Origin of the sequence: Pedobacter sp. UYP30 (assembly GCF_040547165.1) — a bacterium.
Classification (GTDB): domain Bacteria; phylum Bacteroidota; class Bacteroidia; order Sphingobacteriales; family Sphingobacteriaceae; genus Pedobacter.
Genome location: NZ_JBEPPD010000010.1, coordinates 115,343 through 173,013 on the forward strand (window position 1 = coordinate 115,343; position 57,671 = coordinate 173,013).

Sequence of the window (57,671 nt, forward strand, 5' to 3'; positions counted from 1 at the left end):
TATACCTAAATGTTGGCGAGCCCAAGCAAAAACCTTTGCCGCATTTTCTATCTGTAAGATAGGAAGTGAGATGAACGAAAGCATAAAATTAGGGATTATTAAGAAAGAGAGCAACGCAATCTTTATGCTTAAATTTTTAATGGTTAACCAATTCTCCAAACAAAGTGCCCCAATTACAAATAATGGTGGAAAAGCTCCGAAGCCGTAATACGGTTTTCCTTTAAGCAGCGCTAATACAGCCATAACGATGAGAAAAGAGACGCCGAAAAACCGATACGCTTTCAGTTTTTTACTATAAAAGAGATAGATTATTCCAACCAACCAGAGCAATACCGCGGGGCCATTTACCAAAAGTTGTTGCGTTAAAAAATCTAGCCGATACATGTAGTTAAGTTGAGTTTCTTTCAATTCTCGGTAATGTGCGAAAGCTGGAAAGTTATTGTCAATTTGCCAAATTAAATGGGGCAAAACAATAAAAAAAGCGATGAGCATAGAAAAATAAAACGATTTCTTCTTAAAAAGTACCCGCAAGCTAGGCGTATAAGCAATACCTAATAAAATTCCTGCCACATACAACAGCAAAGTGTATTTTAAGAGAATACCCAAGCCTACCACAACACCAAGTTCGTACAAATAGGTATCGTTTGGTTTTTGGATCCAGCAAACCACAAGGTAAACGGTTAACAACCAAAAAAGCTCATCAAAAACCTGTGGAATAAATAACGCTCCAGACGCAAGAAAGGCAGGTGAAAATGCTACAGCGGTGCAAGCCATAATTACGGCCAACTGCTTCCCTCCTAACCTTATGGTTAATATGCCAGTTAAATGCACAATGGCACCGGCGCAAATTGCCGGCAGTATACGAATCGCAATTAAAGAATCGCCAAAAAGCCACTTCGAAAGATCGCCAATTACTGCAATCAACGGTCCGGTTTCTATATATCCCCATGCCAAATGATCTCCCAAAGTCATGTAGAGCAGTTCATCTTCGTGAAAGCCGTAGGCATTTATTGCCACTAAGTGCAGCAATGTTTGAGCCAGTGCAATACAAGTTGTAAGCAAAATCAACGCTTCTTTACTGCCTAGCTGATACCTTTTAAGTTTTAGCGACGGCAAAACCTGTCGGCGTTTAGCAAAGGGTTGTATAGCGGGCAAAGTTGCTTTTTGTTGTGACATAAGTTTAAAATTGGAGAACGTTTGAGAACGCTTTAAAGCGTTTTAGAGGATGGATTTAAAGTCTCAGGAAAATTTAAGTTGCACAAGTCATTTGAACATTAACGCTAAAACCACAAACTTTTTATATTGTTTAAAAAAATAATACCACAACCTATAATCGTCCTTAACTTAATAATCAGCAGCGCCTTGTCTTAATTGAAGAATTATTTTGCCAATCGATTAAATGTTAATGTTTTAGAAATAAATTCGAAATGCCAATAGCCCTTAACCTTTAAATGGCCCTGATCATCAAAATAAACTACAGAACTCCATTCTCTTCCGCTCAGTGGATCATATATCTGCCCATCTTCCCATCTTTTAGAATCGGGATTGTATTGCAGATCTTTTAAAATGTCCATTCCTAATAACTTTCTTTGCTGCAAATTTTCATCAGGATTTCGCCAATCTGTTCTAGAAGCCATTGGTTTTGCTGGATTATCTTTATCGCTAAACCAAGCTACTTTTGCCCTAAATTCATTACCTTCTTTATAAACGTTTACAATTAGGTTTTTTTGAGTTGACATCCACTTTCCCAAAATGAGGTTCTCAGGCTGCGTTGTCGCCGTTTTGGTTACCTGCGAAGTGAATAAAAAGCAAAAAAGCATCAGTATTTTCGTATTCATCATTCTTGTAGTTTAAGTTTAACCTGAAGTGTTGTTGCCCCAATTTCCTTATTCTCCTGATCCACTAAAGCAGCTGTCTTTTTAAGTTCGAAAGGGTAAGCCAACAACTCATTAAATTGCCCCATCTGTAAATGGTTGGTAACATCAAGCCCATAAACTATTTCAGAATTATGCAGGGCAGCGTAGGTCCCAAAAAGGCGATCCCAAATACTCAAAACATCGCCATAGTTACAATCTGTATACGGTAATTTATAATGGTGATGTACTTTGTGCACGCCCGGCGTAACAAAAACTAAAGCCAAAACCCGCTCTAAGTTTCTAGGTAAAGAAAAAGACGTGTGGGAACTGATATTGAACAGACTTTGGATAAACTGACGGATAATTAAGACAGGCAAAGTAACGCCTGTAATGTACATTACAAAAATCATGGTACAAACCCTAATAAAGGTTTCTGCCGGATGTTCCCTTACCGTTGTGCTTACGTCTAATTGCATATCACTATGATGTACCAAGTGAAAATGCCACAAATATTTTGTTTTGTGCATCATTCTGTGATATACATATTCGAAAAAATCTAGCATGAGAAAGCCAATAATTAGCTTACCGATAAATGTAGCCGTAAATGGGATATGATACATTATTCCCCAATCATTACGCGCTGTCCATCCCATTACCTTAATTAAAATAATGGTAAGAGGTAACTGGATCATAACAGCAGTTGCGATAAACCAAAGATTTAAACGCGTATGGTTCCATTTACTTTTCAAACTTTCAGGATTAAAAAACAGTTCTGAGTGCCACAGCCCCACAATTATGGTTGCAAAGAATATAAGCTGAATTGTTGTGGCGTGATCTGTATTGAAATTAAAATCCATAATTGGTTTTCTACTAAATTGGAGTCGATTAACGTTTTACATTAAAATAAAACCAGAAGAAGAAGCGTACACGCATTAGCTTGGCTTGCTAATTTGCCCAATTCATATTCTATTTATTAGTAAGACAACCTTGAATTTAAAAAGTCCTATAGGTAAAAGATTTTTTGCAGATTATTTTGTTAAGGCTTTTAAAGAAAGCTTTTCTGAAATACCGTCAGAGCAACTAAAATAACCCAAAGCATTTCCAGAGATGTTGCCCTTTATGCTGCCAGGTGTAGATGAGAAGAGGCTTTTCCAATCTGTTTCTTGAAAAGCCTCATAAAGAAACTTTTCATAACCTGTAGAGACCGAAAACTTATAAACTGTTATGGAATCTGTTTGCATGAACTCGTAATTTGTACGTTTTTCTAGCACTGGAGAAAGGCCGTAAGGCGGCGCAGAGGTGTGGATAAATGAACGGTATGCTGAGGCACCAAAAAATGCAGGCGACCAAGGTTGTTGCCCGGGCAACTGATAAAATAGCTTTGCTGCCTTTGTGGCGTTAAAAACATGCTTTGGAATCGAGAAAAAGGTTTTCTCATCTGTCTTTTCCTTTCTAATATTACCTTCTTTAGGATCTATTGCCTCCACTTTTTTAAGTGTGTCTTCGGCATTGTATGTATTCCCTTTATATATTATCTTTAGCCGATAAATTGTGTTGTACCGTTTGCTATCGATTAAATTGGTAGAATAAAGTCCATCGCTATTAGCAATCTTCAACTCAACATCATTTATAAAAACCTGTGCATCATTTATAGGTAAAACATGATCTGAAATTCTAAATGCAGGTTTAGAAATTTTTATAAACTGTGTTAGTTCTAAACTATTCACGCCTCCTTCTATCGCCAGATCATAGCTTAGAACAGGATTTTGGAATTGAACCTTATTAATCAATTCCTTTTTACAAGAAACCAATGCTACGACAAAACAAAATCCCAAAATAGCTTGCTTCTTCATATTCAAAAGGTAAAACTGTAAGAGAAAGTTGGGAGTATGCCCGAAAATGATTCTTCAAATCCAATACTTCTATCAGATTGGTCGTTATTAATTCTATAAAACAATGGATTTCTTCTGTTGTAAAGGTTGTAGATTCCAAACCTCCAAGTACTTTCAAATCTTCTTTTAGTCATTGAACTGCCCTTAATTTTAGGATTTAATACCGCAGAAACATCCAACCTATTGAAAGATGGAAACCTGGAATTATTTCTGCCCTCGTAAATAGGCACATTTGTTCCATCAAAAACATAAAAGCCCACAGGTAAAGAGATTGCCCGCCCTGTTTGATAATTAAAAAGTGCGTCCAGACTAAGTCGAGCGGTAATAGGCAAATCGATATTTATTTTTAAGTCGTTTGGCGTATCGTAGTTAGCCGGGTATTTTATGCCACTGTTAATTCCCTCAATTTTACGGAATGTTCTGGAATAGGTGTAAATGGCCTCGGCGAAGACGCTTCCAATTTTCTTTTGCAGGGTCAGTTCGATTCCGTACGCTTTTCCTGTTCCAAATCTCAACTGATTTTCGAAAGCCGGATTTTGAATGATTTGTGCATGATCTAATAAATCTGCTTGATGATAAAATTTTCTGTAGTAAGTGGCCACGCTAAACTTTCCGTAATTATCACTCAACCAAGTGTAAGAGGCAGATACAAAATCGGCTTTTTGTGGGCTGATATTCTTATTGGCAGGCAACCAAGTTTCTAAAGAAGAGTATGCCTGTTCGTTATTTTGGATCAATTGTAAATTCTGGGCGCTTCTGTTGTATGTAAATTTTAAAAGTTGGTTTTTGTGGAGTTTAAGTCCTAACTGAAACCTTGGTTCCAAATAAAGATAATTTGTTGCAGATTCATATCCACTTCCCTGCAGATTTTGTTTTGAAACGTTGAACGCTCCAAACCTTAGTCCGTATTTTAAATTAACAACGTTAGATATATTTACATCTTGATTGAAATACAAAGCAGATTCTAAAGCGCTAAGCCTATTTAAGCTAGTTAAATAGTTAGTTGGTAGCGTTTCGCCCGGCCTAAAATGATGTCTGGTTCCAACCGCGCCAAACTGGATAACGTTGCCAGGTTTATCAAAAAAAGTAAAATCTCCTTTAAATGTGATGTCTCTGATGCCAGTAAGCCAATTTTGCGAATTGCCAAGGCTTAAAGTATTTCTGTAATTGCTGTAAATGGCCGAGAAGTTAAGGAACAGCCTTGGATTATAAATGTGATTTAACCTTAATGTTGAGGTGGTATTTGTCCAATCATTCGCAAAATTATCTTGCGAAAACAAGTGATCAAACCCATGATAAAAAGAAAAATACACCCTGTTGCTTCTATTTATAATATAGTTGCTCTTAAAATTTAGATCATAGTAGCGTGCGTTAACGTTAAAAAAGCTAAAGCCGCTGTTATACAGATCTGTTAAACTTCTTCTGGCAGAAATTAAAAAGGAACTTTTATTTTTTACAATTGGTCCTTCAGCGGACAATCTGCCCGAGAGTAAACTCAGTCCGCCTTTCAAATGATAGTTTGTTAAGTTTCCTTCATCAAGTTTGGTATCAATTACAGAGGCTAAGCGACCACCGAAGTTTGCTGGAATGTAATCGCTATAAAAATCTACACTCTTAATCGCATCACTATTAAAGATAGAAATTAAGCCAAAAAGATGAGAAGGATTATACACAGGCGCCTCATCTATCAGGATTAAATTTTGGTCTAAACCTCCGCCTCTAACCGACATTCCCGAACTTCCCTCAGATGGGTTTTTGACTCCTGCCTGCGTTTGTATAGCTTTTATCAGATCTACTTCGCCTCCAAAAAAAGGAAGCTTTTGCAACTCTTTAAAAGACAAAGAACTAACAGACTTTATCATATCTAAAGAATCATTGGAGACTGGTTGAGCACTTATGTTCACTTCTAGTAACGTAATCGGCATTTTGTCTAGAGCGACCTTTTTGTACGCATCTTTTCCTAGTGTTAAGTCGTCTACTTTTAACTGATACCCCATATAAGAATATTTGACCAAATAGTTGTTCGCTGGAAGAGAAATTGAGAAATAGCCATATTGATTGGTCAACTGTGTAAACCCGGCTATTTGTATTTTAGCTCCAATTAAATTTTCCCCCGTGTGCGCATCGTACACAACACCGTGTAAGGTGTAAAACAATAGACTGTTTACTTTTATTACCACACTATTTGCTACCAATTCATAACCAAGGTTTGTGCCCGAGAGCATGTATTTAAGAATGGTTTTTAGCTGCTGATCTTTAAAGTTTTGAGGACGTATTTTTTCTTTCGGTATTATAGATGGATCATACGCAAATGAAACACCACTAATTTGTTGGATTTGTTTAACCGCATCGGCAACGGTAATTTTTTTAAATTTTACGGTAACGATCTTTGTTAAAGGACTTTCTTGCGCATATACGTCTACAGCAACAAATGCCAACAGGCATACTAGCAGGCACGGTTTTAAATATCGATTTATCTGGAATGCCAAACGCTAAAAAGTAAATATTAGGAAAGGTAGGCAAAAACCACCAAGCTTTAATCAGTTATGTACATTACCTCATGCTTAACGGTAACTTTAAGATTTAAGCTTTTGGCTATTACCTCTAAAATATCTGTAAGCGTTTGATTTTTAAACGCTGCCGTAAGGCGTTTTGTCTTAAGAGTTGGGCTTACCAACACGATCTTTTGATGAAATGCATTGTTTAAAGAAGCAATAACTTCTGAGAGTTGACTATTGTTAAAATAGAAACTATGATCTACATACGCCTTGTAGTTTACATCGTGCAACTTAGATTTTTCTATCTTGCCATTATCTAACGAATAAACGGCAGATTCCCCCGCATTCAAATAAGCTTGGTTTGATAAATTTTCTGCGCTCATTTGCACTTTTCCGTTGTTTACAATTACGTTAACCTGATTCTTTTCTAATCGAACGTTAAAGGCTGTGCCAATATCTGTAATTGTTAAGCTTTTATAATGCACAGAAAAAGGACTTCTTTCGTTATGAACAACTTCAAAAAAGCACTCGCCACGAACCAAGGTTAGTTTTCTCTCTTTTTTAAAATTCTTTTTCGAAAAAGTGAGTAAGGTTTTCCCGTTCAATGTTAACTTAGAACCGTCTGGCAAAACAAACATTTTAGATTGTAATGCAGCTGTTTCTAGCGTTACGCGATCGTTGTTGTGGCCGATGTAGTAAATCCCAAATAATACTAAAACCAGACATGCGGCAATCGCCATCCATTTCATCAATACAATTTTGCCCTTGTTTTTGCTTTGCTGTGGCGCTGCTAATTTTCGATGCAACTTGGCCAAAGAATCCTCTACATCCAAACTTCTATAGGTTTCCAAAAGCGCCAAATCGTCCTCAACCTCCAAAATTTTAGTGTACAACAAATTGTTCTCTTTGTTTAGAGATCTCCACTCCGAAAGTACTTTTGCATCTGCAGCAAAAATTGTTCCCTGCTTTTCCTCAAGGATTAGAGAGACATAAAAAATTTCGTCGTTGCTTAATTTGAAATCGTCCATTTAATTATCAGACAAATTTAAAACCTAAAAGTCCTATATAAAAAAAAACTAATGTAATAAGCAGTAGTTTTAACCCCAATTGGTCTTTCAATTTTTTATAGGCATAAGTTAAATGATTTTTAACTGTTTTGATAGATATATTTAATTCATCGGCTATTTGTTGTTGCTTTAATTTTTGGAATTTGCTCATCAACAATATTTTTTTGCATTGCTTGGGTAGTTTTGATATGGCTTGTTCCAATAAAATCATCCTCAACTCCGAGTCCTCTGCCTCTTCGCTAACACTTTCTGCAATGGCAGTAAAAAATGGGTCTGTGTTAAAATCCTCTGCTTTTTCTCTACGGTTTTTTTGTTTTTTGAGTGCGTTTAAAGAAGTGTTTATCGTTGCCCGAGCTAAGTACGCATTTAACGATTGATTGACGTTTAGCGTGGAAGATTGATTCCAGATTTTAATAAAAACATCGTGGACAGCTTCTTCTGAAACTTCTTGATTGCGCGTATATTTAAAAGAAAGTAAAAATAGCTTTCGGTATTGGCTGCGATACAACTTATCAAACTCAGCTGTATCTCTAAGCGCTATTTTACGTAAAATTTCATTGTCGTTTTCTTGTGGAATCAATTTGCTCGCGTTTATCGCCCAAAAAAATATGGTATTTTGGCAACCCTGTTAAGGTTTCCTAACTCCTTTTTCATAACACTAAGATATAGGTAAATTCTGTAGAAATTCTGAATACAAAAATGGGTTCTTATAAAAAACCAAAAACAACTCATAATAAACCAATTACAAACTCTAGGCAAATAAATCTCAATTCTTCAAAATCTCTACAGAATTGGACACTAACTTGGCTACAAATAATTTCTGTGAAAAAATCGATATTTTCAATCTGCCTCTTTTGTTGTTGCCTATCTGTATTCGCCCAAAAAGCCCAGCATTTTCACGTGCTGAAAAGCCACGCTATTGCAGGAGATGGTGGCTGGGACTATTTAACCGTCAACCCAGATTCAAAACAAATCTATATATCTCACGGAAATCAGGTAAATATCATCAAAGAAGCTAACGGAGATTCGGTTGGTGTGATTAAAAATACAGACGGCGTGCATGGTATTGCTTTAGTGCAGAATCTCAATAAAGGATACATTAGTGATGGAAGGGCAAATAAAGTTACTGTTTTCAACTTGGCGAATAATAAAACGACAACCACAATACCCGTTGGAACAAATCCCGATTACCTCTTTTACGACGATTTTTCTAAAAAAATATTCGTGTTTAATGGTAAAAGTAACAATGCAACTGTTATTGATCCAAAAACAGATAAAGTAATTGCTACAATTTCGCTTAGTGGAAAGCCAGAAGCAGGGGTTTCTGATGGTAAAGGACAAGTTTTTGTAAACATAGAAGATAAAAATGAAGTTGTGGTTTTAGATGCCAATGCGTTCGAAGTTAAAAATAGATATAAAATAGTGCAAGGCAAAGAACCATCTGGCTTGGCTATTGACAGGGTAAGCAATCGCTTATTCATTGGCTGCGGCGGCAATAAAAAAATGGTAATTATGGATGCGGCTGATGGAAAAAATATGGCTAATTTTACCATCGGAGGCTGCGATGGTGTGGTATTCGATCCAATTTATAAGTTGGCCTACGCATCAAATCACGAGGGCTTTATTTCCGTCATTCGGGAGAAAGACGCTAACAATTTCGAGTTTGTAAAAAATCTCCCCACAGAAGAAGGCGCAAGGACAATAGCCATTGATTTAAAAACACATCATCTTTTCACACCTACCGCCAAAACTGTAAAGGTTGCTCCAACTCCCCAAAACTCTCACCCTTGGCCAAAACCTGTTGTTGGTACTTTCCATGTGTTAGAAGTAGGAGAATAAAAATTTTTTAACACACATTATGCTTGGAGCGCAATCCCGAAAAGGAATTGCGCTTTTTATTGGCTGTTTTTTACCGGAAATGCAAATAACTGTTCATATTGCAATGAAAATTTGCGAATGCTAACTTAACTAAAAAACATTATCTGCGAAAAAAAATACTTTCATTTTGCATCTTTGCTTGTCGAGCTAACTACGGTAATTAATCAAGCTCTTCAACGCAAAACTTATTGAAGACTGTTTTGAGTGGTGGAAACTAAGAACTATTGCCCATCTTTTATGCGTAAAAACTAATTCTGCTTAGAGCATAATTTTTAGCTGATGAATACCGAAATAGATAAAATTTATACTTTTGGCAATTAGACAAACCGAATAAGACTTACATGATATCACTAAAACAAATTTTCTGCAAAGCATTTGCTACTGTTGATGTTACCGTTGATGGCGACAAACCTTGGGATATACAAGTACACAACCCCAAATTGTACAGCAGAATTGTAGGTGGTGGTTCTATAGCTTTTGGCGAGGCCTACATGGACGGATGGTGGGATTGCGAAGCAGTTGACCAATTTTTACACCGAGTGCTATACCATCGGTTGGATAAAAAATTACCGAGAGATATGAATACCCTGTTTTATTATTTAAATGCAAAATTTAAAAACAGGCAAACTTTAGGGCGGGCTAAAGAGGTTGCCCATAAGCATTACGATATAGGAAATGAGCTTTTTGAAAAAATGCTCGATTCGCAAATGCAGTACTCATGCGGTTACTGGGAAAAGGCAACCAACCTAGAAGAAGCACAGGAAGCAAAACTTGATTTGATTTGCCGCAAGCTAAAATTAGAAAAAGGAATGCGCCTGTTAGAGATAGGTTGTGGTTGGGGTGGTTTTGCAAAATATGTTGCGCAAAAGTATGAAGTTTATGTTGTAGGCATCACCATATCTGAACAACAAGCTGTTTTGGCTCGCGAATTAAACAAGGGTTTGCCAGTTGAAATTAGAGTGCAGGATTACCGAGATGTAAATGAAAAATTTGATAGAGTAGTATCTATCGGTATGTTAGAGCATGTGGGCTATCGCAATTATCGAACTTATATGGAAGTTGCTGCGAGAAACCTTGCAGATAATGGAATATGTTTTATACATAGCATTGGTGGCAACTACGATGCTAAAACCACTGATCCTTGGGTAGATAAATATATTTTCCCTAACGGGATGTTGCCATCTGCAAGTCAGCTTTCTAAAGCTTGGCAAGGCCTTTTTGTGCTAGAAGACTGGCATAACTTCGGCACCTATTATGACCCGACATTAATGGCCTGGCTTAAAAAATTTGAAGAAAGTTGGGACAGCATTAAAGGAGATTATGACGAAACTTTTTACCGTACTTGGCGCTATTTTCTTTGTGCAAGCGCCGCATCATTTCGATCGCGCAAAAACCACCTTTGGCATATTGTGTTAACAAAACCTGTACGTTTAGGTATTTATCAGTCAGAAAGATAAACTTTTCTTTATCGATTTTATTTTCTGTGGTATCAAGTAAGTTTTAAAATTTTTTGTGCAGATTTCGATGGTTGAATCTCAAATACAAAAATGTGATCTTTTCTTCATGATAGAAAACAAAGTGGAAAAAACTTCTGTAAAAAATAAAAAAAGAGGTTATTTGCAATAAATACATTCCTCTATTAAAATGGCGCAAACTTTTGGCAAAACGTGGTGGGGCGAGCAATGGCTCAATTCGTTAAACAATATAGATTTCAGCAACAGGTTACCGCGCGGCAGCAGCTATGCGCGTAAGGGTGCGGTAACAAAAATAGATATTATTGCAAACAAGATAAATGCAAAAGTAGCTGGAAGCCGTCCGAGGCCATACGATGTAGCTATTATTTTACCCATATTTTCTGCACCTCAGCTCAACAGCTTTATAAATGCATTGGCAGAACGCCCGGCCATTATCGCTAAACTCCTTAACAGAACGTTAGATCCCGAAGTGCTTAAAATCGCAGAAAAAATCGGACTGAAAGTTTTTCCGAAACAATGGAATGATTTTCAGATGGAATGTTCATGTCCAGATTGGGCAGTACCTTGTAAACATTTAGCTGCCGTTATTTATAAAGTGAGCGCCGAGATAGACAACAACCCTTTTTTGGTGTTCAACCTCCACAATGTAGATCTAATTGCAGAACTGAACAAACGAGGGATTTTAGTAAAAACAGAGACTACAGAAATTCCGTCTTTAACTGAATTATATTTTAAAGAAGAAAGCAAAGCAAAAAAGAAATCAGCTTATAATTCAGAACAGGCCTATACCAAACTCTCCTATTCAACGCTTCCTTTCATACAAGAATCATTAATCGCCCTACTTTCTGATCATCCGGTATTTTATCAGGGCAAAGGGAATTTTAAGGAGAAATACGCCAATTCCCTTAGCAGAACAATAAAGAAGGTGCAAAAAATAATGCAGGGAAAAACGAGCTTGCAAGCAGTTTTGTATAAGCCGGTCAATCAACCGCAAAATATTTCTCCGCATAGCGATGGTAAAGTAGTGGTTGATGAGAGAAACCAAATTAAGGTGCTGATCAACGAGCGCCCTTTCCATCTGATTGATTTTTTGCTACAACTAATACAGATTTCGCCGTCTAAAACGCTAGACTATCAACCTGCTATCGCATCACTACATACGCTACTTTACACCACTTTGCATTTAATTTCAAACGGTGCTATTGTACCGCAGATTATACTGCAAGCAGATAAAATGTTCACGGTAAGATGGCTACCGGCAATGCTCAGCAAAGAGGTTAGAGAGCTGATAGAAAGACTTGAGGATATTTTACCGCCAGAGATTTTACTATGGGAAGAAAAAAATGCGACTAAAGAAGTCGACCGAAACAGGGGCATCAATCTCTTATCGCTCTTTATTACCGAACTCATCATTGCATTTGAAGAAAGAAATTCGGACGACCTATTTTTAGATTTGTTTTTTCGAGGATATTCTTATGCTTTTAAAAAACCAGGCGAAGAAGCTCTGAGCGGCGGCATTTCGGCATGGCTGCAGAAATACTTCCTTACACAGGGAAATTACAAACCACAAATAGTAGTTGAAGAAGCTAGCAAAGATAATTTTCTGTTATCTATAAACATTCATCATAAAGAAAAAGTATTAAAAAAGCCAGCTTCTTTACGAGAAATTTTAACGCTTAAAACATTCGATCAACAACGGTACGAAGTGTTGCAGTCGCTTACCCAATTAAGTATTTTTATTTCTGGGCTCGATAATTACATCAATACCAAAGGCGAGGAATTGATTTTGATGGACATGAATACATTTGCTCCCTTTCTTTTTCAAATGATTCCGGCGATACAGCTGCTCGATGTAGATATCCTCCTACCGAAATCGTTGCAGCAAATATTAAAGCCCAAACCAAGTGTAAAAGTTAAAAAAACAGCTGGTAAATCGTTCCTTCGCATGGATCAATTATTAGAATTTGATTGGCAAGTGGCCATTGGCGATACCGTAATGGACGAAAAAGAATTTAGAAAACTCTTGAAAAATGCAGATGGCCTTATTAAATACAAAAGCAGTTACATTTACGTAAACAAAGACGATTTAGAAAAACTGCACAAACATTTTAACGGCAATAAAGAACTGTCGTCTTTCCAAATGCTTCGTGCTGCCTTGGGTGGAGAATACCTTGGCGCTACTGTTAGCCTTACCAACGAGGTTAAGGAAATGATAAAAGAGCTTACAAATTTTAAAGAAATACCGTTGCCAAAAGGCATCAACGCGGCGCTTCGCCCCTATCAGCACCGTGGCTATTCTTGGATGTTTCGAAACGCTAAAATAGGCTTTGGTTCCGTATTGGCCGACGATATGGGCTTGGGAAAAACCTTGCAGGTAATTACCACCTTGTTAAAATATAAAGAAGATGGCTTGTTGAAGGATAAAAAAGCGCTAGTGGTAGCACCCACCGGGTTGCTTACAAATTGGCAGGCAGAAATAGAAAAGTTTGCCCCAACACTAAAAACGCACATTTTCCACGGGACGAATAGAAGCTTTAAAGAAGATTTCGACGTTTTGCTCACCTCTTATGGCATCGCCCGTACGGAAGCGCCAAAACTCAAAAAACTCTCTTGGCATTTTCTAATCATCGATGAAGCGCAAAATATTAAGAACCAAGACACGGCGCAGGCAAAAGCCATTAAAAGTATTGGCGCAGAAAATTTTATTGCCATGAGTGGTACTCCTGTAGAGAATAGATTGAGTGAGTTTTGGAGCATTTTCGATTATAGCAACAAAGGCCTTTTGGGCAATGCAAAAGAATTTAAAGAGGTTTACGCCACGCCAATAGAAAGTTACAACGATAAAAACACGGCAGAAAAGTTAAAGAAAGTAACGTCTCCTTTTATGATGCGCCGCCTGAAAACAGATAAATCGATCATTACTGATCTGCCCGATAAAATAGAAATGGACTGTTTCGCAACCTTGGTAAAAGAACAGGCAAGTTTGTACAAAAAAACCTTAGAAGAAGCCATGAAACAGATAGAAGGCATAGATTCTTTAGAACACAAAGGCCTATTTGTTCGGCAAGGATTGGTATTACAAATGATTTTGGCCTTAAAACAAATTTGCAACCACCCAACCCAGTTTTTAAAAAACAAGGTATTAGATCCTTCTTTAAGTGGCAAGCTTTCGTTGTTGTTCGATAAGTTAGATAGCATTGTGGAGAGCAATGAAAAAGTTTTGCTCTTTACCCAGTTTACAGAAATGGGCAAAATGTTGCAACACTTCATAGCCGAACGTTATAAGGAAACACCATTGTTTTATCATGGAGGATGTACGTTGAAGCATCGTAAAGAAATGGTAGAAAATTTCCAGACCAACCATGCCGATAAAATATTCATTCTTTCGCTAAAGGCCGCCGGAACGGGACTAAACTTAACTGCAGCCAATCACGTAATCCACTACGATTTATGGTGGAACCCTGCAGTAGAAGCGCAAGCAACCGATCGGGCTTACCGCATTGGACAAAAAAGCAATGTTATGGTGCACCGGTTCATTACCAAAAACACCTTTGAAGAACGCATTAACGACATGATCCAATCTAAAAAAGCCTTGGCCGAATTGACAGTATCCACAGGCGAAAACTGGATTGGCAATCTTAGCGATAAAGAACTTAAAGAGTTGTTTGCAATGGGTTAAGTTTGAAAAAATTAAGGGCTTTAAAAGGTTCTAAATCCCATAACATCAATAATTTGGGCGTTACCCCGAAAAAGGGGTCGCGCTTTCTGCTGTATCTTTTTTTGGCCGAAATGGCCAAAAAAAGGATGCCGCGACAATCGCTAACGCAGATGAATCTTCAAGCAATAGAGTAGAACTTCCAAAAATCTCCCACCGTTTACCCTCCTATTTTCTCAACCATATTATTCAGCAGTACCAAATCTTCTTTCCATTTATTCATTTCCCGATCATAGGCTGCCTGCGTTTTGGTGATTCTGAGCGTATGCGGAGAGCCTTTTCTAATGGTCTCGGTTTCTAAATCAATTACCACATTTGTTATGGCGTTTTCTAACGCAGTTCTTTCGTTCTGGTTTTTCCGAAAATCGAAAACCCGCTGGTCGGGCGATTCCAAAAATGATTTTAAAAATTGCCATTGCATTCTATAATTGCTGGTAGAAGGCACTTCTCTATACCAATTTTCTGGCGGCTGTGGTTTATTGTCCACTTGGTTCTGCAGATATTCTCGGCATTTAACCATCAATGTACGAGTTAATTTGGTTTTTTCTTTGAGAGCTTGTAATTGCGGTACAAGTATATGGTTCATATAACCACGTTGTGGACTCACAGTAAGTATGCGAGCCATTTGATTTATCCACGCTTCATCTTGCGGAGATGTTTTTTCTACAAAAAACAAATTATCCAACGCAAGCCTCATTCCAGGTAAATCTTCTTTTGTAGGCCTTAGTGGCAACTGCGAAAAATAGTGGGGCAGCTTTTTTACTTGCGCTATCTCAATTTTATTAAGCCTGCGGACAGTAGCAAATGCACTAAGTATCCCAAGCAATTGGTGTAATACCTGCATGGTAATATCCTGAGTAACCAGTAGAAATATTTTTTCAATAGTTTCGATAGAGAAAAAATGGGCAAGCTTTAACCAATGACTTACATCAATTTTGGTAAAATAGAATTGACAAAGTTCATGACTTAGCTCTAAGAAAAAATCTTGTTCTCCCTTGCTAATTATCCAATCGGCAATCACATTAAAATTAGCATTTCTATCACGGTCGGCCTTGGTTAATCCTGTCGATAAGATAAACTTTGCAGCTGCAATCTCGCTATTGCATATTGATTGCAGATTTTTGCTAAAATAGCCAATCCATTCTAGTTGACACAAGGCATTTTGCTGTAAAAGCAACTGAGCATTTGTCCGCGGTGTCCAAATCATTACTGCACCATAATGGTACCAGTGCATCAGGTCGGGACCGTAATTTCCCATGTATCCGGTAGATTCTTTTAAAATGGGCTCATCATCGTCTAATACAAACGCAGCAATAAGATCAGTTTCTTCAAAGCCAACCCTATCTAACGGTGGAATGCCATTGTCCAACCAATGTTCAATATACAGCGACTTATCGTACACCTCGCCCATTTCTGCCTCTGGATCCGAATCCTCATTATAGTCATAATATCTTCCATCATCTTCTGGAACACCTGATAAATAAGAAGTTACCAAGCACATTTTAGCATAACAACCAGCTTTTTGCGCCGCCTGCAATAAAGCTTCTGCTTTAGGGCGGTCATTCAACTTGAGCTGGTCTATCGAAAAATTTTCTGGTGTGTATTGATGTCCAAGCAATACAATATGTGGCTCTGTATGTCCGCGGTTTTGCTCTTTTTTAAATATTTCTGCAAGATGTTGGGCATAAGTTTCTACCGATGTTAGTTGAATGTTTTCGGTAGCCTTCTGCTGAACTAGGTTGTAGATAAGGCAAACTCTATACCCAGAAGTCAATGGTTTTATTTCATGGTCGCAATCTGCATAAAAAGCTGCATAGTTAATTTTATAATCGCCTGAGTCTTTTGCAAAAGCGGCCACTTCTGTTGCGCCTTCAAAACTTATCACCAACTCCCCTCCAGTATGTTTAGATGGTAGGCTGATTACCAAAGAACCAAACATCCCTTTTTCTTTTTCAGAATCTTTATGCTGGAGAAAGAAATCGCCCTTCTCATAAATAAGCATCTTATAAAGATGTGCCGAGATGGCATAATCCTCTAAACCCAAATCTGGTTTGATTTTCGTCAAAATTTTCTCCAAAAAATTCGCCCAACTGTCGCCATTAAAGGTCAATTTATTGGCATCTATTTCGCAGGCACTTCTCACGGTAGTATCCACAATGGTTTCGCTACCTTTTCCAAAAGGGGCTTTTTCTGCCACTTTTATCAGTGCTCTGGCTTGTGTTTCATTAATTGGATAGGAAATCTCCCCTACACCATCTACTTCCAGCCCCGGAAATTGAAACTCCGCAGTATGCACACTGATAAACCTACCACTGCCTTTTAAATCTTTTAAGCAGTTTAGAATATTTTCTTTTAGATCACCCATAAAGTATTTTGCTTGAAAAAACTGGCCAAACCGACAATGATTAAACCAAAAACAAAACTAGTAAAAGTAAAAAGAACAATCTAAAAGTTTTTAGAAATTGTAATTTTCTGAGTTCGGTTCGTGAGGACTCCAATGCTGTTAAGTTTTTGCAAATCATTTATCAGTCTGAGCCTCCCGAATGGTCGGACAAGTTGTCGAACACCTTAAAAAAGCCTAAAAACCAATAAAATGGCTGTCCTTCGACAAGCTATCATTGACGTTTCTATTTAAGTCGTTAGCTAATAGATAATTAAGTTCTCAAAATTTTAGCGCTTCCATCTTAGCAAAATAGAACCCCCCGCTCTGTCTAACACTGTCCTTGCCGGACGGGCTTTGTTCTTTTTCTACTATATAACAAACTACAGCTAGTTGATTTTTAGGGAATCGTCCGCAAAGTCATCTATTTTTGAGATTCTGTCCCACAGCCACATAAACCTGATTTGAAAATAATGTTCTTTAAAATTGAAACCAAATACCTTGCCCTTGTACATATCCTCAACCTGAACCGGAACGGTTCAAATGTCTACAGCACCAATTCCTTTTTGCAGCATACGACCCCGACAGGGTCGAATAATTTTTAATACAATGTTTTCTATAAACATTCAATCCCTTCGGGATTGCGAACGGTATTCCAAAATTGCTGTTTTAGAACTCCGTGTTATCCAAATTTCGATATATCTTCTGCCGTAAAAAGAATTACCTTTGGCAAGGTTTCTAAGCGACCCGCCACAAATTTATCTATTTTTGAGATTCGGTTCTACAACCACATAAACTTGAAAAAAAGAACCAAAACCGAGCATTTTCTGCGAGCTCATGAATGCAAATAAAACAATAAACGCTAATGAATAATTCAAGGCTGGCACCTCTTTGGGTAAAAATTCGCCAAGCTGTTTTATATCGATGCGTTGAGGCCTTTCCCAACCACCCCCAACCCCTCCTAAAAGAAGGAGGGGAGCTTAATTTACGATGACTTTGTCGTCTGATTCCTGACCTCCGACTTCCGATTTCCCGTCTGAGCGTTTCTTCCTCCAAACTGCTGCTAGGCCGGATCTAGCGAGGTGGCTAAGCAAAGCGGCTATAGCGAGAAAAATATGGTTTTGGATGATAAATAACTGATTTCTGACACCTGACTTCTGATTTCCCTCTGCGTTTTTCCTAGCTTGACATCATTTGTTTGTTTTCCCTTAACTTAATAGCATTCTTGAGCACTCGAACCAAATAAGCAGATAAATCCAGCCAGTTCTTTCCTCGTACACCGCCAGTTGAATAAACGTAACAATCCGAGTGTTAAACTTTTAAAATTAATCATAACTTCGTCCCTAAGACCTGCAAATCTTTTTAGATGTATGTTAACTAATCTTCCTGCCAAATTTTTTTCTATTTCGCTGTTTTTCGTCTTTTTAGGCACTACCCTAAATGCACAAGAGCGGTATGCAACAGACCTTAATAAGCTGAACGAATACATCAAAAAAAAACCATCGTTTGATAAACAAAAGCAACTACGTATACAAAAGCTAGAAACTGAAATAGACGGTCTACCTGTTGGCAATGATCAAGGGCACTATGTTCTTTACTTAAAATTGTATAACGAATATAAAACGTACGATTTTAAAAAGGCTTTCTTCTATTCTAAAAAACTAGAAGAAACAGGCCGCCGATTAAAAGATCCAACCAAAATTGCCGACGGAAAAACCAAAATGGGATTTATACTTATCTCATCTGGGCTTTTTAAAGAAACGTTCGATGCACTAAAATCTGTGGAAGTAGAACATTTAGTTGACAGCATGAAGATAGAATTTTACTTTCTTAATGCGCGTTGCTACTACGATTTGGCAGATTATGATAAAGACGACTATTTTGCGCCTTCGTATGTTAAGCGCGCCGCGGCATATATAGACTCTGCTACCATGCTTTGCGATCCTAAATCTTATGAATCTAGGTATTTTAATGGTTTAAAACTGCTTAAAGCTGGCAAAAAGACCGAATCCTCGAAAATTTTACATGACATATTGAAAAATTACCAACTCACAAACCATCAATATGCCGTTACCGCATCTACTTTAAGCGATATTTACATTCAAGATAACAACATAGAAAAAGCAATTCCTTTGTTGGCCAGAGCCGCTGTAGACGACATTATTTCATCGACCAAAGAAGCCGCAGCGATGCTAAATTTAGCGCAATTGCTGTATAAAAGAAACGATGTTAAAAATGCCTATACATACATAAACGAAGCTATGGATGATGCCAACTATTATGGCGCCAGGCAACGTAAAATTCAGGTAAGTGCAAATTTAATGGTTATTGCATCAGGCAAAATCAATTCGGTAGAAGGTGAACGAAAGAAATTAGTGCAGTTTATTGTTGGCTTAGTGTTGTTTATGGTGTTGATTGGAGTGTTCTCTGTAATTATTTATCGCCAGCTACTAAAAATTAGAAAAGCCGATAAAATCATCACCGAAACAAATGCGTCGCTACAACTAACGATCAACAAACTTAACGAGGCAGAAAAAATTAAAGAGGAATATATTGGTTACTATTTTAATTTAATTTCTGTCTATCTAAATAAGCTAGATAGGTTTAAAAGGTCGGTAGACAATAAAATAAACGCCAAAAAATTTGAAGACATACGGGTGTTGGCAAATAACATCAACCTAAAAAAAGAAAGGGAAGAGCTATTTGAGAATTTCGACCGAGCTTTTTTAACGCTTTTTCCACAATTTGTAGAATCTTTTAATGCTTTGTTTGATGAAGAAAACCAAGTAAAACTGCAGCATGCCCAAATACTTAATACCGATTTAAGAATTTTTGCTTTAGTTAGGCTTGGAATTAGCACGCCCGAGAAAATAGCTTCTATTTTAGAATACTCTACAAATACCATTTATAACTACAAGGCAAGAATTAAAACAAAATCGTTGCTAGATAACGACGAATTTGAGCTAGCTATTATGGCTATAAATACCATATAATAATTTTCAACGCTTGTTCTAGCCTATATTTAGTCTATATTCTACATCGCTAAACACAAAATCAACTAATTGGATAACAGCACTTTGTTTTAAAAAATCCTCGTTTTAGGTTTATATTCTCGTTTTGATAATTGCGTTTCAATTATTAAAGCGTTCTCTTTGATTTGTATTTAGATGCAGCCAGTTCTGGTCTAAGTGCAAGATCAATCTAACCAAAATAATATGAACCTAAAAAAAATTGCTTCCTACTCTGGATGCATTTCCAAACAACCCGTCATTAAGCCTCCGATTTAATTTTAATTTTTAAGCATCAGCCTTTCAATCAAAATTCAAATCTACTAACCAACCAAAATAAACCAATATGTTGAAAAGACAATTACTCAAAATCTTTCTGCTTGGTACCTTCACACTTTTCTCGGTATCAATTGCCGCGCTCGCGCAAGAAAGAACCATCACCGGTAAAGTAACCGATGATAAGGCAGACCCGATACCCGGTGTTACCGTCTCGCTAAAAAATAACACACGTGGCGTAGCAACAGATACAAATGGTGCGTACAGCATAAAAGTCTCTGGCAATAAGACAACTTTAGTATTTTCTTTGGTGGGTTTCGCAACCAAAGAGATTGCCCTAGGCAACAAAACAACCATGAATATAACAATGATAGAAAGCAACCAACAACTAAGCGATGTTGTAGTTGTGGGTTACGGTACGCAGAAAAGGAAAGACCTTACCGGTTCTGTAGCTTCTGTTAACGGCAATGATTTTAAAGATCAACCAATTACCAACGCAACGGAAGCGTTGCAGGGCAGAATTGCAGGTGTAAACGTGGTAAAAAGTTCTGGTGCGCCAGATGCGCAACCTACCATAACAATAAGGGGAACATCTTCTTCAAACCAACCTGCTCCTTTATACATTATCGATGGGGTTCGGGTTCCGGGAGATGGCAATCTTAATGTACAAGATATTGCCACAATTGATGTGTTAAAAGATGCAAGCGCGGCCTCTATTTATGGTTCTGCTGCTGCTGGAGGTGTTATCCTTATCACCACAAAAAAGGGAAGAACACAAACACCAAGCATTACTTTTAGCAGCAGGTATGGCATATCTACTCCAAAAACCGGAGAGCTGTTAAACAAAGAACAATACCTTCGATATGAAAACATAGTAAACCCGCAGTTTTTTAGCAATGCGCAGGGACTAGATACGCTAGCCAACACCAACTGGGTAGATGCGCTTTATAAAAACGCAACAGATCAAAACTATAATTTATCTGTAAGCGGTGCAGGCCAAAAAATGGATTATTTAGTATCGGGGTTTTACAATAAGCAAGATGGCGTTTACGCACGCAACTTCTCTAACATTGGCGGCGCTCGGGTAAACTCTAACATTAACATTGGTAAGTATTTAAAAATTGGAGAACAGGTAGCTTTCTCTCAAAGAAAAACGGCACCGCCAATTGGGGTTGAGGCGCAGTTGCACAATTCACCTTACCGCACCATACCTATTTTGCCGCTTTATAACAAAAATGGCAGCTACGGAACTTCTCCTCAAGGATATAATGGTTTCGTATTTAACGGAATAAATCCGCTGGCAGCATTAAACGCGGCATCGGTAGAAAACTTTAAAAATAACCTCCAGGCAAATGTGTATGGCCAAATTGCTTTACCCTTTGGCTTAACTTTTAAAACCACTTTTGGATATTCTTATTACAACGAGGCGCAAAATTACTTTCAAGATGTATTTAGCAATGGTGCCGTAACTAATCAAAATAACTCGCTAAACAAAATAAACGTAATTAGTAGCCAGCTACTTTCCAACTATGTTTTAACGTACGATAAAACCTTCGATAAACATCATGTAGATGCTGTTGCTGGTTATGAGCAGATTACCAACAAATTCAGCAATCAAGATGTAACGGCAAGCAATATGGGTTTGCCAGGCTTCTCTTTCGTGCCAACATCTGCAACCAATTATGTAGTAAATGGTAAAACAGATAACAACGGTTTGATCAAATCTTTTTTTGGCAGGGTAAATTACAACTACGCAGGTAAATATTACGTTTCTGGATCCATTAGGCAAGATGCCAACTACACGGTTTTTGGTCCTAACAAACAAAAAGGTGTTTTCCCTGCGGTTTCTGCAGGCTGGAACATTTCCGAAGAACCATTTTTTAAATCGGCGGTTCCCGCAATAAATTTATTAAAACTTAGAGGTAGTTATGGCGAATTGGGAAATAGCAACATTGCGCCTTACAGCTACGTATCTGTTTATAAGCAGTTTGCTGCCAGTGGCAATGGCTCTGCCGGCGGACAAAATTTTGCGCCAAATACAAATTTGGTGTTGGCAAATACTTTCAACTCCATTCCAAACCCAAGCCTACATTGGGAAACTGTAAAGGAAACAAATATTGGTTTAGATGCCGAATTATTGAACAGTCGCGTTTACTTAACGGCAGAATATTATAATAAGAAAACTGTCGATTTGCTGTATCCCTTACCGGTTTCTTTAAGTTCTGGCATTACCGAACCTTATTTGGCAAACGTTGGATCAGTAAGCAACAAAGGATTCGATTTTTTAGCGGGCTACCGTGATAAGGTTGGTCAACTTGGATTTGATGTTAGTGTAACCGCGGGCTTTAATAAAAACAAAGTTTTAAGTTTAAGTGGTGTTACCACCGATGCTTTATATGATGGTTATAACTTTTATACCAATGGCGATGTTGGCTTTAACGCAATGCCAAACCAACAAATTACCATTAGCCGTGCAGGCGACCCATTTGGCTCTTTTTACGGCTATAAAGTGCTTGGTATATTTAAAACCGACCAAGAGGCGGCGGGTCAGATGGTTAACGGAAAAGCTGCAAAAGCTGGCGATTTAATTTTCGAAGATCTTGATGGCAATAAGGAAATTACAGCTGCCGATAGAAAGATTATCGGAAACCCAAATCCAAAAATGATCTACGGTGTAACGATTAATTTAAATTACAAATCGTTCGATTTAGGGTTATTGTTTAACGGTGTTGCCGGAGTTGATCTGTTTAATGGTGTAAAATCTTATCAACAATATCCATTTTCTGGTGATGCAAATACTTCGCCAGCAGTTTTTAATGCGTCGTTCTTCGGAAATAATGGGCTAACAAGCCAACCAAGAATTGGGATAAAAAATCCTGATGGCTCATTTACATTAGACCAAAACAGAAACTATTCTAGCGTTAACAGCTACTTTGTAGAAAAAGGAGATTATTTAAAACTTAAAAACCTACAATTAGGATATACGCTTAAGGGCTCTTTTATGGATAAATTGAACATTAAAAGTGCTCGACTTTTTGTAATGGGCAACAACCTATTTACGATCACGAAATACTCTGGCTTCGACCCAGAACTGGCAAGTTCCTTCTCTGGTGCGGGCTATAACGGTGTAACTACAAAAGGCATCGATGCGGTTTCGCAATACCCACAAACAAGAATATATTCTGTTGGCCTAGACGTTAATTTTTAACTTATAAAACTAAAAAAATGTTAAAGAAATTATATATAGCAGCAATAGTCGTTTTGGTAATGGCGGGTTGCAAAAAAGATCCTGGTTTGCTTGGGCCAACTGATGCCTATTCAACCACAACGTATCCGCATTCTCTTGGAGATTTACAAAGCGTATTGTCTCCTGGCTACTCAAATTTAAGAAGCGCCGCACTCTTTGGGTTTAACCTAATGCCAAAAGCCTTGGCAAATGCTACGCATACCGCTAACAGCTCTTATGGCGAACAGGCTTGGAATGAAATGACCAACAACAATTTGGGGGTAAATAATCAATTCTCAAAAGACGCTTGGGCATCCTTTTACACAGGCGTAAAAAACTGTAATGTGGCCATAAAAGCATCTAATTTTTACAAAACAAATGGCATGAAGCCAGGTGAAGAAAAAGACGTAAATTACGTGTTGGGACAGGCCTATTTTTTAAGGGCATTTTATTATTTCCAACTAGAATGCTATTATGGCGAAAGCTATATTAGAAGTGGAGCAGGCGGAGATAAAATGGGTGTTCCTATTTATGATGAGATTCCAGAAACGTTAGATGCCACCCAAAAGCCAAGAAGCACCGTAAGAGAAACTTGGGATTTTATTGAGAAAGATTTGCTACAATCTGCAGATTTATTAAAAGGAAAAGTTTGGACTGGTGATGATCGGGGAAGAATTTCTGAATGGGCTGCCAAAGCCTTGTTGGGTAAATCCTATGTGTTCACTCAAGATTGGGCAAAAGCGAAGCCTGTTTTGTTAGATGTAATTCAAAACAGCGGCAAGTCTTTAATGCCCTATGCTAAATACCGCGAATCTTTCTTGGGCCATAGCGACAGTGAGTTTAACGAAGAATCTCTGTTTGAGTTAAACGTAGATCCAGATAGCAAGGGAGATTACGGCCCTTATGGAAATACGCCAAACGCGACCGTTTTATATGGCGTAATTTGGTCGCCATTTGCTTTGGGCTTTGACGGTACCGAAACAGGTTCTATGTCTTTAGGTTACGGCAACGAGGGTTTCCACGATAAAAATGTACAGCGTTTTGGTTATCCACTGGGTTACTACACTTTAGTTAACAATCCAAATTTTAAAACTGGCCAATCGCCAAGCTATAAAAACCCACCAAAGGTGATGGATCCTGTGTATAAACAAGCAGCCGAAAATGTGAGAACAAACAAGCTTGCCGATCCGCGTTTGTATGTAAATGCCTTGCAACCTTGGCTAGATTCTGTAAAATTTGATGGTTCTAATTGGTTTCCGGTTTCTAAACCAAACTATTTTGGCGGTCAGCCGAATACCTACGGTTGGAGTTTTAGAAAATACACCAATATAGATTATAGCTTAAACGATAAAAACGCACAGGGAAACAATTTGTATTTCTTGCGTTTGGCAGATGTTTTTTTACTTTATGCAGAGGCTGCTAAAGGACTTGGGGACAATACAACAGCGTTAGAGTATTTAAACAAGGTAAAACGTAGGGCTTATAGCTATCCAATTAACGCGCCCTCGCCAGTAGATTATACAAGTTTAACAGGAGTGACAAAAGCAATTAACGACCCTGTTTTAGGCACAAATCCACTGTATTACGAGCGTTGGGCAGAGTTGTTTAATGAATCTGATTGGTGGTTTGATGTGTGCAGGTGGAAACTAGGGAAATCTGAAGCGGCCTATTATGTTACCGCGATAAATGTAGGCGGCCAGCCTTTTACCTTCAATGAAGCTAAATCTTACTCTTGGCCAATCCCTACGGATGAATTTAATTCGAATGCAAAAATTACTGGTCAACAAAACCCTGGCTATTAATTATTAAAATGATGCGTCTGAAGGCGGAAGCGAGAAACTTCCGCCGAAAGGCAAACCTAAATGGAAATTGTAAATGAAGTTAAATTTTAAAAAAAGCATCTGTTCAAGAGCGCTCGCATTCGCCGTTTTGCTCTTTCTAATGGCTGGCATAAGCGCTTGCAAAACAGCCAAAAAGACAGACGATTTAAAAAATCTGCCGGCGCTTACTTTGCCCATAAGCAAAGAAAAATTGGTTATTGCCCACTGCATGACAAACATAATTCGCTATAAAAACCATCCATTTGAAGACAGTTGCAATCCTGAATATTATTTTAAAACTGGAAACATAACTGCACCCTTAGGCGGATTATCTCAGGTTTATGTAATGGCCGATAGCTTATTGAGCAATGCAAGTTTAGAAGAAGCGGTTGCTTTTGAGATCAAAGCAGCCAAAAAATGCGGAATAGATGGCTTTCAGTTTTATTATCATTTAGGCAGTAGAACGGATGATGACATCATCAAAGCTTATTTTAAAGTTGCAGATGAACAGAAAATCGATTTTAAATTTACCTTTTGCATTTCACATCCCAAAGGAAAAACAGAAAGCATAAAAATTGCCGATTTTGCTGAACGTATAAATGGGATATTTAAGGCTGTTGGGCAAAACAACAAACATTGGCTAAGAACGCCCGATGGACGCTTGCTTGTTTACTCTTGGTACGGAGAAGATTTGGCAGATATTCCAGCAAAATCCAATTTTCCGAAACCGTATTACGCTGCAAAAGCTTTTCAAAAACTAGCCAATGCAGTACACGATAAATTTGCGTGCGTTTACACAATAAACCAACGCTATTCTAAAACAGATTTAAACAATATTTTGGATTATTTTCCTGCGGTTTGGATCTGGACATTGCCTTACACCAATACTTATTCTGGTTTTGAAGTTGCCAAAGCTTGTAAAGAGCGCAATAGAAATTTTACAGCTTCCGTCTTCAACGATTTTTACACCTCGAAACTGTTAAAAAAAGGCACTTGGGATATGTATCATAACGCAGCCGATGCCGTTAAAGCCGGAATTGATAGCGTTGATCGTAAATACATCCCAACAGGATTATCTAATAATTTTAGAAATCTTTTTGATTTCGGGATCAAACAAAATGCCCAGATTATAAATGTCATCACTTGGAACGATTATCCAGAAGGACACCACATTGCGCCAGAAATTAATCATAATTATGGCTTTGCAATTCTGCTAAACTATTATAAAAGTTTGTGGAAGGGCGAGAAATCATCTTATCAAAACAAAGATGTTGCCATTGCATTTTTTAAAAAATATCAATCTAACGTAACGCCTAATCCATACAATATTCCTGTGGTAAGTTTCGAAAAGGAAGCAAAGCCAACGCCTGTAGAGGATTCTATTGAAGTAGTTACGCTGTTAAAAGATTCGGCAACCCTTTACATTAATAATCAAAGGGTTAAAGTTGCGGCAGGTCTAAAGTCTTCTGTTGTTGCCTCAAAACCAGGCAATGTAATTGTGCGTGCAACACGTAGCGGTAAAGAAATTATAAATTTCATCACGCCAGAAGGTATTACCACAGCATCGTATAGAACAGACAGGTTAACCTATAGTTTTAGCAGTGAGTTTAAAAGTTTTCATCACTATTTATTTGGTGATGATAAAGCGTTTGTTTCTTCAGAATATAGCACGCTTCCATTACAACCACAGTTTAAAAAGCCAACTCCACCAACCTCACATTAAATTTTTAAGAAATGACTATAAAAAACATAGCTGTCATACTTTTTTCGCTTCTATTTACCAATCAGGTTTTTGCACAAAATAAAACCGTTGAAGCTTCTTTGGGTAAGACGAAAATAGAAGTTGGGTTAGAGGCAGATGGCACGCCGTATTATCTTTTAAATTACGGAAATAAAGAGGTTATCAAAAAATCTACTTTGGGAATTGCCTTTACCGAGGGCGATGGCTTTAAAAACAATTTAGAGATTATCGGCACAGAAAAGAAAGAGGTAGACTCCACTTGGAAACCCGTTTGGGGCGAGGTAAATTCTATCAGAGACCACTACCAAGAGCTTACCGTAAAATTAAGACAGAAAGGAAATAAACATTTATTGATGAATATTGTGTTTAAAGCCTTTAAAAATGGACTTGGTTTTAGATATGAATTCCCTGAGCAAAGCGGATTGAAATATTTTGTTGTTTCTGATGAGCTGACCCAGTTTGCGTTAACAGGCGACCATAAAACATTTTGGATTCCCGGAGATTACGATACGAACGAATATAAATACAGCACCACCAAATTGAGCGAAGTTGATGCTTGGAAAGTTGAAAAAGCCGCTACAGACATCGCCGTAAGGGTTGTGCCAGATCAGTATGCGGTACAAACGCCGCTGATGCTGAAAACAGCAGATGGATTGTACATAAATATACACGAAGCTGGTTTACTTGGTTACCCTGCCATGCAGTTGCACGTAGATAGAAAAAAATTCGTTTTAAGCGCTAACTTGGTTGCCAACGCGGTAGGCAGCAAGGCTTTTTTGCACGCCCCTTTCCACACGCCTTGGAGAACGGTTATTGTAAGTGAAGATGCAAAAGAAATCCTAGCCTCAAAAATAATCCTCAACCTAAACGAACCATCAAAAATTAAAGAAACCTCTTGGATTAAGCCGATGAAATTTGTAGGCGTTTGGTGGGAAATGCAAACCGGAAAAAGCACTTGGAGCTACGCAGAAACTGCCGATTCTAAAGATGCAAACGGCAACCTGACCCCAAGTGGCAAACATGGTGCAAATACCGCAAATGTAAAACGATATATAGATTTTGCTGCCGCAAACCATATTGGCGGTGTATTGGTAGAAGGTTGGAATTATGGTTGGGAAGATTGGTTTGGCAATTGGAAAGAATTTGTGTTCGATTTTACAAAACCATATCCAGATTTTAATGTGCAAGAAATACACGATTATGCCAAAAGTAAAGGTGTACAAATGATTATGCACAACGAAACTTCGGGCTCGGCAACAGACTATGAAAGGCAACTAGATACGGCTTATAAATTCATGAACAAATTTGGCTATCCGGCAGTTAAAACAGGCTATGTAGGCAAAATTATCCCGAGAGGAGAACACCATGATGGACAGTGGATGGTAGAACATTATGAGCGCGTAGCAGAAAAAGCAGCCCAACGCCATGTAATGGTAGATATGCATGAACCTGTTAGACCAACCGGCTTGCAGCGCACCTATCCAAATTTTATGACCTCGGAAGCTGGCAGAGGAAATGAATATAATGCCTTTAGCACCGGAAACCCGCCAGAGCATGAAACCATTTTACCATTTACCAGATTAATGGGCGGCCCAATGGATTATACGCCAGGCATTTTTAAGCTAAAAGGCTATGCCGATGCAGATCCAACCCGCCAAGTACATACCACTTTGGCCAAACAGCTGGCTTTGTACGTTACCATTTACAGCCCGGTACAGATGGTTGCAGACATTATAGACAACTATAAACCTTACATGGATGCCTTCGAATTTATTAAAGAGGTACCTGTAGATTGGGACGATACCAAAATTATTGAAGCCGAACCAGGCGATTATGTAACCATTGCGAGAAAAGGTAAGGCAACACAAAACTGGTTTATAGGCGCCGTTACCGACGAAAATGCCAGAACGGCTACGATTCCTTTAAACTTCTTAAATCCATCTCAAAAATATGTGGCAACTGTTTATGGAGATGTAAAAGATGCAGATTGGAAAAATAATCCAGAGGCTTACCAAATTAGCAAATACCTTGTTGATGCAAAAACGGTGTTAAAATTAAAATTGGCAAATGGCGGAGGAGCAGCAATAACTTTAATGCCTGCTACAGGTAAAGAAAAGGGTTTGAAAAGGTTCAGATAGCTTCGCTTTTTTTTGGGGCTGCCTTAGCTTTTTTGAGTTGTGATAATTAAACGGCGAGCTAAGCTTGTTTTATTTCGCCAACATTTTACTTTCCTACAACTTCTTTTCTAAAATGAGCACCCCAACTTATTAATTCATCTAACATTTTTTTCATTGAATGCCCCAATGGAGTTAGTGCATATTCTACAGTTACAGGCATGCTATCAAATAAAGTGCGTGTTACAATCTTATTTTCCTCAAGTGCTTTCAGCTCCTGCGAAAGCATCTTTGGCGATATTTCTACAATGTCTCGTTGTATTTCTCCAAAACGTTTATTGCCAAAAGTAAGTGATATTATTATGGGCAATCTCCATTTTCCCTGTATTACCTCTAAGGCATCTCTAGATACCATAAGTTTTTGCTGGCACACCTTTTCTTTTTGACTCATATTTTTTTAGTTAAACTTACCCCGAGGTAACTACTTACTTAGGGGTAACTACTATATTTTAGATAGCAAATTTACATACTTTTGTGGTATAAATAAAATTAAAAAAATCATGACAAATACAAAAACCTGGGTAGTAGATCCAATGCATTCAGATGTGTTATTTAAAATCAAACATCTGGTAATATCAACTGTTACTGGATCCTTCAAAAAATTTGAGGGGAAAATAACCTCAGAAATAGAGGGATTTAATAATGCTAAGATAAATTTTGAAATTGACGTAAACAGCATAGATACCAATCAGGATCAACGTGATGAACATTTGAAAAGTGGTGATTTTTTTGAAGCCAATCTATACCCGAAAATTACTTTCGAATCGACAGCCTTCGTAAAAACTGAGGGCAGCGATTATAAGTTAAATGGCAACCTTACCATGAAAGGGGTAACAAAACCGATCAGCTTAAATGTAGAATACGGCGGCTCAGAAGATAATGGACACGGCGTAATTAAACATGGATTTGAAGTAACCGGAATAGTTAACCGCAAAGAATTTGGAATGACTTGGAATAAATTAACCGACTCAGGTGGCCTTGGTTTAGGCGAAGACATTAAACTAATAGCAAACATTCAGGTTGCAGAATTGGTTGAGACAGCAGTAGAACCTGCAGCATAGAAATAGTGTGAATGAATAGCCTATTCTAAAACTTTACACACCAAAACCCGACGAGCTTGAATGCTCGTCGGGTTTTGGTGTATTACCGGTTGATCAGGCATAGTTCTTATAACTATATCAAACTCCTCCCCTCCGTTCGTCAGGAGGGAAAATCATTAAAAATGATTTTCGCATTTAGCATAATATTATGCAACTTGTCCCTGCAATTTGCGAGGCTCCAACTGTCCATAACATCGCAAAAAATCAATTCTCATTCAACTGGTTATCTATTTTTTTCTGAAGCTCTTCTTTAAAATTTTCGTTTAAATGTAATTCGCTGTGCAGCGAAGAGACAAAAAGGTTCTTTACCATTCTGTTAATCGCCAAACTTTGTTTCTGATAGGTTACACAAATTGCACAACCTGCCAAATGAATTTTTAATTCCAACTCCTCTCTAACCGAAATTTTTTCAAGCTGTTTTTTTTCTATCAAAAATGTAGCCTTGCGACAATTATATGCTATTTTTTTTATTTCAGATTCTTCCATATCTATAATTCTAAATCCAGTTTTTTTGAAGACAGGCCCTAAGATTTACTTTAGTGCGGTGAATGATTACCCAAAAATTTGACGGTGTAAGTTTCAATTCGGTGCAAATAACCGAAGTTACTTCCTCGTCAATGTGTTTCATTGTAAAGACAGAAATCCATAAAGCAGGCAACTTTTTCATGCATTGCTGTAAAATGTGGTTAAATTCTTTTGTAATGAGTGTGCTAGGTTCTTCGATACCTATTTCTTTAGGCCAGTATTCTTGATTCCAGTTGCCATGTACTGAATCAAAAAAATTCTGCTGACTACCATCATGGACTTCTTTTTCTGACCCATTCGGAGTTCGAGATGCCCGACTACGGTACACGTCTATAACTTTATATTTTAAGATTGCTGTAAGCCAGGTTCTCTCCGTACTCCTACCCTCAAAATTATCGAGTTTTTCTAAAGCAGCTAAAAAAGTATCTTGAACCAAATCTCGGGCGCGCTCTTCATCGTTAATCCTCGAAAAAGCATAGGTAAAAAGGTAATCTGCATAGTTAGCAACCCAACAATGCGGGTTAAGGTTTCTCTTTTGATCACCGATAATTTCTTCCTCCGTTAAAACTTGCATTTATTCATAATTAAAATAGAAATAGGTAATGCGGCCTTGTAACCGCATTACCTTTTGTTTGGGAGACCGCTAACAAGTTAGTTTTTTTTTAAATATAAGAAATGTTGTTTCTGTCATTTCTTCGGTCTAAATTTATTTTATCGATTTGATAATCGAACAAAACCTAGACAAAAAATCGAAAAACAGATTACATCAATTACTCCAAAATAACCCGCATAAAGTTCTGAACATCGGGCAAGGTAGTAAATGGATTTGGGTTTGGAACTTTGGCAATAGGCATACTTTCTTGAAGTGGTGTACCAGCCAAATTAAACTGGGTAATGCCTGCGCCTGGAAACTGGTTTAACGCGGTTCCATCATCATAAAGACCTGTAGTAGAGGAAACATCGCCCTTTTGAAAAGGATCTATTCCAGTGCCATTTGTTGCGAAGAACCAATCATTAGAAAATCCATACATGGTTGCAACTGCAACTCGATCGCCTTTTGCTACATCCAATTCCTGAGTTACCTTTCCTCCTTCCGCTCCGTTAATCATCGGAAGCAATACCTTTGTTGCTGGCTCGGCGAGTACATAAACTGCTTTTATTCCAGGTTTTCCCTTTAAGTAAGCGGCAAGAACACTTGCGTCGCCTTTTTGAGCAATATCTTTTAAACCTTGGTTTCTGTCTTTTTCGCCAGCCTTGTACAATGGATTCTCTAATCCGTTAAAAACAACCACTAGTATGGGCGAAAGCGGTGTAAAAATTCCGGTAATACTGGTTGCATATTTACTCAATGCTGCATTGTCTCCCTTCTCTGCAATATCTGTAATCCCGTTTGCGGTAGGTTTGTCTTTCATAAACAAAGGCGCAGGATTCAACAAGTTTCCACCAACAATGTAAGAAATAGCCCAAACCCCCGGACTAAAAGGCGTTTCGTTTGGGGTACCGCCAGATGTATTTTGGATGGTAAGTGTAAATTGCGAGTTTCCATCATACTTTAATGTGGTCTTCATCAAATTAGCTGTTGGCATATAAGTATTTCCTTGGGCATCCATTCCAACCACTTCAGAAATATTTCTATTTTCGGCAACACCGGGGTGGGTTACCGTAGCGCCAGGTTTTTGGTTGATGCGTGTGCCGTTATCCCACAATTTTACTTGGCTTGATACATCTCCTTCTATTGGCTTGCCGGCTGCATCGTACACTAATATGCCAGGATTATCTGGCGCAAAAAATAAATCGTTAGAAGCACCATACATGGTAGCAAACGTTACTGCTTCGCCTTTTGCAGCGTAGAAATGAATACTGGTAGATTGACCGGGCAAAATTACCGGCGGCGTGCCAGTACCTTGAAATGTGCCAGATTCTACAAGGGGTTTTGAATCCAAAACGTTTTGCACGGTAATTGATACTTTTTCAGTGGGTGGTTCTGTTGGGTATTTCCTATCTTTCTTACAGGCTGTAAATACCAAGGGCAGCAGCGCAATGCCGGCCCATGTTGTGAGTTTTTTATACTGTTTCATGGTCTATATTTTCTTAGTCTGTCGTACCAAAGTTCAATACCTTACAAATAATCTAAAAAAACATTTCGAATCCCTATTTTAGCGTCTACATTTAAAAAACACTTTCTTTGTAAGGAATGTTGTGACTGGCCGACTAACAAAACAAAAACATGATGAAAACGACAAAAAAAATTAATTTTAACAGAGCAGGTAGTAAAAACATCCTTGCATTTTTAGCGCTGGGTATTTTGGCTTTAAATCTACCTTCAAATGTATCTGCGGCAGAAAAAACTCACATTTCAAAAGCCAAAATTTTCGAGAAAACTGTTTCAGATACTACAAAAATGGTGTCTGGTGTTCCGCTCAAGCCAGAAGATGTAAGTCCGCTGTTGGTTGGTGAAAAAATTCCAACACTAATCTTATCTAACGATAAAGGAGAAAGTGTCGATTTAAATAAGGTTGTTGCTGAAAAACCGACAATTCTCGTGTTTTATCGTGGCGGCTGGTGTCCTTTTTGTTCGAAACAACTTGCTGGCTTGCAAGAAATCCAAAAAGACCTTACAGATATGGGTTATCAAGTAATTGCCGTAAGTACCGATAGTCCAGAAAACCTAACAAAAACGATGACGAAAGAAAAGTTGTCTTACACGCTTTTGTCTGATGCTGATTTGAGCGCCTCTAAGAAATTTGGCATTGCCTACAAAAGCCCGGCAAATTACGATTCGTTTTTGCCAGCAGCCTCGGGCGGTAGAAATGTAGATAAATTGTTGCCTGTTCCTTCTGTTTTTATTTTAAATAAAGTTGGAGAAATAGCTTTCGAATACATCAATCCAAACTTTAAACAACGTATAAGTTCCTCTTTGATGAAAGCTGCCGCAGAATCTCTACGGAATCAAAACTAACATACTTGTTGGATCCTGCGATATTGGCAGGATTCAACAATTTTTAAATTAAATATATCTATATTTAAAAATTATGAAATCGATAAGCAAGTATCCGCCCATAACCATTATTGCTTTGGTGCTTCTTTTAAGTTCTTTCGTGTCTATACCTTGTTCGGATACGCCAGTTGTTAACGCTAAATTAATTAACGAGATAAGTTTTATCGAAAACTCTTGGACCTTAGCAGCGAAAAAGGCCAAGGCAGAACATAAACTTATTTTTGTGGACGCATACGCTGTTTGGTGTGGCCCTTGTAAACTGTTAAAATCCACGACTTTTAAAGACCCTAAAGCAGCTGAGTTTTTCAACAAAAACTTTGTTAACCTATCTATCGATATGGAAAAGGGAGAAGGGGTTGCACTTTCCGACAAATGGAAAATAGATTCCTATCCTACCCTGATGGTGCTAGATGATAGCGGTCGGGTGGTGCTCAGTTCTATTGGCTACCTACCTGCAAAAGATTTGATTGAATTTGGGAAACAGGCGCTCGAAAAACAGAAAAAAAACAAATAATAGGACCATACGCTTTACTTTCTTACCATAAGTTAGGCTCGCCTTAAAGCCTTATCTTGTATTTAACTCTAAAAAAATTGGAGGGTGACATGGAGAAGAAATACAAAAACAACTTTATACAAGAAGTTTAAAAATAGCCAACACTTTTCGCAATAAAATGAAACGAATTTTAACATTGATGTTTTTAGATGCAACATTAACTGTCAGTGCACAGTCTACCGATAGTTTACAAGTACAGCTAGCTCGCAAATGGGAACATAGTAAGGTCTATGCTTTAAAGCTTGCCGCTTTGATGCCCGAAGCCGATTATGGTTTCAAAGCATCGCCAGAAGAGATGAGTTTTCAGGAGCAGCTTCTTCATATTGCCGACAATATTAACATGCTTTCTTCTTCTTATTTGTTTTGCGATGCACCAACAGCGCGCGATCCAAAAACAAAATTGTCTAAAACAGAAGTTTTGAAAATCCTAGCAGATGCCTACGATTGTGGGCTTAAGGCGAATACAAACGTTGCAACATCTTTATTGGATGAAAAAGTAAAATTCTTTGCAGGCCCCATGACCCGGCGGCAAATATTAATTTTGATGCATGACCATCAAACCCACCACCTTGGTCAACTCATCGTCTATCTTCGGTTAAAGGGGATTAAACCGCCTGCTTATATTGGCTGGTAATTATTTATTGTAATTATTAAAGGATTCTTCTTCAGCAATCGGCAAGTTAAGTGTATAAGTTTTGTACTTTTTAAACACGTGTTGCATACTATAATCTGTAGCGTTTTCGCAATTTATTTCATCAGACAGTTTACGCAAACCCGAAGAGGTATAAATCCCGCAAAATGGCTGAAAAAAATATTTATTTTTAAATGCGTAAAAATCGAACTCTTTGTTTTCAGAACAGGAGTTGATAAGCTGTTGCATCACTGCTTCGCGCATATCGATCATGTCGCAGGCCAAGATTAGCCAATTTTTTTCAGGGAATTTTCGGTGTGCACTCAAAATGCCTCGCAATGGCCCAGGAATGTTGTTGCTATCCAATATCAACTTATCCTCAGGTATTAATCTCTTATAGCTTTCTTGTTGACCTATATTTATACTTACCATTGCTTCTAAACCAAGTTTTATTAGCTTATTTTGCAAAAGTTCTACCCAAGTTTTCTCCTCGTATAGTTTTAAACCCTTATCGGTGCCGGCCCTTTTGCTTTGCCCACCTGCTAAAATTAATCCGCATATATCCATTGCCGTTTTATTTTTCTGAGTGTCCAAGATCTTTATCTGGGCTTACCGCATCTCTAACCAATTTTTTTAGCTCCTTAATCTCGGGGAAACGTTGCATTTGCTGCCGATCAAAAATCAAACTCCCATCCACTTTCACGGTAAAAGTCCCTCCAATTTCGCTGGGAATTAGTGTAACTCCTCTTAGCTCATCTACAAATGTGTTTAATAACTCTTGCGCCATGTACGCAGAGCGCAACAGCCATCCGCATTTTGGGCAATATTCTATTTCTATTAAAGGTTTTGACTCAATCATCATCATTCGAAATTAAATATTATCGCAACAAGGTTACTCGTAAATGTGAATATTTGGATCTCCAGTAACTTCTTGACAGCTGCAGTTGCCGCCCCATTTTTTCTTACCATCCAAAAAGTATTCGCATTTCCATACGGGCAATTCATGTTTTATTTTTTCTATGAGAAATCTATTGGCTTCGTAGGCTTCTTTGCGATGGACAGAAGCTGTAACTACTACAACAGCAGTTTCATTAATCCCGACTTTCCCTACCCGATGAATCGCCAACGCGCTGGTTAACTGCCATTTCTCTTTTGCCTCTTCAATGAGGGTTTGGATCATTTGCCTAGCCATTTCCTCGGCCGCTTCGTAAAACAGGTGCGATACTTCTTTCCCAAAACTTCGCGCCCGCACCGTTCCATTAAAAACAACAACTGCGCCCGCTAAGGGGTCTTCATTTTGGGTAAGCAACTCTGCCACCTTAATTTCTTTTGATGTTATGTAATTCATATTAACCTCCGCTACTTGGTGGGATAACGTCTATAAAATCTCCTGAATGAAGTGGATAATCTAAAGCCACAAAAGTATTGTTTACTGCAAAGCGAGAAATATCTAAGATTTCCTTAGCCGAAGGATTTCTGGCAATCAACTCTAATTTTAACGCTCCTATAGTTTCAAGGCTGCTCATGCATTCTATTTCATCGGCGAAATATTCTTTTAACATGGCATAGATTTTAATTTTCATAGTTTAATTGGCTTTTGTTCAAATAAAAACAATAGTTATCAAAAAAATTCCCAGTCGGTTTTTAGCCTCCAATTTTTAGCATGGGTAATTCGCTACCTGTAAATTTAACAGGTTGCTTTTGGTTCAGCGCACTGTTTAAGAGCGTGGTAAAATCAGCATCGCTGTTAGATGTGTTTAAATTAATGGGTTGGTTTACACTCAAACATCCAAATATATTTCCATGATGATCTAAGCGCAAACGATCGCAATCTTTGCAAAACGGTGTGCTGGTATTTGCTATAATTCCAAATATCAATCCGCATTCTGTTCTCCAATAGTTGGCTGTCGCCGATGCTTTTCTCGGCAAAGCCTTAAAACTGTAAACGGTAGAAATACGTTCCAAAATCTCTTGCTGAGAAAATAGTGATTCATCAGACTCTTTATACAAATGCCCCATTTGCATTACCTCTAAAAACCTAACTGCTATATTTTTAGAGGCAGCATATTTAAGCAGGGGAATAACTTGATCATCATTTTCTCCCCTTACCAAAACGGCATTTAACTTTACTTTTAAGCCTGCATTAATTGCTGCATCGATTCCTTTTTTGACTTCTTGCAACTTCGCTCTTCGCGTCATCTTAAAAAACGAACCCTCTTCTGCAGCATCCAAAGAAATATTAATTTCTGTTAGTCCGGCTTTTCTTAGTGCTATTGCCTTCTTCTCTAACAAAAAGCCGTTGCTGGTCATGTTAACCTTAGGAATTCCTATTTCTAATAAACCGGCAATCAATTGCTCAAGCTCCGGATACAACAGGGGTTCGCCTCCGGTTAACCTGACCGAGTTAAGCGACAGTTTAGCATGAAGCTTTTGCACAGTAAGCAATAAATCATTTACAGACAAGCTGTTAGGTTTAATTTGCTGACTTGTTAAATCTTCGTTTGTACAATAGGTGCAAGCAAAATTACACACATCTAGCAAGCTTATCCTCAAATTCTTAAAAGAACGACCAAAATCATCTATCACCATATTAAAAGAATAAAAGCTTTACACATGCTACACTCATTACAGAGGCGAGTACGTACCTAATGGTTTTATTTTTGTAAAGGTTACTACCAAGGTAAGCGCCAATAAATCCACCCGAAACAGCTGCAAAAAACCATACGTAGGAATAATCGGCAGTAAAAAAAGATTGGGCCTTAACAGATAAAAGCCCTGCAATAGAATTGCAAAAAATAAAAAAAGCCGAGGCCGCAGCAGATTCCTTTGCATTTGCCCAGCCCATTAAAATTAACACTGGACTTAAAAAAATGCCACCACCAATGTTTAGCAAGCCGGCGGCAAATCCTAATATTGCGCCAGTAAACAAACCTGCAATTAACGAAATTTCTTTGCGTGCGCCTTGCTCTGTTGGCGAAAACTTTAACAACCGTGCAATTGGAAACAACAAAGCCAGGCCTAATAAAACATTATAAACCTCTCCTTTTAAGGGGAATTTTGCTCCAAAATACGCAAAAGGCACTGAGGTGATCAAGAATGGTAAAATGAGTTTCCATTTTAAATATCCTGCTTTTTTAAATTGCAAAAATGCAACAGCCGATACAATGATGTTAAGCAGTAAAACCAAAGGTTTATAGACTACGGCAGCTATGCCAGATAAAGAGAAAACTGCAATGTACCCACTAGCACCTCCATGGCCAACGGAGGCATATAAAAACCCCAGTATAAATAGACTTATGGCAATAACAACTTCAATTGGCATTTAAATAAGCATTTTGTTTAAACTAACAGATGAAAAATTTTCTTTGGGTGCATCACACACCGGGCAAGTATACGCACTTAAATCTTCAAATTTTGTTCCAGGGACCACGTGGTTAAATTCATCTCCATAAACCTTGTTGTAAATTGTTTTACAGCTATTGCATTGATAGACATTTTCATTTTCTGCCTTTGGGTGCTGCAATTCTGTCACTTCTTCTGGCAATGCAACATTGAGCTGCAGGCCATAGTAGTAATCAGTTAATTTTATTAAACTTTGCTTCAACTCTTTTTGGTTACAAGGCATTGCAAAACTAACATATTCTTTGTTATTAGGGTTAAAATTTTTAGAATGCATAACCTCATAAAGCTCTTCACCCCGCCTATTTTTCTCGTTTCTTTTTCTGATAATCACAGAACCAAAAAGCCCCGTATTCGGCTTTGTCTTTATGGCGAAACATAGCCGGTACGTCCTTAAATCGACCTCTTCGAAATGTTTAACCAAATTTATTTTAAGCGCTAACGCCTCGTCGCATACATCTTCTATCGACCAATTTAGCTCATTCGCCGCGTGCCTTACATTTATCCGATGTTTATTCATTAGATGGCTCCAATACTTCCGATCATCGTCTTTTATACTTTTAATTACCAACGATTTCCATGCGGTTGTATAAAGTTGTCCCAGCCGTGTTTTTTTACAGATTTCGCAAACTTCTTTTAAAAAAGAAACAGAAAATTCTTCTTTACGCCGATAAATTCCAAGCCACAACTTATGATTTCCATAACGATTGAAACCCTCATAATAAGGCAGTTGGAAATCGGTATGTATTAAAGAGTGGGCATATTCTTGTTGAATAAAGTGTTGATTTTCTGAAATTTTCTTATACAACTGCACGCCTATTATTTCGGTAGAAGACAAAATCTCGGGCTCCAGTACTTTGCAAAGCGCCGCAACATCTTCAGAATAAACTAGTGTAGGCCAACTGTACATTTCATTCCCTTTAGGAAAACGAATGTGGAGGTACCAAAAATTGCTAACCTCTGAGGAAACAAAGTTTAAGTGACCGGTAAAAAACGGGATTAGGTTTTGGGCATAGTCTACTATATTTATTTTAAGCTTTGGTTGATAATTAAAGGCGTTTAAAATGTCTTTATAAGTTCCCTCCCTAAGCCAGTTTGTAGGGCTCAATATTTCTTCGGTTACATAAGAACTCAAAATATTTGGGTACAAATCTGCATCTACCTCGTAAACCACATCATCCACCATCAGCGCGTCTGCAAGATCTTCTAATTTATCCGCATCAATCAAGAAGAAAAGCTGTTGCCGATTTCCAAAACGCAATTGATCTGCTCCTGCGGCTTCTGCATGCATAAGAATGTCGAATAAATCGCCAGGAGAAACAATGCCTCCAGGCAAATTAATTTTTATAATATGTTTAACGCTCATCCTTATTCTAAACTATATCGCTATTTAAATCTATTTTTTTGTAACCTATTCTGCTCGCACGAGAATAATTCTATTTTTTCCAAGCGATACTTTAATCTAATACAAGCGCGGTATCCAAAATTCTTTTCACTTCGGGTCTACAAGATCCGCATCCTGTACCAGCACCTGTTTTGGCACACAAGTCTTTAATTTCTATGCAGCCATTTGCAATGGCATCGCTAATATTTCCCTCGCCTACATTATTGCAACTACAGATCAGTTTCCCAATAATGGGTGCTGGCGCTTTGCCACTTCTTAACAACTGCAAACGTTTACCACTTAATTCAATCTTATTAGAAATCAAATCTCTATACTCTTGAAATTCATTTTTATCTCCAATTAAAATGGCGCCGACCAACCTATCTTGGTGGATAATGCATTTTTTATAATACCTTTTTGCTTTATCGATAAACACAATCTCTTCGTACTCTCTATCGTTTGGACATTCGGGCAATCCAATGCTACATAAATCAAATCCGTGTACCTTAATAATGTTCATGAAAACACTTCCTTGGTAAAAACTTGCTATGTCTCCATATAAATAATTTGCCAAAACAGCTGCCTGTTGTTCTGCAGCCGCCGTAATTCCATAAAGAATACCATCAAATTCTGCTATTTCTCCAATTGCAAAAATAGCTGTGTCGCTGGTTTGAAGATATTCATTTACCACAACTCCTCTTTTAACCATTAAGCCACAATCTTTTGCCAACTCTACATTGGGTGTTGTGCCGATGGCTAATACTACCGCATCACATTCTATTTTGCGGCCACTTTTTAGCCTTACGCCGGTTAACTTAGAACGTCCATAAAAAAGCTCTGCCTCATCATCAAAATAGATATCGCAGCCTTGATCTACCATTTCTTCGTATAAAATCTGGCTACCGAGTGGGTCTAATTGCCTACTTAAAAACCTAGAAATGCGTTGCACTATGGTAATTTTTACGCCCAACGCCCGCAAAGACGCCGCCATTTCTAGCCCTAATAAACCACCACCAACAATAAGCACATGGCTTTCTCTTGGCAAATGGTTTTTAAAATCATCTGCATCTTTACGGGTACGCATAGAAAATATTCCTGGTATTTTCGGAATATTCTTAGGGATAGCAGCCCTGCTTCCCGTTGCAATAATCAGCAAATCGTAAGGGGTTTTTTTACCAAAATCATCTGTTACAAACTTCTGTTCTCTATTTATTTTTTCAATTCCTACACCTCGCTGTAAGCTTATGTTATAAATGGGCTCTTCTTCTTTGGTCATCTTTACCAACTGCTCCCATTTCTGCTCTCCGCTAATGTAATCTGGCAACATTACCCGATTGTAAAAAGGATTATTCTCCTTACTAAAAACCGTAATATGATCGCTTTGATTAACTTCTCTATAGGATTTTATAAAACCAAACGCGCCAGCGCCTGCACCAATAACTACTATACGTTGTGTTGGCTTTTGGTACTTGGCCACGTTTACCGTACAATACTTAAAATCTGGTTCTTTCGAAATTTCATCAAGCAACGGAGTTGTAAGGTTATTGGCTCGATTTAAATCACTATTTAAAATTTTGCCGTAGTGCATGGGTAAAAAAACTACGCCCCGTTTTATGGCGAGGGTAATATTTGCCTTAACCCTAACTTCTCCTGTTTTGGATGTAATACTCACCAAATCGTTTTCGCTTATGTTTAATTCTTCCGCATCGGCGGGATGAATTTCCAAGAACGATTGTTTAATGTGTTGGTTTAACTTACTTACTTTCCCTGTTTTACTTCTGGTATGCCACTGATCTCTAATTCGTCCGGTTGTAAGGATAAGCGGAAATTCTGGAGATGGTCTCTCACTTTTAAAAACATCAGCAACAGCATGAATGATAGCCTTTTGCGACGGTGTGTAAAATTTAAAATCGGTAAAAAGCCTTGGTGTACTTTGGTTTTTCTTACTATGATAAGGCCATTGAACAGACCTTTCTTCTTGTAAAATTTTATAGTTTAAACCAGTAATGTTTATGTTAGTATTTGCCGTTAGTGCCGCGTGCTCTAAAAATATTTCTTCTTGATTCTTATAATCAAATCCGTTAAAACCCATTTTTTGAGCAAATTTTACAATAATCTCCGCATCTGGAAGTGCCTGACCCGGAGCATCTAAAACTTTTGGCAGATAAGAAATACGGCGCTCAGAGTTTGTCATGGTGCCTTCTTTTTCTACCCAGCCCGCAGCAGGCAAAATCACATCGGCGTAAGCCAAACATTCTGACTTGTTGCTAATTTCTTGCACTACCACATACTTGGCCTTTTTTAATGCGGCCTCTGCTTGCCGAACGTTTGGCAAACTAAGCAAAGGATTTGTGCACATTATCCAAATGGCCTTCAACCTGCCATCTTCCAACGCCTCGAACATTTCTGTTGCAGTTAACCCGGGTTTTGGGTTAATTTCTGTGCCCGCCCAAAACTCTTTCACTTCCTTTCTGTGCAAAGGATTGGCTAAATCTTTATGTGCGGCCAGTAGGTTAGAAAGTCCGCCAACCTCTCTTCCGCCCATAGCATTGGGTTGCCCTGTTAAAGAAAGTGGCCCGTTGCCAGGCTTGCCAATTTTTCCGGTAATGAGACTAAGATTTATCAGACTTAAGTTTTTGTTTACGCCAATTGAGCTTTGATTTAAGCCCATTGTCCACATAGAGATAAAGCCTTTTGCATCTCCGATGTATTGAGCGGCTAACTTAATATTGTAAGGATCTAAGCCACAAATTTCTGCCGACTCTTCTAAAGTTTTGGCAAAAACTTTCTTACTATAGGCATCAAAACCTTCTGAGTGGTTATTAATGAAATGAAAATCTACTGTCCCGTTTTCTATAAGAATTCTACCGATGGCATGATTTAGTGTTACATCTGTACCCGGATTAAGTTGCAAATGTAGATCGGCAATAGAGCAAGTATCTGTTACCCGAGGATCAACCACGATGATTTTTACAGTTGGATTTGCTGCCTTGTGGGCTTCTACCCTTCGCCATAAAATTGGGTGACACCATGACGGATTGGCGCCCGTAACGTAAAAACAATCTGCCAGTTCAATATCATCATAACAAAGCGGCACGCTATCTTCTCCCAACGACATTTTGTAAGCCGCAACTGCGCTACTCATGCACAAGCGCGAATTTGTATCGATGTTGTTGCTTCCAATAAATCCCTTCATCAATTTGTTTACCAAATAATATTCTTCGGTAAGGCATTGGCCAGAAACATAGAAAGCCACCGAATCTGGACCGTATTTTTCTATAAACGTTTTAAAAACGGCCGCCGTTCTGTCTAAAGCTTCGTCCCACGTAACTTTTTCTAAAGGCATGCTTTTGTTGTAACGCATCTGCGGATAGAGCAGTCGATCAGACTTGTCGTTAACCGTGTAATGGAGATTTAAACCTTTTGAACAAAGTTTCCCTTCGTTAGATGGATGACTTTTATCTCCCTCTAAAGAAAGTGTATTATTTTTGTCTTTAGAGACCAAAACACCGCAACCCACCCCGCAGTAACAACATGTTGAAGGAATTTGGACTGTTTTTGAAGATATTTTAGTCATATTTTATTTGTAGGTATTTTTTTAAATTAAAGATGGCTTGGATAACGGCTTTGAGCGTGACGGCTACAAAACCGTATAAACGAACATTCTCGAGGAGATACTTTTTCACACGTAAACATTCTATCCATACTATTTCGATGTTGTCATTTAAACTAGGTCGTTATTGCCAGAGAAACATCGTCTACCTCATCACTTTCTTTAATAGTAAATTTTGTAATAAATATGATGACCGAAACTACCAAGACTGCAATTCCGATATACTCGAAAGCTTGTACGTAGCTGATATTTTCTGACTTAAATAGAAACCCAAAAACTAAAGCACCAGCGTTTCCTCCTGCACCAACAATGCCGCTAATAAGCCCAACGTTTTTTTCGTTAACAAAAGGGACTATGCCATAAGTGGCTCCATTAGCCATCTTTAGAAATAAAGCAAAGGTTAACATACTTACAATTGCCAGCACTAAAGAACCTGCTTGGGCAAATAATATAATTCCTATTCCCTCAAGCAATAGCACTATTGCCAATAAGCTCCATTTTCCTTTCGAACCAAATTTGGCTCCAACTTTATCTGAGACAACACCGCCCATAGCTCTGGCAAAAAGATTCATTGCGCCAAAAATACCTGCCCAAAAACCTGCAGAGCTTTGAGAAAGCCCAAAAGAATCTACAAAATGTAAAGAGGCAACATTATCGAAGGTGATTTCTACTCCAAAACACATGGCATAAGCAAGGGTTAGCGCCCATACCCGCCAATCGGCCAAGACAGACCAGTCGGTTTTCTTAGAAGCTGCTTTGGAATGACCGATTTCACTAAAATTTCCGGCGGGCGTGTCTTTTGTGTATTTTAGGTAAAGGATGGCCGTAAAAAGCATCATGCATCCCGGAACAATCATGGCATACCGCCAGGCCTCTCCAGTTGTATAGCCCAGGCCAACAATAGCTGCAAATATAAGGGGCATAACCATGTTGGTTACACCGCCGCCCAAGTTGCCCCAACCACCAGTAATTGCATTTGCCGTGCCTTTTATATTTGAAGCAAACATCATAGAGGTATGGTATTGGGTAATTACAAATGATGCACCTATAACACCTATGGCAAGCCTAAAGAGCAAAAAGGTTTGATAACTGTGGGCCAACCCAACAAGAAATACCGGAATGGAGCCTAGAATTAACAACCAAAAGGCAGTTTTTCTTGGCCCAAAAATATCGCAAAGTTTGCCTATAATTAACCTAGCAAAAATGGTTGATGCAATAGAAGCGATGATGATGTTTCCTACTTGAGCTTTTGATAGCCCAAGCTCTACTCTTATGGTTGGCATTAGGGGCGCAAGACCAAACCAACCAAAGAAACATACAAAAAACATTAACCAAGTAATGTGAAAAGTACGCATTTGAATGCCTTTGATGGATAATAGGCGGAGTTTTGAAAGTGGTTTATTCGTATCGTGATTCATAAAAGTTCTTTTTAAAATTTAAGTTGAGTTACAAAAGTGTTGGTGAAAAAGTAAGCATAGCCCATGCCCATTGGTTAGGTCCTTTTTGGTTAATAACCCCTTTAACAACGTCCGTTGTTTTAGTAGAAAACAATTGCGAGTAACCCAGTTTAAAATTTACCGATGGATAAAAGTCGAGGTTATAAACCACGTCTACTTCTTGGCCAAGCGAGCTGCTTAGTTTGTCTTGTCCAGAAAATACATCTACAGGAGAGTTAAATTGATGTAGATTGAGCAAAAAGGATGATTTTTTGCCAGCCTTGATTTTAGAATTTAGATAAACATCAACTAACCCTGTTGTTCTGCCAGATTGCCCAAAGGCATTGCCAACATAAAAATAATCTATAAACCCGTAGAATTTATGGTTTGTACCAAACGTTGGATCAAATGCATTTTCTTTTGCTGAAGTTGATTTTGTTCCAGATAAATAATCGGCACCAAGCTCTGGAGCAGCAAAAGCCTTGGGTAGCGCAGCAGAAAAGGAGAAAAGATAGGCACTTACATTTTTATTGGTCGAAGATTTACCAGATTGATAATAAGCTTCTTCGTGAATCTTCAATGCACCTACTTTTTGTTCTGCATATAGCCCAAAGGTTTGTTTAAAGGCGGTTGTAGAATCGAGCTTTTGCCTGCCATCATTTAAGAAAAGAAAAGAAATTTTACCGCTGCTATAATCTTTATGCAGCCATAAATATTGCATGGTTTTGTAATTGGCTGTGCCATTGTAAAAAGTGCTAGAAAGTTTTGTTGGTTCTGTACCCACATTTTGGTTGAAAGCAGCACCTATATGTGCAGAAAAACCAGTGGAATCTGTATAGGTAAATTTTGCCAAATCGTGGCTTCTACCTTGTTGTGCCCAGTCTAATCCACCTAAAAAACGTTCGTTGTCGTAGCTTAACTGTTGTCGGCCAATTTTCATGGCATACCTCTTATCAAAACGATATTCTCCATAAGCCTCGAACACGTTTGTTAAGGATGGGTCCGTTTTGTAAACCTGGGCGGTATTGCCCCACATTCGCACATCTTGAAGAGAGATTTTTAGGCTAACTTTTTCTTTAACGTAGCTAAAGTTTAAGCGAGATCGCTGCTCTACAAGCAACGCTGCACTTGTCTCAGCTGTGTTTAGAGTCTTAAAACCGTTTCTAAATTCTGCCCTAGGTCTAAGTTCAGCAGAAATGTTTAACTGTGCCACGGCTTGCTTGCCGTATAAACTTGCAATGCCAATTACAGCTAACTTGTTGATTGATTTAAATTTTCGATACATTTGGGTAAGTTTTGAGTTTTTGCGGATTCGATTCTTTAAGCCCCAATTATGACTGCAATCTGGTTGGGGTTTTCTAGTTTTAATCTAAACGAGTTTTATTGCTATTTTTTTTACCTTCATGGCTGTAAATATATTCAATATCGTGAAATAAACATGTTTTTTATTAAAAAAAATAAAATAAACTGGTAAATTTTAAAAAAAAATGAATTTTATCATAAATTATGCTACTATAAATTATATATTTTTTATAAAAAAATACAATTACTCTTATATTTATGAAATAAATTAATTTTTTAAAGTAAAAAGATACAAAAAGACTTAAATAAATCTAATATTTACATATTTTTATATGCAAATATTAATATATGTAAATTATTACTAGTAAAAAAATATAAAAAACTATATTTTTTTTTAAAAAAAATAGAATCAACTCCATCAGCAAATAAAAAAGATGTTGAAAAACCAATAAAGCTTTTGAAGGAAGAAACGAAGTTAGAGCGGAAGGTAAGCGACCTGCGAGCCTTTTGTCAATATGTTTTCATCTGCGGCATGCATGGCCAGTGCATTTGCAGCAAAACCTAGCCGAACATCCCCAGATCCATTGATGTCTACTTTGTTTAACATTCCGTTTTTTATAATTACGGGGAAAAACTCATCTAAACTCGTCTTTTTTATACGTTCAAAATTTAGTGGAAGTTTTTCAATTGTTGGCGCAGCGCCCCGTAAAGAAGTATTTATATAGAATTCTACAAAGAGCTTAAAAGTAACCAAGCACGAAAATGGATTGCCCGGCAAAGCAAAAATCATTGTTTTACCTAATTGCCCACACCAAATAGGCTTACCTGGTTTTATAGCAACTTTATGGAAATTTTTTGAGGCGCCCAACTCTTCCAGGATGGACGGAATAAAGTCAGCTTGACCAGCCGAAACACCTCCAGTAATGATTAATATGTCTGATTGCAAGTTTTTTTTAATGGTTAACCGTAAAGCATCAGGATCATCTAGAACATGAGTGTATTTATCGATCTCGATACCTAATTGTTTCAAGAGCGAGGTTAACACATATTTATTGCTGTTATAAATAGTTATGGGAGAAATTTCTTGCTGCAGTTCTATAATTTCATCTCCGGTGGTGATGAAATTTACAGTCGGCAACTTTTTTACAGCGATTTTGCCTTTGCCTAAAGAAGCCAATAAACCAATTGTTGCAGCATTGAGGCACGTTCCACCTCTAATTGCAAGTGCGGCAGTTTCCAAATCTTGCCCCTTTAATGAAATGTTTTGATATCGCTTAGCTCCCCTCGAAATAACTTCGATTTTTTCATTTTGCTCTAAGGTATCTTCCACCCGAATAACTACATCAGCAAATTCGGGAACGGAGGCACCAGTCATTATTTTATAGCATTCTCCACGTTGTATTTTTTTAGAAAATAAACTACCGGCAAATATGGTTTCAATACATCTAAATTCTTTAATTCCGATACTTAAGTCTTCAAGTCGCAAAGCGACACCATCCATTGCCGACCGATTAAAAGGAGGTAAATCTCGAGGGGCAAATACGTCTCCTTCCAAAACCCTACCGAGACCGTTCTCAAGGCTAATATCCTCTTGCCCAAAAGAATGTGCTTTTGATAGGATTAATGCTATTGCGTTTTGAAAGGAAATCATTCTTTGTGTTTTATAGAGAATTTTTCTATCAGACTAGTGCCCTCCGCCTTTCATCATTTTCCTAGCGTGAAAAATAGCGGGCAAAATTGCTTCCAAGCCTTCCCTTGCACCATCACTACTTCCAGGCAGGGTAACAATAAGGGTTTGACCAATAGATCCCGCAACCGCTCTACTCATCATGGCAAGTGGGGTTCTCTGCTGACCAAAAACTCGCATGGCCTCAGTAACGCCGTCGGCGTCGCGCTCTAAAATTTCTTTTACCGCTTCTACAGTTAAATCTCTGGGGCCTAAACCAGTACCGCCTGTGGTAAAAATAAAATGAACATCATCCTTTACCCAGTCAAGTATTTGAGATTGTATGGCGTTTTTGTCATCTGGCAAAACGCCATAATATTTAACAGTTGCATTTACATCTCCCAGCATCTTTTTAATCAATACGCCAGATTTGTCTTCTCTTTTCCCTTGAGCTGTTGAATCAGAACAAACCAACACAGCGCAAACGGGCGAAGTGGCAAAAAACTTTATTCGATCGCTTTTGCCTCCTTTTTTATCAAGCAGGCGAATTTTTCCAATTTCTAAACATTTATCTATTGGCTTTAGCATATCATAAAGCTCTAAAGCTGCTACAGAAACCGCGGTAAGAACTTCCATCTCAATCCCAGTGCGCCCAATAGATTTTGCCTCCCCAAAAATCACTATCCCTGTTTTTTCAAAGGTCTCTTTATCAAGAAATGAGGAATGCAGGTTGGCGTCCAAAAAATCAAAGGTTAAATCCATACCGTCAATTTGTACCGGATGACAATGAGGCAATAACTGCGGAGTGAGCTTTGCACCGATAAAACCTGCAGCCCTAGCAACATCAAACAAATTTCCCTTTGGCAGTTCGTTCTTTCGAATAACCGCAATGGTGTCCTCCGAACAAAAAACAACTCCAACGGCTTTTGCAGTTCTTAGGGAAACCTGCTTGCTCGTTATATCTCTCATTTACTTAAACACCCGCATTTAACGGTTATGAATTTCTAAATAGACTTTTCCTTCTTTAACAAAGATAGGATATGTTTTTAACTCACAGTCATCGCCACTTAAACAGGCACCAGTTTGTAATGAAAATGTTTTTTTATGAAAAGGACAGGCCACTTTAGGCTCACATTCTTCTCCTGAGCTGCCGATCATCCCGCGAGACAATACCATTTGTTGTTTATGTGGACAAAGATTTTGTGTTGCATACCATTCTTGTCTTCTTTTAAAGTTAAAAATTGCAATTTGCTCGTCTTTATATTTTACGCAAGCACCGCCGTTCTCGGGAACCTCGTCTGCATAGCAGGCAAAAAATAGTCCATCTTTATTAGTACTTTCTATTGCCACGTTTGTATTTAAAATGTCGATCATTGTTTTAAGTTTTATCTAAATTGGATGCACTAATAAACTATTGTTTTTTATATCATTACCAGGTTTCTGCTTTTACCTGATCTCTCATGGTTTCGAATTTTACTGTAGGATCCTTCTCTTCTGGCGCATTTAAGAAATGGTTAAATCGCTTTCTCATTTCTGGATTTGCGATGGCCGCTTCCCACTCGCAAGCATAGCTGTTTACATGGTACTCCATTGCCGTCTCCAGCTCTGCCGCAATGCCCAAACTATCATTAACCACTACGTTTTTTAGGTAGGCAATCCCACCTTCCATTTTATCTAACCAAGTTGCGGTACGTGTTAATGGATCGGCGGTACGCACGTAAAACATTAAAAATCTATCGAGGTATTTAATGCATGTTTCGCTATCGACATCTGTTGCCAATAATTGGGCGTGTTTTGGTTTTGAGCCACCGTTTCCACACACATACAAATTCCAACCTTTTTCTGTGGCGATAATGCCAAAGTCTTTAGATTGTGCCTCGGCACACTCGCGCACGCAACCAGAAACCCCTCCCTTTAATTTATGTGGAGATCTTAAGCCTTTATACCTGTCTTCTACCCTGATTGCGAAACTAACACTATCGTGCAAGCCATAGCGGCACCATGTGCTTCCCACACAGCTTTTTACCGTACGCAAGGATTTTCCGTACGCATGTCCGCTTTCAAAACCAGCCGCTATTAATCTAGCCCAAATAAAGGGCAGATCATTTAAATGCGCACCGAATAAATCGATTCTTTGTCCGCCGGTAATTTTGGTGTACAAGTTAAAATCTTTGGCCACCTGGCCGATTACGATGAGTTTATCGGGGGTGATTTCGCCACCGGGAATGCGCGGAACTACAGAATACGTTCCGCCTTTTTGAATGTTCGCCAGAAATCGGTCGTTACTATCTTGTATGGTATCTTGTTTCAGAATTAAATCGTTCCACAAACCAGCCAAAATACTGGCAATTGCAGGCTTGCAAACCTCACAACCATCGCCTTTCCCAAATGCATCCAGCACTTCGTCATAGGTTTTTATTTCGTTTATCTTGATCAAATCCAACAATTCCTGACGGGCATAATCGAAATGTTCGCAAATAACGTTTTTAATGTACACGCCGTTTTCTTTAAGCGTTCCTGCGATGAGGTCTTTTACCATCGGGATACAACCTCCACAACCCGTTCCAGCTCGGTTGCATTTTTTCATCGCCTCGGCACTAGTTATGTTAAGTTCGGTTACAGCATTACAAATAGCTCCTTTAGATACTGCTTCGCAAGAGCAGACCAGCGCTTCGTCTGGCAAACTCATAACTCCAGAACCAACCGCAGCCTCTCCGCCGCGAAGGCCTAAAATCAAATCTTCTGGATTTGGCGGCAAGACAATTTTGTTGTTTACCGTCTGTAAAAGCATATTATATGCCTCTGCATCACCAATTAAGATACCGCCCAAGAGCTGCTTCCCGTCGTTGCTTATATTAATACGTTTGTAAACGCCTTTATTGGTATCTTCAAAAACGATTGAAGTACAATCTGGCTCAGCGATAAATGGATCACCGAAACTGGCCACATCTACACCGATTAATTTTAGTTTGGTACTCATATCAAAGCCGTTAAAGCTTCTATTTATGTTGCAGAGAAACGAAGCCGCAACTTCTGCCATTTCATAACCTGGTGCAACTAAACCATAGATCATACTATCGTGCAAGGCGCATTCGCCAATTGCAAATATATCCTCATCACTGGTTTGCATAAATTGATTTACCACCACACCTCCTCTCGAGCTCACTTCTAGTCCTGCAAGTTTTGCAATCTCATCTCGCGGCCTAATGCCCGCAGAGATTACGAGCATTTCTAAATCGAGCTGAGTATCATCAGCGAAAGCCATACCCGTAATCTCGTCTGAACCAAGAATGTGTGAGGTGTTTTTATTAAGATGTATTTTAAGGTCTAGCTGTTGCAATTTGCCCTGAAGCAGTTTACTGCCAGCATCATCAATTTGGCGCGGCATTAACCGAGAAGCAAACTCGATTACGTGAGTTTCTTTTATACCAAGATCCAACATTGCCTTTGCAGCTTCTAAACCGAGCAGACCACCTCCCATTACCGCGCCGCGGGTACACTTTGCCGCATGCACCTTCATTTTATCAAGATCTTCTAAAGTTCGATAAACGAATATCCCTTCTTTTTCTATACCGGGGATATTGGGAACAAATGGCGAAGAACCGGTTGCAAGAATCAGGTAGTCATAAGACAAAGAAACGCCTCGATGGCTGTGTACCGTTTTAGACTCTCGGTTGATTTCCGTCACGGCATCATCCAAATACAAGTCGATTTTATTCTCTTGATACCATAAATTGGTCGACAAACTTAAATCTTCTGCTGTTTTACCAGCAAAATAAGAGCTAAGATGCACCCTATCGTAGGCGATAAGCGGCTCTTCTCCAAAGACAGTGACCTGAAAATTATCGGTTTTAGAAACTAGCTTTTCGCAAAACTTGTGTCCAACCATACCATTTCCTATAATAATTATCTTTTTTTTCATCTATATTTTTAAAAAACCACCTTAAATATTTAAATAAACTTTATACTCCACAAAAAAAGCAAAAAAAAACCATTTTAATCATATTTTTAGATAATTTATTTTCAATAAAATTATAAAAAACAATATACAGAAGAAAATAAACATAATTACATCTAAATTTTATATTAAATAATTTATTTTAGTATAATTACACCATATATGTACAATATTTAATGTAAAAATTAAATAAAAACAAATTTATAATATAAATTATCTAAAAAATAATGCAAAAATTTAATTCTGAACTGATAATTGTAGGAGCTGGGCCCGGAGATCCTGAATTAATCACCCTAAAAGCGCTAAAAGCATTAAAAAAAGCAGACGTTATTCTTTACGACAATCTTGCGAACAAAGAGCTTTTACAATATTCTAAAGAAAATTGCGAAATGATTTACGTGGGTAAAAATCCATATCAAAAATATAATACCCAAGAGCAAATACATGAACTGATTGCCATACATTTAGGTCAAAAAGAATTTGTGATCCGTTTAAAGGGCGGCGACCCATTTATTTTTGGAAGAGGAATGGAAGAAGTTATGTTTGCGAGGTCACTTGGCTATAAGGCCTCTTATATTCCTGGCATTACCAGCATGTTGGCCATTGGGCTAAATGACATTCCATTAACCCATAGAGGGATTAGCGAAAGTTTATGGATGATAACCGGAACAAAAAAAGATGGCAGCCTATCTAGAGATGTTTGTTTGGCCATGCAGAGCAAAACTACTTTGGTAATTTATATGGGCATGAAAAATCTGCCTTTTATTATTCAGGAAGCTATAAAATGTGGCAAACCAGATACACCAGCGGCATTAATACAGCATGCCTCTTTGCCAAACATGAAAATGGTAAAAGGCAGGTTGATTGACCTAGAAAAACTGGCCAAAGAACATGAGATTAGCCATCCAGCACTAATTGTTATTGGAGAAGTAGTTGCATTTTCTTCTTGGAAAAACATATAGGTATTTTTGAGGCTGTTCTTATTTGCTCAGAGCAACTCCAAACCAAAGTGGCAAGCAGACAAATCAACTTGGGGGCTAATGTTACGCCTTTGGTTTTTTTTAAGGCTATACCCGCAGTCATCGCCATAATGGCCAACTGAACTCACAATGTTCTATTTGACTCTTGTATCCTAAACGGATCTTAACCGGAAAATATTTCAATACAACAACGAGCAGACATGACGTTTCGATAGCTGCCTTGTTTGTAAACTGAGGATTTTGTTATATTTGGCTTGGGATGGTTATAATGAATGCCGTTTATTTTCAGCCCTAATTTTAAAAACATCAACGTTGGCTGTAGTGCAACAATCACTAAACGGCAGACCAAAAAATGAAGGATAACGACATTAAAAGACTTTCGCGACTGACTGCAATTTTAACACAACTGCAAACAAAACAACTTATTACTTCGACAAGTCTTGCCGAAAAATTTGGGGTTAGTGTTCGAACAATTTATAGAGACATTAAAGCATTAGACAAAGCAGGAGTTCCTATATTTACCGAAGACGGAAAAGGATATTCGCTGATGGAGGGTTATAAAATTCCACCAATAATGTTTTCTGAAAGTGAAGCAAATGCTTTAATTACAGTTGAACAACTGGTACTTAAAAATTGGGATAGTTCACTTATTAAGGAATATACCGAAGCGATTAATAAAGTAAAAGCCGTTTTATCACATTCAACAAAGCAAAAGGTTGATTTACTCTCAAAAAGAATTGCCGTTAGTCCTGCTATATCAGCGGTAAACGCAAGTAATTCCTTAACACTAGTTCAAAATGCGCTTACCGACTTCGACCTTTTGAACATCGTATATTATTCGGAACATAAAAACGAAAAAACAGAAAGGAATATAGAACCTTTCGCATTCTATTATAACTTGCAAGAGCGTTGGACACTAATTGCCTATTGCAGGTTAAGAAAGGATTACAGGATGTTTCGTTTAGACAGAATTCTAAAAATTACACAAATGGATTTGAAGTTTACTCCACACAAGCTAACACTTAAAGAATATTTAGCCGAAAAAGAAAAGAATTTTAGCACCCCTGACATACTGTTGTCTTAACACTGAATTACTTTTGTTAAATAACTTAAAAAAATAAAACATGAATTTAGCATCAATTCGCATCATTACTTCTAACATTAAGGAACTAATAAAATTTTACGAGCAAGTAACGGGAATGCCTGTAGTGGAATATACACAAGATTTTGCAGAACTTAAAACCCAATCTGCCACACTGGCAATTGGCAGCACTAAAACATTACAATTATTTGGAGGAGAAGAGGTTGCAGAAGCAAGCCATAACCGAAGTGCAATAATAGAATTTAGAGTAGATGATGTAGAGAAGGACTATGCGAGATTAGCTGACTATCTTAAAAATTGTATCGTTCAAAAACCTACTACATTGCCTTGGGGCAATAAATCTCTTTTATTTCGTGATCCAGATGGCAACCTCGTAAACTTTTTCACTCCTGTTACACCAGAAGCAATCAAGAAGTTTGATGGAGAAACTACCTAAAAAGAATAAAAAAAAGGCGATTTTTTGATTTACTATTCGGGAAAGCATACGGTAGGAAAATCCGACAAATGCCAAGAATTTGCAACGTTAGGTAAAGAATTAAATAATGAAATATATCTGTTTCAAGTTTCGGAGGACTTTTGCCCTTCAAGACAAATAAGAGCATACGTTGTTCACTTTCTTAAATAGAAAACCAACCTCTGTAGCCCGATTTATAAGATATATTTACAGGTAATTTTACATCCTTTCAATTTTTGAAATAGGTCGCTATAATAGTGATATTTTGATGGCCTACTTAGACTAATTCTGCAGATTTCTGATTTAGAAAAGATTAATGTGCAATTAAAAATTACGATATTCTGTCATTAGACATAACATTAAAAACTAACACTTAGATGCTACACAAATAAATATTACCGAACGGTTGGTAAAATATCTTTTTTTACCTATATTTGTCCTATGAGACCACAAAAAATAGTGGATAAAGATTTATTAATTGCCTTAACGAGTGTATTTCGCGCTAAAGGTTATGAAGGGGCCAGTTTAAAAGAATTATCTGAGGCAACTGGTCTAAAAAAAGCGAGCCTCTACCATAGGTTTCCGAATGGAAAGCAAGAGATGGCGGAGTCTGTCTTTAATTATATGGCTCAATGGGTTGAAGAAAATATATTCTCTGCACTAAATGACGAATCCTTCTCACCAGAAGTAAGGCTTAAAAATGGATTGGCTCAAATTAAGACACTTTATGCGGGAGGAAAAGAAATCTGTATTTTAAGAGCTTTATCAATGCAAGCAGGGATGGATTTATTTGAACAAAACATTAGTATCGGATTGACTAAATGGATAAATGCATTTACAGAAGTTGGAACTGCATTACAGTTATCTTCTGAAATAGCAAAAGAAAAGGCAACACAAACATTAATTGAAATTCAGGGCAGTCTCATTTTGACCAAAGGATTGAATGATATAACTATTTTTGAAAAATCATTACAAAATATAGAAAACAGATACTTGAAAACATAAAAAAATTTGATTGTAGCAATTACCGAATGTTCGGTAAAATTAAAACTTCATTTATAGAGAACAACAAGTCATAAAAAAGGACAAATAAAAAAAATAACCATTCTTCTATCAATACTTACCCTAATTGGATGTCAATCCATAAACCAAAAAATAAATCGTTAGTTAATTTAAAAAATCAATCAAAAATGGAAAGCACAAAATATAAAAAAACAGATATCGGTGGGATTGAGATTGCCTACCGTGAAGCTGGAAATCCAAAAAACCCTACAATTATTTTGTTGCACGGTTTTCCCGCATCCTCACATCAATACAGAAAAGTGCTGAATCAATTATCAGATGATTTTCATTTGATAGCACCTGACTATCCTGGATTTGGAAATAGTGATTATCCAGCACCTACTGTATATGACTATACATTTGATAATCTAGCTAAAACGATAGACTCTTTTCTTGAACAAAAAGAATTGAAATCCTATGCAATAATGATCCAGGATTATGGTGCCCCGGTCGGACTTAGAATTGCCACAGCGCATCCAGAACGGATTACGGCCATTATAGATCAAAACGGGAACGCTTATGAAGAAGGATTGGGTGAAGCGTGGAAGGATATTAGGGCGCTATGGAAAAACAGAAATGAAGAGACCGAAAATGCATTAATGCCCACATTTACTTTAGATGCACTCAAGTGGCAATATATCCACGGAACCAGAAATCCAGAAAATATCAACCCCGATACGTGGAATCTAGATTATTTAAACCTATCAAAACCAAATGCGCATCAGATTAGTCTGGATTTATTTTATGATTACCAAAATAATTTGAAATTATACCCTAAATGGCAACAGTACTTAAGAGATAATCAACCCCCTCTATTAATTGTATGGGGTAAAAATGATGAATTCTTTCCTGAAAGTGGTGCGGAAGCATTTAAAAAAGATGTCAAAAGTATAGATTATAATATTTATGATACCGGCCATTTTGCTTTGGAAGAGGACGGAAATGCAATCATAGAAAAAATTAGATCTTTTATGAAAAAAACACGCTAATAAATCGAATTGGCTATGTAGGAATAGGATTCAAATTTAACAATACTTAAAACAAATAATATGACCACTAAAGAAACAAAGCATACGTTGGCCAAAACTTTTCAAAAGGCATTAACCGATAAAAATTGGGATTTAATGTCTACAATTATGAGTCCAGAGGTATCGTGGACATTGCCCGGCAGCAACAAAATATCAGGCAAAGCTTCTGGAATTGATGCCGTGATAAACCGTGCTCATCTAATCGCTAGTTACGGGCTCAGTTTTGAACTTTTGAATGTGCTTGTCAGCAAGGATAATATGGCGCTTTCCCTTCATAATACTGCAAAAAGGGGAGCTCTTGTACTAGATGAATACCTCGCTACAGTCTGTGAAATTAAGAAGGACCGAATTGTTTCTATCGAGACCTATCTTTCTGATTTGGATGGGATGAATGCATTTTTTGAGGATTTACCTTAATAATATGGAAACGGCTGCAAATGTTGTGCTACTGGAAAAATATTTCTCGAATAAAACTAAAACTTATCTGAATCAAGGTTTTAAGCATTACGTTCCTCTAATTTTCAACTGAATGATTGTAATTGAGTTTTTGACTTTAGTTTTCTTACAATTTTAAAAAACAACCCTACGCTACTTTTGATTTAACAAAAAAGGTATAAAAATCAAATAACAACGTACTATGAAAATCCTAATTCAAATTGAAGAATTTACAGTATTTCTTGGATGCATTTATTTATTCTCACGTTTCAATCTGAAGTGGTGGTGGTTTCCGCTCTTGTTGTGGTTACCCGATTTTTCTATGGTGGGCTACCTCTACAGTTCTGCGGTTGGGGCTGTATTATATAACATAGTTCACTTTAAGGGAACAGCCGTTGCTATCGGCGTTTATGGTTTAGTCAAGAAAAATAAAACCCTTATGCTCATCGGAATAATGCTTCTTGCACACGATACTATGGACAGATCTATCGGCGCCGGATTAAAATATCTTGACGGATTTTGGCATACGAGTCTAAATACCAATAAATATTGGTAGTCAAAAAAATGTTATGCAAGCTCTTGAAAATAAGTATAATCACTTAAGATTATGAAAAAAAAAGTAAAAATCACAGCAATTTTATTATTAACCACGGTGTCTATTTGGGCACAAAATAAAGATGAAGAACAAATGAAAACACGAACAATAAACCCTTGGAAATGGCAGAATGAGCGAAGTTATGTGCAAGCTGTTGAAGTTACACAAGCCCACGGAACACTTTATGTTTCTGGTCAGACTGCAATTGATGCAAATGGAATCTCGAGTACTGCAGATATGAAAACTCAATTAATAGAAGCCCTAGAAAACCTAGATAAAGTAATTGAAGAAGCAGGCTATGAAAACAAGAACATTGTACGGCTGAATATTTATACAACGTCAACGGAGGAGCTTTTCACTCACTTCAAAATTTTTCAAGATTGGATAGCAAAAAATAACATCAAACAATCTTCTACAGTATTGGAGGTAAAAAGTCTTTTTGAA

Annotated in this window: 46 protein-coding genes (2 of these 46 running past the window's edge); 20 read left to right on the forward strand and 26 right to left on the reverse strand. The window is 37.8% G+C overall.

Translation table 11 applies throughout. The features are described from left to right. From ABIB40_RS12655 to ABIB40_RS12685, 7 genes are all read right to left on the reverse strand, one after another. Positions 1–1,176 carry the 5' portion of an ArnT family glycosyltransferase gene (locus ABIB40_RS12655; RefSeq protein WP_354359595.1) on the reverse strand. 450 nt of this gene lie to the left of the window's left edge, so the window shows 1,176 of its 1,626 coding nt (coding positions 1–1,176); its start codon is at positions 1,174–1,176; its stop codon lies off the left edge, out of view. Positions 1,177–1,379: 203 nt separating this feature from the next. Continuing rightward, on the reverse strand, positions 1,380–1,841 hold the full coding sequence (locus ABIB40_RS12660) for a DUF2147 domain-containing protein (protein WP_354359597.1): 462 nt from the start codon (positions 1,839–1,841) through the stop codon (positions 1,380–1,382). Further along, on the reverse strand, positions 1,838–2,713 hold the full coding sequence (locus ABIB40_RS12665; protein ID WP_354359599.1) for a sterol desaturase family protein: 876 nt from the start codon (positions 2,711–2,713) through the stop codon (positions 1,838–1,840). Before ABIB40_RS12665 ends, ABIB40_RS12660 begins: the two co-directional genes overlap by 4 nt. Before the next feature lie 171 nt (positions 2,714–2,884). Beyond that, entirely contained in the window at positions 2,885–3,709 is an 825-nt protein-coding gene (locus ABIB40_RS12670; RefSeq protein ID WP_354359601.1) for a hypothetical protein, read from the reverse strand. A gap of 2 nt (positions 3,710–3,711) precedes the next feature. Beyond that, positions 3,712–6,237 (reverse strand): TonB-dependent receptor domain-containing protein, encoded by a 2,526-nt coding sequence (locus tag ABIB40_RS12675; RefSeq protein ID WP_354359603.1) that lies wholly within the window; start codon positions 6,235–6,237, stop codon positions 3,712–3,714. 47 nt (positions 6,238–6,284) lie between these two features. Further along, a complete protein-coding gene (locus tag ABIB40_RS12680; protein ID WP_354359605.1) occupies positions 6,285–7,274 on the reverse strand; it encodes a FecR family protein in 990 nt (329 codons plus the stop codon). 7 nt (positions 7,275–7,281) lie between these two features. Beyond that, positions 7,282–7,893: an RNA polymerase sigma factor gene (locus tag ABIB40_RS12685; RefSeq protein WP_354359607.1), complete on the reverse strand. Its 612-nt coding sequence runs from the start codon at positions 7,891–7,893 to the stop codon at positions 7,282–7,284. Between the two features lie 320 nt (positions 7,894–8,213). Between ABIB40_RS12685 and ABIB40_RS12690 the strand changes: the two genes are divergently transcribed. The 3 genes from ABIB40_RS12690 to ABIB40_RS12700 all read left to right on the forward strand — a co-directional run bounded on the left by ABIB40_RS12690 (position 8,214) and on the right by ABIB40_RS12700 (position 14,345). After that, complete coding sequence (locus tag ABIB40_RS12690; RefSeq protein ID WP_354359609.1) at positions 8,214–9,152, forward strand: YncE family protein; 939 nt, start codon at positions 8,214–8,216, stop codon at positions 9,150–9,152. Positions 9,153–9,532: 380 nt separating this feature from the next. Continuing rightward, on the forward strand, positions 9,533–10,648 hold the full coding sequence (gene cfa, locus ABIB40_RS12695) for a cyclopropane fatty acyl phospholipid synthase (protein ID WP_354359611.1): 1,116 nt from the start codon (positions 9,533–9,535) through the stop codon (positions 10,646–10,648). A gap of 187 nt (positions 10,649–10,835) precedes the next feature. After that, a complete protein-coding gene (locus ABIB40_RS12700; RefSeq protein ID WP_354359613.1) occupies positions 10,836–14,345 on the forward strand; it encodes an SNF2-related protein in 3,510 nt (1,169 codons plus the stop codon). A 196-nt stretch (positions 14,346–14,541) separates the two neighbouring features. Here ABIB40_RS12700 and ABIB40_RS12705 read toward each other — a convergent pair whose 3' ends face one another. Next, complete coding sequence (locus ABIB40_RS12705; protein ID WP_354359615.1) at positions 14,542–16,746, reverse strand: hypothetical protein; 2,205 nt, start codon at positions 16,744–16,746, stop codon at positions 14,542–14,544. Between the two features lie 1,385 nt (positions 16,747–18,131). On the opposite strand from ABIB40_RS12705, the gene susR reads away from it, so the two are divergent. The 5 genes from susR to ABIB40_RS12730 all read left to right on the forward strand — a co-directional run bounded on the left by susR (position 18,132) and on the right by ABIB40_RS12730 (position 28,970). Next, the gene (gene susR, locus ABIB40_RS12710; protein WP_354359617.1) at positions 18,132–19,754 is read left to right on the forward strand and encodes a SusR family glycan utilization regulator; all 1,623 of its coding nucleotides are present in this window, start codon (positions 18,132–18,134) and stop codon (positions 19,752–19,754) included. A gap of 361 nt (positions 19,755–20,115) precedes the next feature. Next, positions 20,116–23,253 carry a SusC/RagA family TonB-linked outer membrane protein gene (locus tag ABIB40_RS12715; protein WP_354359619.1) on the forward strand — a complete coding sequence of 1,046 codons (3,138 nt, stop codon included), beginning with the start codon at positions 20,116–20,118 and terminating at the stop codon, positions 23,251–23,253. Positions 23,254–23,270: 17 nt separating this feature from the next. Next, the gene (locus ABIB40_RS12720; RefSeq protein WP_354359621.1) at positions 23,271–25,073 is read left to right on the forward strand and encodes a RagB/SusD family nutrient uptake outer membrane protein; all 1,803 of its coding nucleotides are present in this window, start codon (positions 23,271–23,273) and stop codon (positions 25,071–25,073) included. A gap of 73 nt (positions 25,074–25,146) precedes the next feature. Then, complete coding sequence (locus ABIB40_RS12725; protein WP_354359623.1) at positions 25,147–26,814, forward strand: endo-1,3-alpha-glucanase family glycosylhydrolase; 1,668 nt, start codon at positions 25,147–25,149, stop codon at positions 26,812–26,814. An 11-nt stretch (positions 26,815–26,825) separates the two neighbouring features. Continuing rightward, positions 26,826–28,970, forward strand: a complete 2,145-nt coding sequence (locus tag ABIB40_RS12730; RefSeq protein ID WP_354359625.1) for a glycoside hydrolase family 97 protein — start codon at positions 26,826–26,828, stop codon at positions 28,968–28,970. A gap of 85 nt (positions 28,971–29,055) precedes the next feature. Here the strand turns inward: ABIB40_RS12730 and ABIB40_RS12735 are convergent, their stop codons facing one another. Further along, complete coding sequence (locus ABIB40_RS12735; protein WP_354359627.1) at positions 29,056–29,397, reverse strand: winged helix-turn-helix transcriptional regulator; 342 nt, start codon at positions 29,395–29,397, stop codon at positions 29,056–29,058. 109 nt (positions 29,398–29,506) lie between these two features. On the opposite strand from ABIB40_RS12735, the gene ABIB40_RS12740 reads away from it, so the two are divergent. Further along, on the forward strand, positions 29,507–30,067 hold the full coding sequence (locus ABIB40_RS12740) for a YceI family protein (RefSeq protein ID WP_354359629.1): 561 nt from the start codon (positions 29,507–29,509) through the stop codon (positions 30,065–30,067). A 243-nt stretch (positions 30,068–30,310) separates the two neighbouring features. On the opposite strand, the gene ABIB40_RS12745 is transcribed toward ABIB40_RS12740, so the two are convergent. The 3 genes from ABIB40_RS12745 to ABIB40_RS12755 form a co-directional block, all read right to left on the reverse strand. Continuing rightward, a complete protein-coding gene (locus ABIB40_RS12745; protein WP_354359631.1) occupies positions 30,311–30,592 on the reverse strand; it encodes a hypothetical protein in 282 nt (93 codons plus the stop codon). Between the two features lie 10 nt (positions 30,593–30,602). Next, positions 30,603–31,205, reverse strand: coding sequence for a sigma-70 family RNA polymerase sigma factor (locus ABIB40_RS12750; RefSeq protein WP_354359633.1), 603 nt, complete (start codon positions 31,203–31,205; stop codon positions 30,603–30,605). A 196-nt stretch (positions 31,206–31,401) separates the two neighbouring features. Further along, positions 31,402–32,709: a spondin domain-containing protein gene (locus ABIB40_RS12755; protein WP_354359635.1), complete on the reverse strand. Its 1,308-nt coding sequence runs from the start codon at positions 32,707–32,709 to the stop codon at positions 31,402–31,404. 149 nt (positions 32,710–32,858) lie between these two features. Here ABIB40_RS12755 and ABIB40_RS12760 point away from each other — a divergent pair, with 149 nt between their 5' ends. The 3 genes from ABIB40_RS12760 (at position 32,859) to ABIB40_RS12770 (ending at position 34,816) form a co-directional block, all read left to right on the forward strand. Further along, positions 32,859–33,590, forward strand: coding sequence for a peroxiredoxin family protein (locus ABIB40_RS12760; protein WP_354359637.1), 732 nt, complete (start codon positions 32,859–32,861; stop codon positions 33,588–33,590). A gap of 73 nt (positions 33,591–33,663) precedes the next feature. Next, entirely contained in the window at positions 33,664–34,143 is a 480-nt protein-coding gene (locus tag ABIB40_RS12765) for a thioredoxin family protein (RefSeq protein ID WP_354359639.1), read from the forward strand. Positions 34,144–34,321: 178 nt separating this feature from the next. Continuing rightward, positions 34,322–34,816 (forward strand): DinB family protein, encoded by a 495-nt coding sequence (locus ABIB40_RS12770; RefSeq protein ID WP_354359641.1) that lies wholly within the window; start codon positions 34,322–34,324, stop codon positions 34,814–34,816. Here the strand turns inward: ABIB40_RS12770 and ABIB40_RS12775 are convergent, their stop codons facing one another. The 14 genes from ABIB40_RS12775 to nirB form a co-directional block, all read right to left on the reverse strand. Further along, a complete protein-coding gene (locus ABIB40_RS12775; RefSeq protein WP_354359643.1) occupies positions 34,817–35,380 on the reverse strand; it encodes a molybdenum cofactor guanylyltransferase in 564 nt (187 codons plus the stop codon). A 7-nt stretch (positions 35,381–35,387) separates the two neighbouring features. After that, entirely contained in the window at positions 35,388–35,678 is a 291-nt protein-coding gene (locus ABIB40_RS12780) for an Rdx family protein (RefSeq protein WP_354359645.1), read from the reverse strand. Positions 35,679–35,705: 27 nt separating this feature from the next. Then, positions 35,706–36,161, reverse strand: a complete 456-nt coding sequence (locus ABIB40_RS12785) for a molybdenum cofactor biosynthesis protein MoaE (RefSeq protein ID WP_354359647.1) — start codon at positions 36,159–36,161, stop codon at positions 35,706–35,708. Position 36,162: 1 nt separating this feature from the next. Further along, positions 36,163–36,396 (reverse strand): MoaD/ThiS family protein, encoded by a 234-nt coding sequence (locus ABIB40_RS12790; RefSeq protein WP_354359649.1) that lies wholly within the window; start codon positions 36,394–36,396, stop codon positions 36,163–36,165. A 61-nt stretch (positions 36,397–36,457) separates the two neighbouring features. Further along, entirely contained in the window at positions 36,458–37,402 is a 945-nt protein-coding gene (locus ABIB40_RS12795) for a GTP 3',8-cyclase MoaA (protein ID WP_354359651.1), read from the reverse strand. Position 37,403: 1 nt separating this feature from the next. After that, on the reverse strand, positions 37,404–38,135 hold the full coding sequence (locus tag ABIB40_RS12800) for a sulfite exporter TauE/SafE family protein (RefSeq protein ID WP_354359653.1): 732 nt from the start codon (positions 38,133–38,135) through the stop codon (positions 37,404–37,406). Next, positions 38,136–39,578 (reverse strand): rubredoxin, encoded by a 1,443-nt coding sequence (locus tag ABIB40_RS12805; RefSeq protein WP_354359655.1) that lies wholly within the window; start codon positions 39,576–39,578, stop codon positions 38,136–38,138. It lies immediately after the preceding gene. 91 nt (positions 39,579–39,669) lie between these two features. Continuing rightward, complete coding sequence (locus ABIB40_RS12810; protein WP_354359657.1) at positions 39,670–43,173, reverse strand: molybdopterin-dependent oxidoreductase; 3,504 nt, start codon at positions 43,171–43,173, stop codon at positions 39,670–39,672. A gap of 152 nt (positions 43,174–43,325) precedes the next feature. After that, positions 43,326–44,627, reverse strand: coding sequence for a NarK family nitrate/nitrite MFS transporter (locus ABIB40_RS12815; protein WP_354359659.1), 1,302 nt, complete (start codon positions 44,625–44,627; stop codon positions 43,326–43,328). 28 nt (positions 44,628–44,655) lie between these two features. Continuing rightward, entirely contained in the window at positions 44,656–45,930 is a 1,275-nt protein-coding gene (locus ABIB40_RS12820) for an alginate export family protein (protein ID WP_354359661.1), read from the reverse strand. A 492-nt stretch (positions 45,931–46,422) separates the two neighbouring features. Continuing rightward, complete coding sequence (locus ABIB40_RS12825; RefSeq protein ID WP_354359663.1) at positions 46,423–47,598, reverse strand: molybdopterin molybdotransferase MoeA; 1,176 nt, start codon at positions 47,596–47,598, stop codon at positions 46,423–46,425. Positions 47,599–47,631: 33 nt separating this feature from the next. Beyond that, positions 47,632–48,582: a bifunctional molybdenum cofactor biosynthesis protein MoaC/MoaB gene (gene moaCB, locus ABIB40_RS12830; RefSeq protein ID WP_354359665.1), complete on the reverse strand. Its 951-nt coding sequence runs from the start codon at positions 48,580–48,582 to the stop codon at positions 47,632–47,634. Positions 48,583–48,600: 18 nt separating this feature from the next. Continuing rightward, a complete protein-coding gene (gene nirD, locus ABIB40_RS12835; protein WP_354359667.1) occupies positions 48,601–48,987 on the reverse strand; it encodes a nitrite reductase small subunit NirD in 387 nt (128 codons plus the stop codon). A gap of 55 nt (positions 48,988–49,042) precedes the next feature. Beyond that, positions 49,043–51,535, reverse strand: coding sequence for a nitrite reductase large subunit NirB (gene nirB, locus ABIB40_RS12840; RefSeq protein WP_354359669.1), 2,493 nt, complete (start codon positions 51,533–51,535; stop codon positions 49,043–49,045). Positions 51,536–51,798: 263 nt separating this feature from the next. On the opposite strand from nirB, the gene cobA reads away from it, so the two are divergent. From cobA to ABIB40_RS12880, 8 genes are all read left to right on the forward strand, one after another. Then, positions 51,799–52,533: a uroporphyrinogen-III C-methyltransferase gene (cobA, locus tag ABIB40_RS12845; protein ID WP_354359671.1), complete on the forward strand. Its 735-nt coding sequence runs from the start codon at positions 51,799–51,801 to the stop codon at positions 52,531–52,533. A 370-nt stretch (positions 52,534–52,903) separates the two neighbouring features. Further along, on the forward strand, positions 52,904–53,635 hold the full coding sequence (locus ABIB40_RS12850; RefSeq protein ID WP_354359673.1) for a helix-turn-helix transcriptional regulator: 732 nt from the start codon (positions 52,904–52,906) through the stop codon (positions 53,633–53,635). 40 nt (positions 53,636–53,675) lie between these two features. Next, positions 53,676–54,089 carry a VOC family protein gene (locus ABIB40_RS12855; protein ID WP_354359675.1) on the forward strand — a complete coding sequence of 138 codons (414 nt, stop codon included), beginning with the start codon at positions 53,676–53,678 and terminating at the stop codon, positions 54,087–54,089. A gap of 459 nt (positions 54,090–54,548) precedes the next feature. Beyond that, positions 54,549–55,112 carry a TetR/AcrR family transcriptional regulator gene (locus ABIB40_RS12860; protein ID WP_354359677.1) on the forward strand — a complete coding sequence of 188 codons (564 nt, stop codon included), beginning with the start codon at positions 54,549–54,551 and terminating at the stop codon, positions 55,110–55,112. Between the two features lie 185 nt (positions 55,113–55,297). Next, entirely contained in the window at positions 55,298–56,158 is an 861-nt protein-coding gene (locus ABIB40_RS12865; protein ID WP_354359679.1) for an alpha/beta fold hydrolase, read from the forward strand. 60 nt (positions 56,159–56,218) lie between these two features. Next, positions 56,219–56,614 (forward strand): nuclear transport factor 2 family protein, encoded by a 396-nt coding sequence (locus ABIB40_RS12870; RefSeq protein ID WP_354359680.1) that lies wholly within the window; start codon positions 56,219–56,221, stop codon positions 56,612–56,614. A 220-nt stretch (positions 56,615–56,834) separates the two neighbouring features. Next, the gene (locus tag ABIB40_RS12875) at positions 56,835–57,188 is read left to right on the forward strand and encodes a DUF4260 family protein (RefSeq protein WP_354359682.1); all 354 of its coding nucleotides are present in this window, start codon (positions 56,835–56,837) and stop codon (positions 57,186–57,188) included. Between the two features lie 51 nt (positions 57,189–57,239). Then, on the forward strand, positions 57,240–57,671 hold the 5' portion of the coding sequence (locus tag ABIB40_RS12880) for a RidA family protein (protein ID WP_354359684.1). 39 nt of this gene lie beyond the right edge of the window; 432 of the gene's 471 nt are visible here — the first part of the coding sequence; its start codon is at positions 57,240–57,242; its stop codon lies beyond the right edge, outside the window.

Coding starts and splice junctions, on each gene's coding strand:
- ABIB40_RS12775 (WP_354359643.1), bottom strand. CDS start 35,380: ATGGATATATGCGGATTAATTTTAGCAGGTGGGCAAAGCAAAAGGGCC.
- ABIB40_RS12780 (WP_354359645.1), bottom strand. CDS start 35,678: ATGATGATGATTGAGTCAAAACCTTTAATAGAAATAGAATATTGCCCA.
- ABIB40_RS12660 (WP_354359597.1), bottom strand. CDS start 1,841: ATGATGAATACGAAAATACTGATGCTTTTTTGCTTTTTATTCACTTCG.
- nirD (WP_354359667.1), bottom strand. CDS start 48,987: ATGATCGACATTTTAAATACAAACGTGGCAATAGAAAGTACTAATAAA.
- ABIB40_RS12755 (WP_354359635.1), bottom strand. CDS start 32,709: ATGAAACAGTATAAAAAACTCACAACATGGGCCGGCATTGCGCTGCTG.
- ABIB40_RS12745 (WP_354359631.1), bottom strand. CDS start 30,592: ATGGAAGAATCTGAAATAAAAAAAATAGCATATAATTGTCGCAAGGCT.
- ABIB40_RS12715 (WP_354359619.1), top strand. CDS start 20,116: ATGTTGAAAAGACAATTACTCAAAATCTTTCTGCTTGGTACCTTCACA.
- ABIB40_RS12870 (WP_354359680.1), top strand. CDS start 56,219: ATGACCACTAAAGAAACAAAGCATACGTTGGCCAAAACTTTTCAAAAG.
- ABIB40_RS12750 (WP_354359633.1), bottom strand. CDS start 31,205: ATGCAAGTTTTAACGGAGGAAGAAATTATCGGTGATCAAAAGAGAAAC.
- ABIB40_RS12720 (WP_354359621.1), top strand. CDS start 23,271: ATGTTAAAGAAATTATATATAGCAGCAATAGTCGTTTTGGTAATGGCG.
- ABIB40_RS12855 (WP_354359675.1), top strand. CDS start 53,676: ATGAATTTAGCATCAATTCGCATCATTACTTCTAACATTAAGGAACTA.
- ABIB40_RS12740 (WP_354359629.1), top strand. CDS start 29,507: ATGACAAATACAAAAACCTGGGTAGTAGATCCAATGCATTCAGATGTG.
- ABIB40_RS12795 (WP_354359651.1), bottom strand. CDS start 37,402: ATGGTGATAGATGATTTTGGTCGTTCTTTTAAGAATTTGAGGATAAGC.
- ABIB40_RS12705 (WP_354359615.1), bottom strand. CDS start 16,746: ATGGGTGATCTAAAAGAAAATATTCTAAACTGCTTAAAAGATTTAAAA.
- ABIB40_RS12865 (WP_354359679.1), top strand. CDS start 55,298: ATGGAAAGCACAAAATATAAAAAAACAGATATCGGTGGGATTGAGATT.
- susR (WP_354359617.1), top strand. CDS start 18,132: ATGTTAACTAATCTTCCTGCCAAATTTTTTTCTATTTCGCTGTTTTTC.
- ABIB40_RS12860 (WP_354359677.1), top strand. CDS start 54,549: ATGAGACCACAAAAAATAGTGGATAAAGATTTATTAATTGCCTTAACG.
- ABIB40_RS12810 (WP_354359657.1), bottom strand. CDS start 43,173: ATGACTAAAATATCTTCAAAAACAGTCCAAATTCCTTCAACATGTTGT.
- ABIB40_RS12825 (WP_354359663.1), bottom strand. CDS start 47,598: ATGATTTCCTTTCAAAACGCAATAGCATTAATCCTATCAAAAGCACAT.
- moaCB (WP_354359665.1), bottom strand. CDS start 48,582: ATGAGAGATATAACGAGCAAGCAGGTTTCCCTAAGAACTGCAAAAGCC.
- ABIB40_RS12800 (WP_354359653.1), bottom strand. CDS start 38,135: ATGCCAATTGAAGTTGTTATTGCCATAAGTCTATTTATACTGGGGTTT.
- cfa (WP_354359611.1), top strand. CDS start 9,533: ATGATATCACTAAAACAAATTTTCTGCAAAGCATTTGCTACTGTTGAT.
- ABIB40_RS12735 (WP_354359627.1), bottom strand. CDS start 29,397: ATGAGTCAAAAAGAAAAGGTGTGCCAGCAAAAACTTATGGTATCTAGA.
- ABIB40_RS12790 (WP_354359649.1), bottom strand. CDS start 36,396: ATGAAAATTAAAATCTATGCCATGTTAAAAGAATATTTCGCCGATGAA.
- ABIB40_RS12670 (WP_354359601.1), bottom strand. CDS start 3,709: ATGAAGAAGCAAGCTATTTTGGGATTTTGTTTTGTCGTAGCATTGGTT.
- ABIB40_RS12805 (WP_354359655.1), bottom strand. CDS start 39,578: ATGAGCGTTAAACATATTATAAAAATTAATTTGCCTGGAGGCATTGTT.
- nirB (WP_354359669.1), bottom strand. CDS start 51,535: ATGAAAAAAAAGATAATTATTATAGGAAATGGTATGGTTGGACACAAG.
- ABIB40_RS12765 (WP_354359639.1), top strand. CDS start 33,664: ATGAAATCGATAAGCAAGTATCCGCCCATAACCATTATTGCTTTGGTG.
- ABIB40_RS12760 (WP_354359637.1), top strand. CDS start 32,859: ATGATGAAAACGACAAAAAAAATTAATTTTAACAGAGCAGGTAGTAAA.
- ABIB40_RS12820 (WP_354359661.1), bottom strand. CDS start 45,930: ATGTATCGAAAATTTAAATCAATCAACAAGTTAGCTGTAATTGGCATT.
- ABIB40_RS12815 (WP_354359659.1), bottom strand. CDS start 44,627: ATGAATCACGATACGAATAAACCACTTTCAAAACTCCGCCTATTATCC.
- ABIB40_RS12785 (WP_354359647.1), bottom strand. CDS start 36,161: ATGAATTACATAACATCAAAAGAAATTAAGGTGGCAGAGTTGCTTACC.
- ABIB40_RS12725 (WP_354359623.1), top strand. CDS start 25,147: ATGAAGTTAAATTTTAAAAAAAGCATCTGTTCAAGAGCGCTCGCATTC.
- ABIB40_RS12680 (WP_354359605.1), bottom strand. CDS start 7,274: ATGGACGATTTCAAATTAAGCAACGACGAAATTTTTTATGTCTCTCTA.
- ABIB40_RS12730 (WP_354359625.1), top strand. CDS start 26,826: ATGACTATAAAAAACATAGCTGTCATACTTTTTTCGCTTCTATTTACC.
- ABIB40_RS12700 (WP_354359613.1), top strand. CDS start 10,836: ATGGCGCAAACTTTTGGCAAAACGTGGTGGGGCGAGCAATGGCTCAAT.
- cobA (WP_354359671.1), top strand. CDS start 51,799: ATGCAAAAATTTAATTCTGAACTGATAATTGTAGGAGCTGGGCCCGGA.
- ABIB40_RS12875 (WP_354359682.1), top strand. CDS start 56,835: ATGAAAATCCTAATTCAAATTGAAGAATTTACAGTATTTCTTGGATGC.
- ABIB40_RS12850 (WP_354359673.1), top strand. CDS start 52,904: ATGAAGGATAACGACATTAAAAGACTTTCGCGACTGACTGCAATTTTA.
- ABIB40_RS12770 (WP_354359641.1), top strand. CDS start 34,322: ATGTTTTTAGATGCAACATTAACTGTCAGTGCACAGTCTACCGATAGT.
- ABIB40_RS12665 (WP_354359599.1), bottom strand. CDS start 2,713: ATGGATTTTAATTTCAATACAGATCACGCCACAACAATTCAGCTTATA.